This window comes from Providencia sp. PROV261, from assembly GCF_028477945.1.
In the GTDB taxonomy this organism is placed as follows: domain Bacteria; phylum Pseudomonadota; class Gammaproteobacteria; order Enterobacterales; family Enterobacteriaceae; genus Providencia; species Providencia stuartii.
In genome coordinates, this window is the sequence record NZ_JAMPMC010000033.1 from 1 (window position 1) to 49,670 (window position 49,670).

At 41.6% G+C, this 49,670-nt stretch carries 47 protein-coding genes; 34 read left to right on the top strand and 13 right to left on the bottom strand.

What is annotated here, in order from left to right:
• The 3 genes from PR675_RS16510 to PR675_RS16520 all read left to right on the top strand — a co-directional run.
• A partial coding sequence (locus tag PR675_RS16510) for a host specificity factor TipJ family phage tail protein (RefSeq protein ID WP_272582806.1) occupies positions 1 to 700 on the top strand: 700 nt, incomplete at its 5' end.
• Between the two features lie 65 nt (positions 701 to 765).
• Entirely contained in the window at positions 766 to 2,016 is a 1,251-nt protein-coding gene (locus PR675_RS16515; RefSeq protein ID WP_272582807.1) for a glycerophosphodiester phosphodiesterase family protein, read from the top strand.
• 4 nt (positions 2,017 to 2,020) lie between these two features.
• Complete coding sequence (locus tag PR675_RS16520; RefSeq protein WP_272582808.1) at positions 2,021 to 2,824, top strand: carbohydrate binding domain-containing protein; 804 nt, start codon at positions 2,021 to 2,023, stop codon at positions 2,822 to 2,824.
• Positions 2,825 to 3,643: 819 nt separating this feature from the next.
• Here the strand turns inward: PR675_RS16520 and queF are convergent.
• Positions 3,644 to 4,489, bottom strand: a complete 846-nt coding sequence (queF, locus tag PR675_RS16525; RefSeq protein ID WP_040132405.1) for an NADPH-dependent 7-cyano-7-deazaguanine reductase QueF — start codon at positions 4,487 to 4,489, stop codon at positions 3,644 to 3,646.
• Positions 4,490 to 4,644: 155 nt separating this feature from the next.
• On the opposite strand from queF, the gene syd reads away from it, so the two are divergent.
• Positions 4,645 to 5,205 carry a SecY-interacting protein gene (gene syd / locus PR675_RS16530; protein ID WP_004915359.1) on the top strand — a complete coding sequence of 187 codons (561 nt, stop codon included), beginning with the start codon at positions 4,645 to 4,647 and terminating at the stop codon, positions 5,203 to 5,205.
• A 405-nt stretch (positions 5,206 to 5,610) separates the two neighbouring features.
• Here the strand turns inward: syd and PR675_RS16535 are convergent, their stop codons facing one another.
• Positions 5,611 to 6,525: a VirK/YbjX family protein gene (locus tag PR675_RS16535; protein ID WP_040132404.1), complete on the bottom strand. Its 915-nt coding sequence runs from the start codon at positions 6,523 to 6,525 to the stop codon at positions 5,611 to 5,613.
• Positions 6,526 to 6,784: 259 nt separating this feature from the next.
• On the opposite strand from PR675_RS16535, the gene PR675_RS16540 reads away from it, so the two are divergent.
• Genes PR675_RS16540 through PR675_RS16550 form a run of 3 tightly spaced genes read left to right on the top strand, consistent with a single transcriptional unit; the run spans position 6,785 to position 8,360 of the window.
• A complete protein-coding gene (locus PR675_RS16540) occupies positions 6,785 to 7,120 on the top strand; it encodes a YqcC family protein (RefSeq protein WP_004916805.1) in 336 nt (111 codons plus the stop codon).
• A gap of 7 nt (positions 7,121 to 7,127) precedes the next feature.
• Positions 7,128 to 7,886 carry a tRNA pseudouridine(65) synthase TruC gene (truC, locus tag PR675_RS16545; protein ID WP_004916802.1) on the top strand — a complete coding sequence of 253 codons (759 nt, stop codon included), beginning with the start codon at positions 7,128 to 7,130 and terminating at the stop codon, positions 7,884 to 7,886.
• Between the two features lie 21 nt (positions 7,887 to 7,907).
• Positions 7,908 to 8,360, top strand: a complete 453-nt coding sequence (locus PR675_RS16550; protein WP_060560939.1) for a flavodoxin — start codon at positions 7,908 to 7,910, stop codon at positions 8,358 to 8,360.
• A 61-nt stretch (positions 8,361 to 8,421) separates the two neighbouring features.
• On the opposite strand, the gene PR675_RS16555 is transcribed toward PR675_RS16550, so the two are convergent.
• The 4 genes from PR675_RS16555 to map all read right to left on the bottom strand — a co-directional run bounded on the left by PR675_RS16555 (position 8,422) and on the right by map (position 13,635).
• Positions 8,422 to 8,808, bottom strand: coding sequence for a DUF3461 family protein (locus PR675_RS16555; protein ID WP_014657679.1), 387 nt, complete (start codon positions 8,806 to 8,808; stop codon positions 8,422 to 8,424).
• A 331-nt stretch (positions 8,809 to 9,139) separates the two neighbouring features.
• Positions 9,140 to 9,964, bottom strand: coding sequence for a 2,3,4,5-tetrahydropyridine-2,6-dicarboxylate N-succinyltransferase (dapD, locus tag PR675_RS16560; protein WP_040132403.1), 825 nt, complete (start codon positions 9,962 to 9,964; stop codon positions 9,140 to 9,142).
• A 48-nt stretch (positions 9,965 to 10,012) separates the two neighbouring features.
• A complete protein-coding gene (gene glnD, locus PR675_RS16565; protein WP_060560938.1) occupies positions 10,013 to 12,652 on the bottom strand; it encodes a bifunctional uridylyltransferase/uridylyl-removing protein GlnD in 2,640 nt (879 codons plus the stop codon).
• 185 nt (positions 12,653 to 12,837) lie between these two features.
• On the bottom strand, positions 12,838 to 13,635 hold the full coding sequence (gene map / locus PR675_RS16570) for a type I methionyl aminopeptidase (protein ID WP_004916796.1): 798 nt from the start codon (positions 13,633 to 13,635) through the stop codon (positions 12,838 to 12,840).
• Between the two features lie 678 nt (positions 13,636 to 14,313).
• Between map and rpsB the strand changes: the two genes are divergently transcribed.
• The 19 genes from rpsB (at position 14,314) to tilS (ending at position 36,312) form a co-directional block, all read left to right on the top strand.
• Entirely contained in the window at positions 14,314 to 15,039 is a 726-nt protein-coding gene (rpsB, locus tag PR675_RS16575) for a 30S ribosomal protein S2 (RefSeq protein ID WP_004916790.1), read from the top strand.
• Positions 15,040 to 15,182: 143 nt separating this feature from the next.
• On the top strand, positions 15,183 to 16,034 hold the full coding sequence (tsf, locus tag PR675_RS16580) for a translation elongation factor Ts (protein ID WP_004916787.1): 852 nt from the start codon (positions 15,183 to 15,185) through the stop codon (positions 16,032 to 16,034).
• 153 nt (positions 16,035 to 16,187) lie between these two features.
• On the top strand, positions 16,188 to 16,916 hold the full coding sequence (gene pyrH, locus PR675_RS16585; protein WP_004916784.1) for a UMP kinase: 729 nt from the start codon (positions 16,188 to 16,190) through the stop codon (positions 16,914 to 16,916).
• A 108-nt stretch (positions 16,917 to 17,024) separates the two neighbouring features.
• Entirely contained in the window at positions 17,025 to 17,582 is a 558-nt protein-coding gene (gene frr, locus PR675_RS16590) for a ribosome recycling factor (RefSeq protein WP_004916781.1), read from the top strand.
• A 134-nt stretch (positions 17,583 to 17,716) separates the two neighbouring features.
• Positions 17,717 to 18,916, top strand: coding sequence for a 1-deoxy-D-xylulose-5-phosphate reductoisomerase (gene ispC, locus PR675_RS16595; protein WP_036943421.1), 1,200 nt, complete (start codon positions 17,717 to 17,719; stop codon positions 18,914 to 18,916).
• Positions 18,917 to 19,096: 180 nt separating this feature from the next.
• Positions 19,097 to 19,849 carry a polyprenyl diphosphate synthase gene (uppS, locus tag PR675_RS16600; RefSeq protein WP_004916773.1) on the top strand — a complete coding sequence of 251 codons (753 nt, stop codon included), beginning with the start codon at positions 19,097 to 19,099 and terminating at the stop codon, positions 19,847 to 19,849.
• Between the two features lie 12 nt (positions 19,850 to 19,861).
• Positions 19,862 to 20,725 carry a phosphatidate cytidylyltransferase gene (gene cdsA / locus PR675_RS16605; protein WP_036943423.1) on the top strand — a complete coding sequence of 288 codons (864 nt, stop codon included), beginning with the start codon at positions 19,862 to 19,864 and terminating at the stop codon, positions 20,723 to 20,725.
• Positions 20,726 to 20,733: 8 nt separating this feature from the next.
• Positions 20,734 to 22,086 (top strand): sigma E protease regulator RseP, encoded by a 1,353-nt coding sequence (gene rseP / locus PR675_RS16610; RefSeq protein WP_004916769.1) that lies wholly within the window; start codon positions 20,734 to 20,736, stop codon positions 22,084 to 22,086.
• 40 nt (positions 22,087 to 22,126) lie between these two features.
• The gene (gene bamA / locus PR675_RS16615) at positions 22,127 to 24,541 is read left to right on the top strand and encodes an outer membrane protein assembly factor BamA (RefSeq protein WP_004916767.1); all 2,415 of its coding nucleotides are present in this window, start codon (positions 22,127 to 22,129) and stop codon (positions 24,539 to 24,541) included.
• Positions 24,542 to 24,631: 90 nt separating this feature from the next.
• Complete coding sequence (gene skp / locus PR675_RS16620; RefSeq protein WP_004916764.1) at positions 24,632 to 25,126, top strand: molecular chaperone Skp; 495 nt, start codon at positions 24,632 to 24,634, stop codon at positions 25,124 to 25,126.
• Positions 25,127 to 25,129: 3 nt separating this feature from the next.
• Positions 25,130 to 26,167 (top strand): UDP-3-O-(3-hydroxymyristoyl)glucosamine N-acyltransferase, encoded by a 1,038-nt coding sequence (gene lpxD, locus PR675_RS16625; protein WP_004916761.1) that lies wholly within the window; start codon positions 25,130 to 25,132, stop codon positions 26,165 to 26,167.
• Positions 26,168 to 26,297: 130 nt separating this feature from the next.
• Complete coding sequence (gene fabZ / locus PR675_RS16630; protein WP_004916757.1) at positions 26,298 to 26,750, top strand: 3-hydroxyacyl-ACP dehydratase FabZ; 453 nt, start codon at positions 26,298 to 26,300, stop codon at positions 26,748 to 26,750.
• Position 26,751: 1 nt separating this feature from the next.
• Positions 26,752 to 27,549, top strand: coding sequence for an acyl-ACP--UDP-N-acetylglucosamine O-acyltransferase (gene lpxA / locus PR675_RS16635; protein WP_004916754.1), 798 nt, complete (start codon positions 26,752 to 26,754; stop codon positions 27,547 to 27,549).
• A gap of 47 nt (positions 27,550 to 27,596) precedes the next feature.
• A complete protein-coding gene (lpxB, locus tag PR675_RS16640) occupies positions 27,597 to 28,751 on the top strand; it encodes a lipid-A-disaccharide synthase (protein ID WP_036943426.1) in 1,155 nt (384 codons plus the stop codon).
• Positions 28,751 to 29,344, top strand: a complete 594-nt coding sequence (gene rnhB, locus PR675_RS16645) for a ribonuclease HII (RefSeq protein WP_004916745.1) — start codon at positions 28,751 to 28,753, stop codon at positions 29,342 to 29,344. Before lpxB ends, rnhB begins: the two co-directional genes overlap by 1 nt.
• Before the next feature lie 11 nt (positions 29,345 to 29,355).
• Positions 29,356 to 32,838 (top strand): DNA polymerase III subunit alpha, encoded by a 3,483-nt coding sequence (gene dnaE / locus PR675_RS16650; RefSeq protein ID WP_040132401.1) that lies wholly within the window; start codon positions 29,356 to 29,358, stop codon positions 32,836 to 32,838.
• 12 nt (positions 32,839 to 32,850) lie between these two features.
• On the top strand, positions 32,851 to 33,810 hold the full coding sequence (gene accA, locus PR675_RS16655) for an acetyl-CoA carboxylase carboxyl transferase subunit alpha (RefSeq protein WP_004916741.1): 960 nt from the start codon (positions 32,851 to 32,853) through the stop codon (positions 33,808 to 33,810).
• Positions 33,811 to 34,055: 245 nt separating this feature from the next.
• On the top strand, positions 34,056 to 34,940 hold the full coding sequence (locus PR675_RS16660) for a DMT family transporter (RefSeq protein WP_014657689.1): 885 nt from the start codon (positions 34,056 to 34,058) through the stop codon (positions 34,938 to 34,940).
• A 19-nt stretch (positions 34,941 to 34,959) separates the two neighbouring features.
• On the top strand, positions 34,960 to 36,312 hold the full coding sequence (gene tilS / locus PR675_RS16665) for a tRNA lysidine(34) synthetase TilS (RefSeq protein WP_004916735.1): 1,353 nt from the start codon (positions 34,960 to 34,962) through the stop codon (positions 36,310 to 36,312).
• 71 nt (positions 36,313 to 36,383) lie between these two features.
• Here the strand turns inward: tilS and rof are convergent, their stop codons facing one another.
• Positions 36,384 to 36,647, bottom strand: coding sequence for a Rho-binding antiterminator (gene rof, locus PR675_RS16670; RefSeq protein ID WP_004916733.1), 264 nt, complete (start codon positions 36,645 to 36,647; stop codon positions 36,384 to 36,386).
• Positions 36,648 to 36,919: 272 nt separating this feature from the next.
• Between rof and nlpE the strand changes: the two genes are divergently transcribed.
• The 7 genes from nlpE (at position 36,920) to chbG (ending at position 43,157) form a co-directional block, all read left to right on the top strand.
• Positions 36,920 to 37,576, top strand: a complete 657-nt coding sequence (gene nlpE / locus PR675_RS16675) for an envelope stress response activation lipoprotein NlpE (protein WP_004916731.1) — start codon at positions 36,920 to 36,922, stop codon at positions 37,574 to 37,576.
• 366 nt (positions 37,577 to 37,942) lie between these two features.
• On the top strand, positions 37,943 to 38,260 hold the full coding sequence (locus PR675_RS16680) for a PTS sugar transporter subunit IIB (RefSeq protein ID WP_036944146.1): 318 nt from the start codon (positions 37,943 to 37,945) through the stop codon (positions 38,258 to 38,260).
• 99 nt (positions 38,261 to 38,359) lie between these two features.
• Positions 38,360 to 39,718 carry a PTS N,N'-diacetylchitobiose transporter subunit IIC gene (chbC, locus tag PR675_RS16685; RefSeq protein WP_004916725.1) on the top strand — a complete coding sequence of 453 codons (1,359 nt, stop codon included), beginning with the start codon at positions 38,360 to 38,362 and terminating at the stop codon, positions 39,716 to 39,718.
• Between the two features lie 33 nt (positions 39,719 to 39,751).
• Positions 39,752 to 40,093 (top strand): PTS N,N'-diacetylchitobiose transporter subunit IIA, encoded by a 342-nt coding sequence (gene chbA, locus PR675_RS16690; RefSeq protein WP_004916722.1) that lies wholly within the window; start codon positions 39,752 to 39,754, stop codon positions 40,091 to 40,093.
• Between the two features lie 15 nt (positions 40,094 to 40,108).
• Complete coding sequence (gene chbR, locus PR675_RS16695; protein ID WP_014657692.1) at positions 40,109 to 40,960, top strand: transcriptional regulator ChbR; 852 nt, start codon at positions 40,109 to 40,111, stop codon at positions 40,958 to 40,960.
• 56 nt (positions 40,961 to 41,016) lie between these two features.
• The gene (locus PR675_RS16700) at positions 41,017 to 42,405 is read left to right on the top strand and encodes a 6-phospho-beta-glucosidase (protein ID WP_060560936.1); all 1,389 of its coding nucleotides are present in this window, start codon (positions 41,017 to 41,019) and stop codon (positions 42,403 to 42,405) included.
• Positions 42,402 to 43,157: a chitin disaccharide deacetylase gene (gene chbG, locus PR675_RS16705; protein ID WP_060560935.1), complete on the top strand. Its 756-nt coding sequence runs from the start codon at positions 42,402 to 42,404 to the stop codon at positions 43,155 to 43,157. Before PR675_RS16700 ends, chbG begins: the two co-directional genes overlap by 4 nt.
• A gap of 40 nt (positions 43,158 to 43,197) precedes the next feature.
• Here the strand turns inward: chbG and proS are convergent, their stop codons facing one another.
• From proS to metN, 6 genes are all read right to left on the bottom strand, one after another.
• Positions 43,198 to 44,925, bottom strand: coding sequence for a proline--tRNA ligase (gene proS, locus PR675_RS16710; protein ID WP_004916715.1), 1,728 nt, complete (start codon positions 44,923 to 44,925; stop codon positions 43,198 to 43,200).
• Positions 44,926 to 45,046: 121 nt separating this feature from the next.
• Positions 45,047 to 45,769, bottom strand: a complete 723-nt coding sequence (gene tsaA, locus PR675_RS16715; protein WP_060560934.1) for a tRNA (N6-threonylcarbamoyladenosine(37)-N6)-methyltransferase TrmO — start codon at positions 45,767 to 45,769, stop codon at positions 45,047 to 45,049.
• 7 nt (positions 45,770 to 45,776) lie between these two features.
• Positions 45,777 to 46,181, bottom strand: coding sequence for an Rcs stress response system protein RcsF (rcsF, locus tag PR675_RS16720; RefSeq protein WP_004916709.1), 405 nt, complete (start codon positions 46,179 to 46,181; stop codon positions 45,777 to 45,779).
• A 141-nt stretch (positions 46,182 to 46,322) separates the two neighbouring features.
• Positions 46,323 to 47,144: a MetQ/NlpA family lipoprotein gene (locus tag PR675_RS16725; RefSeq protein WP_036943442.1), complete on the bottom strand. Its 822-nt coding sequence runs from the start codon at positions 47,142 to 47,144 to the stop codon at positions 46,323 to 46,325.
• Positions 47,145 to 47,206: 62 nt separating this feature from the next.
• Entirely contained in the window at positions 47,207 to 47,860 is a 654-nt protein-coding gene (metI, locus tag PR675_RS16730) for a methionine ABC transporter permease MetI (RefSeq protein WP_004916702.1), read from the bottom strand.
• Positions 47,853 to 48,884, bottom strand: coding sequence for a methionine ABC transporter ATP-binding protein MetN (gene metN, locus PR675_RS16735; protein ID WP_004916698.1), 1,032 nt, complete (start codon positions 48,882 to 48,884; stop codon positions 47,853 to 47,855). The genes metI and metN overlap by 8 nt, the downstream gene beginning before the upstream one ends.
• A 170-nt stretch (positions 48,885 to 49,054) precedes the next feature.
• Between metN and gmhB the strand changes: the two genes are divergently transcribed.
• A complete protein-coding gene (gene gmhB, locus PR675_RS16740; protein WP_004916695.1) occupies positions 49,055 to 49,621 on the top strand; it encodes a D-glycero-beta-D-manno-heptose 1,7-bisphosphate 7-phosphatase in 567 nt (188 codons plus the stop codon).
• The last annotated feature ends 49 nt before the right edge of the window (positions 49,622 to 49,670 follow it).

Here is a 49,670-nt window from a genome sequence, read left to right on the forward strand (position 1 = left end):
GGAAGACTTGCAAACGGGCTTCACTGCGCCATCAGAAGATGATTATGACGGCGTGGATGTCACTTACATTAATGGGGTGACATGGGCAGAGGAAACTATCCAGTGCCGCACCAAAGAGAATCCAACACCCAAAAAGATAGAATATTATCAAGCGGATGGGGTATTAAATCCCACTATTGCGTATCGAATTGGTATGCGTCGACTCATGAAGCACTTACATCAACGACTCAGTTATTCAACCTCAACGGAACTGGATGCGCTTTGTTATAACGTGGGGGATCGCATTGTGTTTACCGATGATATCCCGAGCAATAAAACCATCAGCTGTTTAGTGATGAACATGAGTCATGACCAGGAGCAAATTACCCTCACGGTCAATGAGCCTCTTGATTGGTCATTTGAGCAACCGCGCTGTTTAATTCGGCTGCAAGATGGCAGTGCCTCACGGCTTTTGATCCCCACGCAGATAGATGACTATACGCTATCTATTCCTTACAGTAGCGAATTAGATGTTGACTCATGGATAATGGACGACCCGTATATTGAACCACCACGGCTAATATTTTGTTCGTCTAAATACGTCGGTTATGACGGCATTATGCGAGAAATCACGCCTAACTCGGACGGCACCTGCCAAGTCGTTGCTAAAGAGTATAAAGAAATTTTCTATCAATACGATGACGCTGAATATCCAGCGTAATTAACCCATAACATTAATCATGAACCTCGCCACAGTGCGGGCTTTTGCATTTATAGGTGTCTAGAATGACAAGATACAATACCAATAACCCGATTGGCTCACCATCGGTTAAGGATATTCACGACAATAGCATTAACTTTGATAATGCGGTTAATGATCGAAGTTCAGAGGTGTGGATTGATCGCTTTGGTCAGAACAGGAAAAGTTGGTACGGGATAGAAAAAGAAAGCGAAAAAGCGTTGACCGAGTTCAGGCAAGAATCGAAAGCGGCAATCTTAGCAGCAGGCTATGTGCCGATTGATAGTTTTCAGGATGGGGCGACACTAACGATACAAAACCAAGTGCTGAGATGGAAGCAACCTGACGGTGATGGGGGGTACTATCGTTGGGACGGACCATTCCCTAAAAATGTCCCCGCAAACTCATCGCCAGCTTCAAGTGGTGGAGTAGGTGATGGAAAGTGGAAGTTAGTTGGTGATGCAACATTTGGCAGCCAAGTTATTACATTGCAAAATGAACTAGCCAATGCACAAAAAACTATAGCAACTCAGCAAAGAACCATCACAACAAATAACAATGTACTTAACAATTCTCAACTTGAGTTGATTGCTCACCGCGGCTTTGCTCGCCAATTTCCTCAAAATTCATTGTTCGGGTTCAGTTGTGCAATTGAAGCAGGCGCGACATCATTAGAGTGTGATGTTCAGGCGTCAACCGACGGCGTTTTGTATGTTTTTCATGACTTAGATGTGAGTGCACTCACCAATGGAACGGGACTGTTTAGAGAAAAGAACTCAGCGGAAATAGACCAGCTAAGATATAAAAACGTTCAGGGTACACCTTACGCAGATATTAGAATCCCCCGTTTTCAAGATGTACTTTTTCTATGCAAGGAGCGTGGCGTAAAAATTTATGCTGAATTCAGCGATCACATGACCGACGCTAACATTCTTGAGTATCTTCGTTTAATCACGTATTACGATGCTGAAAGTAACGTGAGTACGCAATGCTTTAACAACGATAAATTACTTTTCGTTCGTCAACATAATAAGAACTTAGAACTGGGTTTCTTACGACCTACTGCGGCAGATTACGAAGCGATGCTCCCCATTTTACAAGCGAATGCGCCCGCGATGTTCCTCATGGAAATGAATTCATTCCTGAGCGATTCAACCATTGCGAAAAAATGCAGAAGCGCGAACGTCGGGTTGGCTGTATGGACGGTTCAAAACGGTACAGATTTAGCGCGAGTAATGCGCGCGGGGTGTAATCGTGTTGTGTCAGACGTGTCATTAATTACAAAGAGAAGAGGGTAGTATTATGGGGTCAATTGTATTACGTAGCGTCAATGATTTTCATATCAATAAAGATGCAGGAAGCTCAGTGACATTCACAACCGATGGCTCTGCTGCAATATGCAAAAAGGTTGGCTCCGCATCAGATGCCCGCGCCTATCTAACAAAATCATTTCCTATTCGACCAGGGGCGACTTATACATTTAGCATAGAAGCTAAGGTTAATTCGGAAAGGATAACGGGGGGTATCTATATTGACTATCCGCATAACTCCAATTATCAAGATTTTAAATTTAACCAAACGGATTGGAAATTGTATAAAATCTCATTTACAGTCCCACCGTATACAGATATCAACGAGAACTGGCAGAAATCAGTCATGAAAATATCAGCGGGTGTTGTGACAGGGGGAACTGAAGGGGAGGTAATATTAAAAAACCCTGTGCTCATTGAAGAAAATGGCATACCCGTACCGAGAATACACGCGATGGGTCTGGTTATTGTCAATGCATCTGGCGGCTCATTGAGTAGTGATTATTCAAAAGTCGGTATCAGGGGATTTTCATTATCAGAAGACAAAAAAACGCTTTATATTAAAACCGATAAACTACTCTCGTCTGAATACCAATCGGCAGTCGGTTTTCGCCCTATCATCACAGCACAACTAACGACAGACACAAGAAGTATGGAGCATGATGTTTATGTTGGTTTTGGTGTTGATGATGAAATGATATCGGTTAAATTGGTTAAAAAATCAGACAATACCGTCGTCGATATTTCCCAATTAACCGGGTCTGTCGCGTTCTTTATTAGCAGTATCATTAATTAGTCTTGATTGTACTCATACCCCCGCGGAAATCTCTTACTCACTGAGTTAGATTTGCGAGATTGTGCATGATTATTCTACTTTCTTGCGTGTGATTTATCAGCAGAACTGCTTAGATAACTTTCTATGAACTCAATTACTGGAGCTCTTTTTGGTTGCTCTATCTGGCAGTACAAAGATGAATTAGAAAGTAAGAGTATAAACTCATTGATCGAAATAGCCTTGCCATCTATCTCAGTTTTATAGAAAACATAGATACGTGATTGTTCAGTGTGAGACGGCTCTCTATTTTCATTGATGCAAGTAAGTGCGAGTAAGATAAGTTGCGTACTGGTCATAAACCCTCCAATAAAGTCTGGAGTTAATTATAAGCAGTCAGGCAATGGCGCGATATCAATATTGGTCGTAATGTTATCAGATATCACTGTGACGAACTGTGCCGCAAAAATGAGAGGTGAGGGGTTAATTACCCCTCTTTTTCGTTCGAAATGAAGGGGTAACTTATTGATTCATTTAGAATGAAATGTAGTGTTTTGTAGTATGAAAAATGAACTGATAATAAATTAAGCTATTGATATTTAATGCTTTTTGTTGCTTTGGTAACCTAATGGACTGATATGAGTAATCAAGTAACTCTCCTTTATCCCAAAGGGATCTTGATATACTCGCCATACTTCAAGTTACGGCGTCATTGACTCAGTTTACTTTCGCACCATTGGCATCGTTATTTCTGCCTTGCTACGACTGGTCTACCGGTCGCCTTGCTGTACCTCGAACTATTTAGAGTATATAAAATTATATCAATTAACTTAATTAAGGTGCTTATTGCCGTGCTAAACGTCCTATTTCAGGCGTAAATTGGGTATTACTACGCCATGGATTGATATCAAGACCACCACGGCGCGTATAGCGTGCGTAAACACTGAGTTGTTCAGGCTTACACAGTTGTGTTATATCATTAAAAATACGTTCGACGCATTGTTCATGGAATTCGTTATGATGACGGAAAGAGACCAAATAGCGCAGCAGTGCTTCACGGTTGATCTTCGGGCCACGATAACGAATTTGTACTGACCCCCAATCGGGTTGGTTAGTAATCAAACAATTCGACTTTAATAAATGGCTAACTAGTGTTTCTTCTACGTTTTCATTTTCCGTGCTATTTGCGAGATAATCACGACTAAATTCATATTGATTGATCTCGATATCCTGTTCATCAATACAAATCCCTTCAAATTGGCAAATCGCTTGCTGTGAAAACTCATCAAGTTTATGGAGTGTAACGCTAACTTTTCCATTAGCACAATTGCTTAAGTCGTTTTGCAAAACACTTCGCACATTTTCCCATGAATCATAGCGAGTTTGGTTAAAACTATTTAGGTAGAGTTTAAAACTTTTTGATTCGATCAAGTTTTCACTTTGTGCATCGACATGGACTGAACCAATAGCGACTTGCGGAACACCTTTCTTGTTGAGCCAAGATAGCTCGTATAAGGTCCAAATATCAGCCCCATGAAACGGTAGGCTATCAGCGTGAATATCTAACGGATCTCTATTTAAGCTGCGCGGAACGGCTTGGAGTAGGCTTGGGTCATATTGATCATAATATGCCGTTTTTTTTCCTAGTGTGAGATTATCCAAAGCAGGGTTATTTTGATAGTGTGACATAGTGATCCTTAAACTTCATGTACTAAAAGCACGCGATACCATAAAACGGCTGAAAATGAGAGCAATTCATTCATCGGTTAACTTCTGTCATAATATCATTTATTAATGATATTGCCGCCATTTCAGTTCACTCAATCTAAAGTTATTAAATCATTATGAATACAACCGTTTCTGAAGCGCTTACTCAATTTACTCAACAATATGTGACCAAATGGAAGGAGCAAACAGGTCTATCGCCTGCTTCCTGTGACCTATATGGCATTCCGTCTCCTTGTGTCATTCGGACGGGGGAAAATTGGGTTTATTGGGAGCCACAAGCCTTCCCAATAGCAGATAAAAACTTAAATAAAGTAGCGACAGCATTGGATATTGAATTACAGCCGATGATCCATCCTTTTTATACCACTCAGCTTGCGGGGGATATGAAGGCTCAATTTGAAGGTCATCTATTGAATTTGGTTCAAGTGTGGAGCGAAGAGGATTTTATCCGTTTGCAAGAAAATTTAATTGGTCATCTAGTTACCCAAAAGCGTTTAAAACTATCACCAACATTATTTATAGCAACGTTAGAATCTGATTTAGAAATGATTTCGTTATGTAATTTAACGGGAGAAATTATTTTAGAAAAATTTGGTAGTAAGGAAAAACGCGTGTTAGCGCCTAATCTTATCCATTTTATTCAAGAGTTAACCCCAGTAGTAGAACCGCTTGAGTAAGATATTGCTGATAGAAGCTGTAGGAAATAGCTTACAAATCAATTAAGAAATAAACCTTAATTTTCTTAATTTATCTAAGTGAGCATTATTTAACATTTAATTTCATGTAGTTACTATCAATCTCTTAAATTGAAGGTCTAAGGCTGTTTTTAAGTTTATTGCACTAGGTTGTTTCATTAGTGTTTTTAATACATTCTTAAACGACTGAATGAGGGAGCAGTGAGTTTGCTGCTTTATCAGTAAACAGAGGTCATGGATGGCAAAGTGGCGCATGTCGCTGACTTTAATCTGTTTATTAGCGACAGGATGTCGAACGGCAGGAGGTCGTTTTTGCAGGATGCTTTAACACCCTTTAAAACATGAGATAAGCCAGTCAACCCTCTTGTTGGCTGGCTTCTTTTTCACTTAGTGTTGCGTTCGTGTCTTTTGATGTGGGTCGGTAGAATATTGCGTTAATGCGTTTAACACACTTTGATACATGGCTTCTCTTAAGGCCTCACGCTTACGGAACGCAGAGCGGTGTTGGCTTTTGACCGATTCGATATCACGAATAGGCTCTGTTAAAGGCAAGTGATACCAGCCATCCGCGGAAACCGTACCATTACACTCTTGCCAAAAATTATCGTAGCTTGATTTCAAATGTTGGCGCTTAATATGGCAATGGTTTGAAATACCCATAATAGATGTACAGTGGAAAAAAGCGGCAACTGCATAAATAGACGACATCAATAAATTTTTAGGTCGCATCCCATGCATTTGCTTCGTAATGGACTTCACTTGTTCGGTACTTTGTTCAGTAGCAGGCCCCTGTAAAGAACAGATATAAAGTTGGCCCTCAGTACCAAACGAAAAGCTCATTAAATAGATATCATCCCCTGTTTCGTTTAGCAGGTGTAAGGTGAGGTCACCTTCGCGTGGATATTGGGAGTAAACAAGCCTTAATTGCGCATAATCTCCCGATTTTAATTCGATATCTGCAACTTTTAACCCTTGGCGATCAATAGAAAACATTGCTTTGATAGCATCCGTCGAAAATGTTTTTTCGATGAGTTCTAGGGTGTGACTCGCGGTGAGTAATTTTTGTTTTCCGTTCCACTCGCGATGCAAATACTTATTTAAGGGGCGTTCAGCAAAATCAGGAATATTATTTAATTCCTTAGACATGCGGGCACTGGTGTAGCTTTCACACATGGATTGAAATTGCTGATAAGGTTTAGACGGGAGTTTGGCAATACGGACTTGTCGTTTTAAATGGTCATAGCTGTTGTTAATAGACTGCCAAAATTTATTTTGTTTACGCCACTGCTTTAATAATCCCATATATAAACCATACTTGATTGTTGAGTGTTTTTTATTCAGTAAAGTGAAAAGCGTCTGATATTACTCTTATTAACTACAACAAAAGGTAAATAAACTTTAAATAAACTTATAAAAGTGCTTGCGGCAAGATGGATTACGTGAAAGTAACTAGGATTTTGTGTGGGAAATTATTTTGGTTGTTCTACACCCCATATTTACGACAGAATTAATGAAGGATATGCCGTATATTTCGAATTAAGTTTATTAAGTAGGTTTTTATATGAATATTGAACAGCGCATCATGGAAAAGCTTCGTCATATTGAAGAGGAAATGAGAGCGAAGGCACTTTGGCGTGAATTACCACCTAGCCCTGAAGCTTTTGAAAGTACAGAGCCTTTTTCAATTGATACGATGGAAGCAACAGAGTGGTTACAATGGGTACTTATCCCTCGTTTACAAGCACTCATTGAGCAAGGCGCTGTTTTACCCGGAGCTTTTGCTATAGCCCCTTATTTTGAAGAAGTTTATAAGAATGATGAGGAAGGGCAATATCATTTATTGTTGATTCACCTTCGTGAATTAGATGATTTTTTCAGTACTCAGTTGGGTAGGTAGCTCATTGATGTTAGAGATTATTTATCAAGATGAGTATATGGTTGCTGTTAATAAGCCTGCCGGTATGTTGGTGCACCGCAGCTGGTTAGACAGCAAGGAAACTGTGTTTGTTATGCAAACATTACGAGACCAAATTGGTCAATTTGTTTATCCAATCCATCGTCTTGATAGGCCAACATCGGGTGTGTTGTTGTTTGCACTATCCAGTGATGTGGCGAGGCAATTAGCGGCGCAGTTTGAATCTCATCAAATAGAAAAAATCTACCATGCGGTGGTTCGTGGCTATGTTGAAGCGCCTCAAACCATTGATTATCCATTACTTGAGCAGTTGGACAAAATTGCGGATAAACATGCGACCAGAGAGCCAGCATTGCAAGAGTGTGTTACACATTGCCAGCCAATCGCTCAAGTTGAGTGCTCAGTCGCAATTGGGCGTTATCCAACATCTCGGTTTAGTTTACTAGAATTGAAACCAGAAACAGGGCGCAAACATCAGTTACGACGTCATATGTCGCACATTCGTCACCCCATTATTGGCGATAGTAAACACGGTGATTTACGTCAAAACCGCGGTGTAAGCCAACATTTTGCCGTTTCACGGCTAATGTTGCATGCCAGCCAGCTAGTATTAGATCATCCCATTTCAGGGGAGCGTATCTCTCTGATTGCACAATGGGATGAGTCATGGTTGTCATTGGTAAATCAGTTTGGGTGGCAGCATATCGCCAGCAAATTGGGGATGGGAGAATTCAATTCATCACTGTAGTTGGGTCAATAGGAGGTGTTCGTGTCAAAAATTGGTATTTTTGTGGGAACAGTTTATGGTAATTCCTTAGCGGTGGCTGAATCTGCTCAGGAAATATTGGAGCAACTCGGCCATGAGGTCACGATTTTTGATGAGCCAATGCTCAGTGACTGGCAGCAATATAATGCGGGTGAAGGGGTCGCCTTAGTCATCACTTCCTCCACAGGGCAAGGGGATTTACCCGATACGATTGCTCCACTATTTTATGAAATTCAAGATGTTGTTGGTTATCAACCTGAATTACGTTACGGGTTAATCGCTTTAGGTGATAGCAGCTACGAAAATTTTTGTGGGGCAGGAAAGCGTTTTGATGAGTTATTAACTGAACAATCGGGAACACGGATTGGTGAGGCTTTGTTCATTGACGCGATTGAAGAAGATGTACCCGAAGAATATGCGAAGCCTTGGATACAATCTTGGGGTGAGCAACTGTAAATTACTGCACCGTGAATAGGATTCTCGGTGCAGTAAAGAAAATAAGAGCGGTATTTTAAAACTATTTACGGGTTAATTTTTCAAGGTCAGCTTCAATTTCAGCGATTTTGTTTGAGACCACATGCTCAAGATGACGTAGGTCATCCAAAATTTTGTGTTTCAAATCAATATCACTTGTATCGTTTTGGCAAATTTGGTCTAGTTCTTCAATAGCGTAACGTAGGTTGGAGTTGATCTCATTAATTTCTTTGAAATTATTGCTACCATCTGCCGCGGCTACAGTTTTGCGTTGGCGTGGATATTTAAATTTTACACTTTTCGCAAAGAATTCCCCTTTATCTTTGCGAAAATAGATTTTTAAAATATCGTTATTTGCTTCTTGGCGTAGCGTATAACGGTCAATATCTTGAGGGTTGCTAATACCTAAACTTTTTAGATTATCGTACATGTTGTTCACCGAGTTATAGGAAACCGAAATTTGTAGAGGCACAGAGCCGTTAGCATATGCCAGCAGAAACAGTATTATTCTATTTTTGGCAGGAATTAAAAACACGCGCATTAAAGCGAATAACACTTAGCGATGCTATTAATCTGTGTTTTAAAAAGGCAAAAAATAAAATCATACAGTTTATATTCTCGAAAGCCCGACAATAGCTAAACTTATATATTATGCGCGAAATGAGGAAATTGACAAACCCCTCATCATAAGAAAAAGAGGTCTATCATTTTTAGATTGGGTAGAGAACGTGTTTTATCTCTAGCCGAGCGAGGATGTGGGATTAGTCAATGCTTCTTAATAGCTCATTAATACCGACTTTTCCACGGGTTTTGTCATCGACCTTTTTAACAATCACGGCACAATAAAGGCTGTAGCTACCGTCTTTCGATGGCAGATTACCCGATACAACCACAGAGCCCGCTGGCACACGTCCATAGTGGATCTCACCAGTTTCGCGGTCATAAATTTTTGTGCTTTGACCAATATAAACCCCCATTGAAATGACAGACCCTTCTTCAATAATAACGCCTTCAACAATTTCTGAACGGGCGCCAATAAAGCAGTTGTCTTCAATGATGGTTGGGTTAGCTTGTAGTGGTTCAAGTACGCCACCAATACCAACTCCGCCGGATAAATGCACATTTTTACCGATTTGGGCACAAGAGCCTACCGTCGCCCATGTGTCTACCATGGTGCCTTCATCAATATAAGCACCAATGTTGACATAAGAAGGCATCAAAACACTGTTTTTAGCGATATATGCCCCTTGGCGAACAGCCGCGGGTGGCACAACACGGAAGCCTTCGCGTTCAAAGCGAGCCTGATCGTAATCCGCAAATTTCATGGGGACTTTATCAAAATAACGGCTTTCAGCCCCTTCGATTACCTGATTATCGTGAATGCGAAAGGAGAGTAATACTGCTTTTTTCAACCATTGATGTGTTACCCAAACCCCTGAAATTTTTTCAGCAACACGCAGTTTACCACTATCAAGTAGGGCAATGGTTTCTGTCACCGCTTGGCGAACGGCGGGGGTCACTGTGGATGGTGTGATAGCCGCTCTATCTTCAAATGCTTGTTCAATGATGGCTTGTAATTGCTGCATTGATTAATTTTCCCCTTTAAGGACCAGTAATAATATTGCTTATAAAACCTAACATTTATCCTTCGAGTTGAGGGTTTCTGTCAACCTTTCTGATAACTCTTGTTGCATTTTTTTATCGAGCGCTTTGTGATTTTTATCTGCAAGGACGAAAAAATCTTCCACTTTCTCGCCAATTGTGGTGATCCGTGCACCATGTAACGAGATTTCCATCTGAGCGAGCACATGCCCAACCCGTGCTAATAACCCCGGTTGATCGAGAGCAAAGAGCTCCATATAGCTACGGCGCTCATTGGTTGAGCGTAAAAAATTCACTTTGGTAGGAACGGTAAAATGGCGTAGTTTTGATGGTAGGGTGCGAGCCTGGGGAAGTGAGATCGCTGGTTGTTGTACCGCGTGTAGCAGACTATGGCGGATCTGCTCATATCTATCTTTTGATAATGGCGTGCCATTCGGTTCTAACACCACAAAGGTATCCATTGCCATGTTGTCTTTGTTGGTGAAAATCTGTGCACTGTGGATACTCAGGTTGCGCCTATCAAGCTCCCCAGCCACGGCCGCAAATAAGTGTGGCTTATCGGGGCACCAAATAAAAATTTCGGTTCCACCGTGTTTTGGCTGTGTGCTGATCAACACGAGAGGCTGCTCAAGATCATGTTTTAATAGGTTACAGGCATGCCAAGCTAATTGAGAAGGCGTGTGACGCAAAAAATAGTCTGCATGACAGCGAGACCATAATTGGTTTAATTTTTCTTCATTGATTGAAGATTGGCGTAATAACGCTAACGCTTGGTGGCGATGATGGCGGATACGTTCTCGTAAATCAGGAGTACTTTGCATTCCTTGGTTGAGTTGATGTTCAGTAGATAAAAACAGTTCTCGAATTAGGCTCTGCTTCCAACTATTCCAAAGCGTACTGTTAGTTGCACAAATATCGGCAACAGTTAAACACATCAAATAGTTTAGCCGCGTCACTGTTTTGACCTCAAGGGCAAATTGTTTGATGACATCGGGGTCTTGAATGTCACGACGTTGTGCCGTAACTGACATTAATAAATGGCTTTTTACTAACCAAGAGGCTAACTCAGCTTCCTTGAGCGGCAAATCATGTTGCAGAGCAAACTCATACACAAATTCAGCCCCTAAATCAGAATGATCTCCCGAACGCCCTTTCGCAATATCGTGGAATAATGCGGCAAGCCTTAATGTTTCTGGATGCAACAGCTTAGGGTAAACGCTAACACAGAGTGGATGGTCGCGGCGATTTTCTTCATGAGTAAAGCTATCTATTTTTTGTAGCACTCGGATGGTGTGCTCATCGACCGTATACGCATGAAAAAGGTCAAACTGCATCTGACCAACGATATTGCTCCAATAAGGGGTATAAGCACTTAATACACTGTGCAGATGCATGGGAACGAAAGCCCCTTTAATGGCTCTAGGGTGACGTAATATTTTGATAAAAAGCCGCCTAGCTTCAGGGAGTTCGCATAAAGGAGCGGTTAAATTACGTCGCGCAAAGCGCAGTTGGCGCAAGGTCGTTGAGTAGATCCCCGTGATATTGGGGTATCGAGCCATTAAATAGAACATTTTTAAAATGGCGGCGGGTTGCTTAACGAACAGCATATCATCAATAACATCGATTAATGGCCCCCGCAACTGAAATTGTTCATCTAGTGGACGAGGTTTTTCATCAGGATTGAGAGTAAGAATAGCGTCATCAAACAGTTGTAATAACATCTGATTGAGTTCACGAACGCGGCGTGTCACACGATAAAAATCCTTCATCATCAGTTCAACGGGCTGGTTTTTTTCCCCTTGGTAGCCGAGTAAGCGAGCGACACTAAATTGGCGATCAAATAAAAGGCGATTGTCATAGCGTTTGACGACTAAGTGCAAAGCGAAGCGGATTTTCCATAAAAAAGAGAGACACTCTTTTAGCTCTTGGCGCTCTTCTTCAGTAAGAAAACCAAACCCGACCATTTCATCGACGGTGGTGGCTCCAAAGTGCCGCCGAACGACCCAAAGTAGCGTATGGATATCGCGTAACCCTCCAGGGCTACTTTTTATATCTGGCTCTAAGTTATAGCTAGTACTGTGATAGCGATGATGGCGATCTTGCTGCTCTTCGAGTTTTGCGGCAAAAAAGGTTGCTGAAGGCCAAAAACTATCACTAAAGATGGTTTTTTGTAAGCGTAAGAATAGGGCGATATCACCACAAATTAGGCGCGATTCAATAAGGTTTGTCGCAACGGTTAAATCGGCGATACCCGCATCAATACACTCTTGCAATGAGCGAACACTATGGCCGATATCAAATTTAAGATCCCACAATAGAGTAATAAACTGGCCTATTTTTGAGGCTATCTGTTCAGAAAGAGGCTCTGCACTTAACACTAAAATATCAATGTCTGATAAGGGATGCAGCTCATGTCGCCCGTATCCACCTACAGCAATTAAAGACATATTGGGTTGTCGGTCAAATTGATACTCTTTCCATAAACGCGTGAGTAGGGCATCTAAGTAATCACTGCGCGCATGGACTAAATCAATCACGGACTCGTTTTGCTTGAATGCGGCTTCTAAGTGGTTATGGAAAGATTCGACATGCTGCTTGAGGCGAAGCAGTTCGAGGTCAGAAGATTGAAATAAAGTGGGTGATAAAAACGCTACAGAGGATGGTGTCATCATTATCTTTCCGCATCGATAGGCTGAACACAATAGTGAACAGCTTACTGGGGATTTTCATGGATGAACAGCCGCAAATTAAATTATTTCGAGTAAAAAAAGAGAAGGGAAACCTTAAGTATGCGGCATGTTACGAAAGTTGTTTCCTCTAACAGGTAACATGCCACATAAGAGCCGCGTGCTAAAAATTAATCGTTAACCAGCACCGCTGAGATATATGGCTCTTCTTCTTTACGTAATGTCATGATTTCACACCCGTTGTCGGTGACAACTAGCGTATGCTCATATTGAGCCGACCAGCTTCTATCTTTGGTTTTTACGGTCCAACCATCATTCATAGTACGGATGCGGTAATCACCGACGTTGACCATCGGTTCGATAGTAAAAGCCATGCCTTTTTGTAATACAACACCGCTGTCATCGGCATCATAATGAAGGACTTGTGGCTCTTCATGGAAACCTTCACCGATACCATGACCACAATATTCACGTACAACAGAGAAGTCATGTTTCTCGACAAATTGTTGAATCGCTTTGCCCAAGGTGCGTAGGCGGATACCCGGTTTTACCATACGTAACGCTAAATAGAGGCTCTCTTGGGTAATATGGCACAGGCGTTCGCCTTGGATGGTTGGCTTACCAACAATGAACATTTTTGATGTATCGCCATGAAAACCCTCTTTAATCACGGTAACATCGATATTCACAACGTCGCCGTCTTTTAGAATCTTATCATCACTAGGGATACCATGGCAGATAACATCATTGACTGAAATACAGACTGATTTAGGGAAGCCATGATAATTTAAGCAAGCAGGTATCGCTTGTTGTACATCGACAATGTGCTGATGACAAATGCGATCCAACTCCCCCGTGCTAACGCCCGGTTTTACATGGGGAGCAATAATTTCTAACACTTCGGCTGCTAAACGACCAGCAACGCGCATTTTCTGAATATCTTCTTCAGTTTTGATAATAATAGCCATGAATTCAGTCCATTTATGTCAGTAACGACTCTGTGACATAGTTTGTATGAAAAGGGTTTAATAGATGAGCGATAGCACCATCTATATCAACATGATGATGTTTATGGTATCAGCCACTGCATTTTCTGCCAACTAGGCATTGATGCTTCTTAGCCTTTAGAGTGAAATATCAGGCTGGAATGTACGCCATTAAATAAAAGGTATTGAGAGCAAATACACTTTGGGTCTGATATTATGGATAGTGAAACACGAGTATTTGTCGTTGAAGATTTTTTTATCAAATAATAAAAAGAAAAAACGCTATCCATACGCCGTGTATAAAACGCTCAATGATGCTTACCAAGGCGATTTCGCCTCGTTTTAATGAAGAGATTCAAGCCATTTGATGGTGTTTTTTCACCCCGTAAAAAAACAACAAAAGTTGGCTTATTGATCCATTTTATGGTATAAAGCGCGCCGGCGATCCACATTATCTCTTCGAAAAAATCGTTTTGCTACCCTGTTAAAGCGTATTCGATTGGCATTATGGATTAGCGAAAACTAAACTCAATTGTGTATAACACACACGGGTCGACACATGCACCGGGGTGCTCTTATGCGTTTTAGCGCAGCTTTGGAGTCGGTGTTATGGGATCCGTGGAGGCATAACCCCAATTACTTAAAATACAGAGGTATTAAATGGCAACTGTTTCCATGCGCGATATGCTACAAGCGGGCGTACACTTTGGTCACCAGACTCGTTACTGGAACCCTAAAATGAAACCTTTCATTTTCGGCGCTCGTAACAAAGTACATATCATTAACTTGGAAAAAACCGTTCCAATGTTCAACGAAGCTCTGGCTGAGTTGACTAAAATTGCTTCTCGTAAAGGCAAGATTCTGTTTGTTGGTACTAAACGTGCAGCAAGCGAAGCCGTTCAAGAAGCTGCTAATAGCTGTGACCAGTATTTCGTTAACCACCGTTGGTTAGGTGGTATGCTGACTAACTGGAAAACTGTTCGTCAGTCAATCAAACGTCTGAAAGATCTGGAAGTTCAGTCACAAGACGGTACTTTCGACAAACTGACCAAAAAAGAAGCGCTGATGCGTTCTCGTGAACTTGGTAAGTTAGAAAACAGCTTAGGCGGTATCAAAGATATGGGCGGTTTACCTGACGCTCTGTTCGTTATCGATGCAGAACACGAACACATTGCTATCAAAGAAGCAAACAACCTGGGTATCCCAGTATTTGCTATCGTTGATACTAACTCTGATCCAGACGGTATCGACTTCGTTATCCCTGGTAACGACGACGCAATCCGTGCAATCAAATTGTATCTGAGCGCTGTAGCAACTTCCGTTCGTGAAGGTCGTTCTCAGGATCTGGCTGTTCAAGCAGAAGAAGGCTTAGTAGAAGCTGAATAATAAGGCCTGCTCTAATAAAGAGCCCTTATAAACCAGGTATTGCTATATGGTTAGAAGGGGGCCTATATGGCCCCTTTTATCTATCTGAATCAGAATGACCCTTGTAGGGAGCCCCCTACGAGGTATATCGAGGAATAAATCACATGTCTGGAATTACCGCTGCATTGGTAAAAGAACTGCGCGAACGTACTGGCGCAGGTATGATGGAATGTAAAAAAGCACTAGTTGAAGCTAATGGTGATATCGAATTAGCAATCGACAACATGCGTAAATCAGGTCAAGCTAAAGCTGCTAAGAAAGCAGGCCGTGTTGCTGCTGAAGGTGTTATCCTTGCAGAAGTTTTTGCTGATGGCAAAAGCGGTGCTCTGATCGAACTGAACTGTGAAACTGACTTCGTTGCTAAAGATGCTGGTTTCTTGGCATTTGGTAAAGAAGTTATGGCTTCTGTTATCGCTGATAGAAATACTGATATCGAAGCAGTTAAAGCGAAATTCGAAGATGCACGTACTGCTCTGGTCGCTAAAATCGGTGAAAACATCAACATTCGTCGCGTCGCAATCCTAGACGGTGCACAAGTAGGTAGCTACCTGCACGGTGCGCGTATCGGTGTTTTGGTTGCGGCTGAAGGCGCTGATGAAGAGCTGCTAAAACACATTGCTATGCACATTGCTGCAAGCAAGCCTGAATATGTTACTCCAGACGATGTACCAGCGGACGTTGTTGCTCACGAGCACCAAATCCAATTAGACATCGCTATGCAGTCAGGTAAACCACGTGAAATCGCAGAGAAAATGGTTACTGGCCGTATGAACAAATTTACTGGCGAAATCTCTCTGACTGGCCAGCCTTTCGTGATGGATCCAAGCAAATCTGTTGGTGATCTGCTGAAAGAGAAAAATGCGAAAGTCACTAACTTTATCCGTTTCGAAGTGGGTGAAGGTATTGAGAAAGTTGAAACTGACTTTGCAGCTGAAGTTGCTGCAATGAGCAAATAAGTCGTCAGTTTTACAAGGAGCCGCCGATTGGCGGCTCTGTTTTAATATACATTGTAGTAATACAACGAATTCAATAATTAAGGTACGTAGAATCCACCTTTAAGTATTCTGCGTGTGTTACCCCAATAAATTATCTGTGTAGGACAGAACACCATGGCAACCAATGCAAAACCCGTTTATCAGCGTATCCTGCTTAAGCTCAGTGGCGAAGCCTTACAAGGCGCAGAAGGTTTTGGAATCGATGCTAGCGTTTTAGATCGTATGGCTCAGGAAATCAAAGAACTTATAGAGCTGGGTGTACAGGTCGGTGTCGTTATTGGCGGTGGTAACCTGTTTCGTGGTGCTGGTTTGGCACAGGCGGGGATGAACCGTGTGGTCGGTGACCATATGGGAATGCTAGCCACTGTGATGAACGGGCTAGCGATGCGTGATGCATTGCATCGTGCTTACGTGAATGCAAGACTGATGTCTGCTATTCCTCTTAACGGCGTGTGTGATAACTATAGCTGGGCTGAAGCTATCAGTCTGTTACGCCATGGTCGTGTTGTGATTTTTTCTGCTGGAACAGGTAACCCATTCTTTACAACTGACTCTGCCGCGTGTTTACGTGGTATTGAGATTGAAGCGGATGTTGTATTGAAAGCAACAAAAGTTGATGGTGTTTATTCAGCGGATCCTGCAAAGAACCCAGATGCCGTACTTTATGAAACGCTGACTTATCAAGAGGTGCTTGAGCGTGAATTGAAAGTGATGGATTTGGCAGCGTTTACGTTAGCACGTGATCATAACTTGCCTATTCGTGTTTTCAATATGAATAAACCTGGCGCTCTACGTCGTGTTGTAATGGGTGAAAATGAAGGAACTCTGATTTCTCACAATTAATACTCAGAGACATCAACCGCGTTTAACTGTATTATCTAATATAAGTTCAGACAATTTAAGCGAGGCTGCATTGCGGCCTTTAATAACCAGTTCTTAAGGGTTGAAAACGTGATTAATGAAATCAAAAAAGATGCTCAAGACCGTATGGAAAAGAGTGTTGAAGCACTAAAAAACCAAATCAGTAAAGTTCGTACAGGCCGTGCGTCACCAAGCCTACTTGATGGCATCATGGTTGACTATTATGGCGCCGCAACGCCTTTGCGCCAACTTGCTAACGTAACTGTTGAAGATGCGCGTACTTTAGCGATTTCAGTCTTTGATCGCTCAATGTCTCCCGCGATTGAAAAAGCGATTATGGCGTCTGATTTAGGTTTAAACCCATCTTCTGCCGGTACTGTTATCCGTGTTCCACTTCCTCCACTGACAGAAGAGCGCCGTAAAGACCTGATCAAAGTTGTTAGAGCGGAAGCTGAGCAAGGTCGTGTTGCTGTTCGTAACATTCGTCGTGATGCGAACGATAAAATTAAAGCCCTGCTGAAAGATAAAGAGATCAGTGAAGACGAAGAACGTCGTTCACAAGATGACATCCAAAAACTGACTGATGGCTACATTAAGAAAGTTGATGAAGCATTAGCGCAGAAAGAAGCTGAATTGATGGAATTCTAATCTATCAAGTAGCGAATAAAGCCATCTAGAGGGAAATCTCTGATGGCTTTATTCATTCATATCTAATAAAAATCCTTTCTTCCCTTTCAAGCTGATATAATCTCAGTATTGAGTAAATACAGAGCATCCGCATAATGAAACGTCTTACTATTCTAGGATCAACAGGTTCAATTGGTAAAAGCACACTTTCTGTTGTCAGAAATAACCGTGATAAATTTCAAATTGTCGCTTTAGTTGCTGGTCGCAATGTGGCGGAATTAGCAAACCAATGCCTTGAATTTCAACCTCAATACGCCTCTATGGCTGATGAATCTTCTGCTCAAGCATTACGGGCAATTTTGTCTGAAAATAATTGCAAAACAGAAGTTTTATCAGGAACAGATGCTGCCATTCAACTTGCAGGCTTGGATGACGCGGACCAAGTGATGTCCGCTATTACTGGTGTTGCTGGACTACTTCCTACCTTAGCCGCAATCCGCAAGGGCAAACGAATTTTATTAGCGAATAAAGAATCGCTGATCACGAGCGGTCGTCTATTCTTTAATGCGATTCGTGAGCACGGTGCGACAGTCTTTCCTATCGATAGCGAACATAATGCGATTTTCCAAAGTTTACCTGAAAACATTCAACTCAACTTGGGTTTTGCCGATTTATCGGCCTCGGGAATTTCAAGCATTATTTTGACAGGTTCTGGTGGTCCTTTTAGGGATACTCCGTTGTCGCACCTAGATAATGTGACGCCGGACGAAGCATGCAACCATCCAAATTGGTCTATGGGGCGTAAAATTTCTGTTGATTCAGCGACGATGATGAATAAGGGGCTTGAATATATTGAGGCTTGTTATTTCTTTAATGCCAATCAACAACAAATGGAAGTGATTATTCACCCTCAATCCGTTATCCATTCTATGGTGCGTTATCGTGATGGTAGCGTGATAGCTCAGCTAGGTACGCCTGATATGTGCACCCCAATTTCATACAGCATGGCTTATCCGCAGCGTATTTCTTCTGGTGTCGAACCGTTAGATTTTACAAAATTGTCATCATTAACCTTTGTACAGCCAGATTATCAACGTTACCCTTGTTTAAAATTGGCTATCGATGCCTGCCATGCTGGGCAAGCAGCCACAACTATTCTAAATGGCGCTAATGAAATCGCTGTCGCTGCATTCTTGGACGGTAAAATACGCTTTACAGATATTGCAAAAATTAACCTAAGTACATTAGAAAAATTGCATTTATCTGAACCAGTTTCGATTGATGAGGTCTTAGACATCGACAATCAAGCTCGTCGAGAAGCTGCACAACTAATCAAACATACATTTTCAGTCTAGTATGTGATTTATTTAGTTGCTGATAAGTATAATAAGTCTTTAATATGTGACGCTTATAAGAACGAAAGATAATATCAGTATTTAGCGGAGAATTAAGGATGTGTCTTATCAGCAAACTCAACAATAGCGGTTATGATAATGCTGAATTCTCGACGCTATGCATACAAGGATTACTATTTAATGAACTCTAGTGGTGAAAATCTCTCTCATTCAGCCTTGCCAAAACATGTTGCGATTATCATGGATGGCAATGGGCGTTGGGCAAAGCAGAGAGGAAAACTAAGAATAACAGGGCACAAGGCTGGCGTTGAGTCTGTGCGTAATGCAGTACGTTTTGCAGTAAAAAATAAGATTAGCTCACTGACGCTGTATGCATTTAGTAGTGAAAACTGGAGAAGACCAGAAAAAGAAGTCAGTTCACTGATGGAGCTATTTGTTTTTGCGTTAGATAATGAAGTCAAGAATCTACATAAAAATAATGTGAAATTATTGGTTATTGGTGATATTAGTCGATTTAGTGAGCGTCTTCAAAAACGTATTCAAAAAGCAGAAAAATTAACTGCAAATAACACGGGCTTAAAACTCAATATTGCGGCGAATTATGGTGGTCGTTGGGATATTGCTAATAGTATGAAGCAAATCTTTGCGCGCGTACAAAGTGGGCAACTTTCTCTTGACGATATCAATGAAAATACCATTGACCATTATGTTTGTATGCATGATCAAGAAAATGTTGATTTGGTTATCAGAACTGGTGGAGAACACCGTATCAGTAACTTTTTATTATGGCAGGTTGCTTATGCGGAATTCTATTTCACCAATGTACTGTGGCCAGATTTTGATGAAATGGTGTTTCAGAATGCAATTGATGCTTTTAGTCAACGCGAGCGGCGTTATGGTGGAGCTGAGTCTGATGATGAGCTCGTTAAATAAAAGGGGTAAATTGTGCTGAAATATCGTTTAATGACAGCGATTGTATTAATACCGCTGGTTATTGCTGCGCTTTTTTTGCTTTCACCTGCCGCTTTTGGTTATGTGGTGATTGCCGTATGTGCTTTAGGGGCTTGGGAATGGGCGCAATTTGCAGGTTGGCACACACAAGCTAAGCGAATTGGTCTTGCGGTGGTTTTTGCCGTCATACTGCTAGCCATGCAGTTCTCTTTTGCTGATATCACAACGTTAAAGAATGAGCCGCTTATTTTATATGGTTTATGGGCCGGTCTTATTTGGTGGATAGTGGCAATTTTACTTGTGATTACTTTCCCAGCATCGGCAAAAGCATGGGGGCAATCGGCGTTAGTACGTGTACTGTTTGGGCTGTTAACTATCATTCCTTTTTATTGCGGTATGATGGTGCTTCGAACCATTGGTTACCATAGTGACACCTTTTTTGGTGCTTGGTGGTTGCTATATGTTATGTTGCTGGTGTGGGGTGCTGATTCAGGTGCTTATGCCTTTGGTCGTACAATGGGGCGCCATAAGATGGCACCTAAGGTTTCCCCCGGTAAAACCTGGGAAGGCCTTGTTGGTGGGTTGATCACCGCAGGTATTATTTCTTGGCTATTTAGTTCATTTGCGCCAATCCCAGTAATGCCTGATTATTTGCTGGTTACATCAATTATTGTTGTTGTAGTATCTGTGTTCGGTGATTTGACGGAAAGTATGTTTAAACGCCAGTCAGGAATTAAAGACAGTAGCCATTTAATTCCTGGTCACGGTGGAATTCTTGATCGAATTGACAGTCTAACAGCGGCAATACCTGTATTTGCAGGGTTAAATTTGTTAGTTTTTAACGGGTTCGGTCTCTAGGATAAGACATGGGATTTTTTTGGAGTCTAGCGGCATTTATCATCGCCATTGGGGTGTTAATTACCGTACATGAATTTGGTCACTTTTGGGTTGCACGTCGCTGCGGTGTTTATGTAGAACGTTTTTCTATCGGCTTTGGGAAAACGTTATGGCGCAAGGTGGATCGACAAGGAACCGAATTTGTTATTGCCCTGATCCCGCTAGGCGGTTATGTCAAAATGCTTGATGAGCGCGTCGGTGATGTGTCACCTGAACGCCGTCATTTAGCGTTTAACAATAAAACGGTTGGTCAGAGAGCCGCCATCATTAGTGCTGGCCCAATTGCGAACTTTTTACTTGCAATTGTTGTCTACTGGGTGGTGTTCATGATGGGGATTCCATCAGTACGCCCTGTGATTGAAGATGTGAAACCTGGCTCCGTTGCCGCTAGTGCAAATATTTTGCCGGGAATGGAACTAAAATCGATTGATGGTATCGAAACGCCTGACTGGAATTCAATTCGATTAGCCTTAGTTGGCAAAATTGGCGACAGTGAACTCACTGTGTCCGTATTGCCTCAAGGGTTTAGTGAACCAGTGACTAAAACGGTAGATTTAACCGCATGGCAATTTGATCCTGAAAAGCAAGATCCCGTTCTTTCCATGGGAATTATGCCGGTTTCCGCTAGAATTGATCCTGTGATATCGAAAGTTTCACCGGGTTTAGCTGGTGAGCGAGCAGGTTTGCAACCCGGAGATAGAATTGTTAGCGTAAATGGCGAAACATTAGATTTGTGGAATCCGGTAACTCGGTTGATTCGTAATAGTCCGAATCAACCGTTGAAGTTAGCTGTTGAAAGAAATAATCAGATCATCTCACTCACATTGACGCCTGATAGTCAAAATGGAAAGGGTGGCGAGCAAATTGGATTTGCGGGAGTTGAACTTTCAGTGTTACCGTTAGCAGATGAATATAGAATGGTACAGCAATATGGGCCATTTTCTGCCATCTATCAAGCTAGCGATAAAACGTGGCAGTTGATGAAACTGACCGTGAATATGATGGGCAAACTCGTTGTTGGGGATGTCAAACTTAACAACTTGAGTGGACCGATATCTATTGCGAAAGGTGCAGGGGTATCGGCAGAGTCAGGCTTGGTATATTATTTGATGTTCATTGCGCTGATAAGCGTAAACTTGGGCATTATCAATTTGTTTCCATTGCCTGTATTAGATGGGGGGCACTTGCTCTTCCTGTTAATTGAGAAAATTAAAGGAAGTCCAGTGTCTGAGCGAGTACAAGACTTTAGTTATCGGATAGGTGCAATGGCATTGATTCTGTTAATGGGACTTGCACTTTTTAATGATTTCTCTCGCTTCTAACAAGTAAGCTGGGGACCAGTAAGGAATACGCATAACAACGATGGCGATGAAAAAGTTGCTCATAGCGTCGCTGCTATTTGGCAGCGCGACTGCATACGGTTCAGACGGATTCGTAGTTAAGGACATTCGTTTCGAAGGTCTACAACGCGTCGCCGTTGGTGCAGCATTATTGAACATGCCTGTCAGGGTAGGTGACTCGATTGATAACGAAGATATTAGCCGTTCAATTCGATCTCTATTCTCTACTGGCAACTTCGAAGATGTTAGGGTCCTGCGTGATGGAAACACGCTGATCGTTCAAGTTAAAGAGCGACCAACCATCGCGAGTATCACTTTTACAGGCAATAAATCTGTTAAAGATGATATGCTCAAACAAAACTTGGAAGCATCAAACATTCGTGTTGGTGAGGCTTTGGACCGCACGAAAATAGCGAATATCGAGAAAGGTCTGGAAGACTTTTACTATAGTGTTGGTAAATACAATGCGACAGTAAAAGCAGTGGCTACGCCACTGCCTCGTAACCGTGTAGATTTAAAATTTGTGTTCTCTGAGGGCGTGTCTGCAAAAATTCAGCAGATTAACGTCGTAGGAAACAAAAATTACACGACGGCTGAATTGGTTAATAAATTCCAATTGCGTGATGATGTGCCATGGTGGAACCTAGCGGCAGACCAAAAATATCAAAAACAAAAACTGGCTGGTGATTTAGAAACTCTTCGTAGCTTCTATCTTGACCGTGGCTATGCGCGTTTCAATATTGATTCCACTCAAGTCAGTTTGACGCCAGACAAAAAAGATATCTACATTACAATTAATGTCACTGAAGGCGATCAATATAAGATCTCTGGTGTGGAAATTAATGGTAATACCGCAGATCATCTGACTGAAATTCAAGAACTCATTACGATCACCCCAGGCGAGCTGTATAACGGCACGCAGGTGACGAGTATGGAAAACAAAATCAAGGATCTTCTTGGTCGTTATGGTTATGCCTATCCTCGTGTAATGACACAACCTGAAATTAATGATGAAGATAAAACGGTCAAACTGCATGTCAATATCGATGCAGGTAACCGCTTCTATGTTCGTCAAATCCGTTTCCAAGGTAATGACACAAGTAAAGACTCGGTCCTCCGTCGTGAAATGCGCCAGATGGAAGGGGCTTGGCTTGGTAATGATTTAGTCGAATTAGGCAAAGAGCGTCTTAACCGTACGGGTTTCTTTGAAACTGTTGATGTCGAAACGCAACGTGTACCGGGTAGCCCTGACCAAGTCGATGTGGTCTACAAAGTTAAAGAGCGTAATACAGGCTCCATGAACTTTGGTGTCGGTTTCGGTACTGAAAGTGGCGTGAGTTTCCAAGTCGGTGTAAGTCAAGACAACTGGTTAGGAACCGGTAATGCGGTTGGGATCAACGCAAGTAAAAACGATTACTCAACCAACGTTGAAATGTCGTTTACGGATCCTTACTTCACCGTTAATGGTGTGAGCTTAGGCGGGCGTGTTTTCTATAATGATTTCCGTGCGAAAGATGCTGACTTGTCTGGCTATACCAATAAAACCTATGGTTTAGATACGTTCTTAAGCTTCCCATTCAACGAGAATAACTCATTCCGTGTTGGTGCAGGTTACGTTCATAACTCATTGTCTGATATGCGTCCGCAAGCAGCAATGTGGGATTACCTCTATTCTATGGGCGATAAGCCTCCAATTAATGATGATGGTCGCAATAAAGAGAAATTTAATGCGGATGACTTCACCGTTAATTTAGGTTGGACTTATAATTCCTTGAACCGTGGTTTCTTCCCGACATCGGGTAATAAAACCAGTGTTTCAGGTAAAATCACCGTTCCAGGCTCTGATAACGAGTACTACAAACTGCGTTTTGATACAGCACAGTACTACCCAATCAATGAAGATGAGACTTGGGTTATCTTAGGTCGTGCACAAGCAGGTTACGGGGATGGTCTTGGCAGCAAGCAAATGCCATTCTATGAAAACTTCTATGCTGGTGGTTCAAGTACGCTGCGTGGTTTCCGTTCTAACAATATCGGGCCAAAAGCGGTTTATCTGAAAAATGTTAATGGTAAAGGTGAGCCTGAACCGGGTAGCCCATCAAGCGATGCGGTAGGTGGTAATGCGATGTATGCGGCGTCCTTTGAGCTGATTACACCAACTCCATTTATCGATGAGAAATACTCAAATACAGTTCGTACATCGTTATTTGTTGATGCGGGTACAGTATGGGATACCAACTGGAACAGTATCAATGCAGATTGGCGTAAAGGCATGCCAGATTATGGTAAAGCAACAAACGTCCGTGTTTCTACGGGGGTTGCTCTACAGTGGATGTCACCGCTTGGGCCTCTGGTCTTCTCCTATGCGCAACCTATTAAGGATTACGAAGGGGATAAATCAGAACAGTTCCAATTTAATATTGGTAGAACATGGTAATCTAGAACGTCTCTATCTAAGGAAAGCCCTTGCATATATTGTGAGGGTGACCAAAATTTCCAGCCATAAATATGGGTTAAGGAGTTTCGTGTGAAAAAATTGTTGTGTGCGGCGGGTGTCACTCTGGCTTTGGCTATGTCAGCAGGTGCTTATGCAGATAAAATTGCAGTCGTGAACGTTGGCGAAATTTTCCAAAAAATGCCAGCGCGCGAAGCTGTAGCTAAACAGCTTGAAAGTGAATTCAAAAGCCGTGCGACAGAGTTGCAAAATTTAGAAAAAGACCTTCAATCACGCGTAGAAAAATTACGTCGTGATGGTGCAACAATGAAGCAAAGCGAACGTGAAAAACAAGAAAAAGAGCTGATGGCTAAACGTGATCAGTTCGCAGAAAAAGCGCAAAAATTTGAAGAAGACAACCGTCGTCGTCAAATGGAAGAGCGTAACAAAATCCTAAGTCGTATTCAGGATTCTATTAAATCTGTTGCAGCCAAAGAAGGTTATGATGTGGTTATCGATGCAAATGCTGTTGCATATGCCAAAGATAGCGTAGACATCACGAGTAAGGTTCAAAAACAGGTTAAATAATAGATGTCCTCAATTCGATTGGCTGACCTCGCTCAGCAGTTGAATGCACAGTTACACGGTGATGGCGATATCGTCATCACCGGTATTGCACCGATGTATTCAGCAAATAATCAGCAAATTACATTCCTATCAGATAGTCGCTACAGCGACAAACTCGCTGAGTGTCAGGCTGCCGCTGTGGTATTAACAGCGAAAGATCTTGATGCTTGTAAAGTGGCGGCGCTGGTAGTCGATAACCCTTATCTTGCCTATGCTCGCATGGCACAAATCATGGATACAACGCCAAGCCCAGCAGAGAATATCCATTCGTCAGCCGTTATCGATGAAGGGGCGAAGTTAGGAAACAACGTGGCGATTGGGGCGAATGCCGTGATTGAAAGCGGCGTTGTGTTAGGCGATAACGTTGTTATTGGCGCAGGTTGTTTTGTTGGTAAAAATACTCGTATCGGGGCTGGTACGCGTTTATGGGCGAATGTTAGCGTTTACCATAATGTTGAAATTGGTGAACACTGCTTGATCCAATCAGGAGCTGTTATCGGTTCTGATGGTTTTGGCTACGCGAATGATCGTGGCAATTGGGTCAAAATTCCTCAGCTAGGCACAGTTATTATTGGCGATCGCGTAGAAATTGGCGCTTGTACAACAATTGATCGTGGTGCGCTAGATAATACAGTTATTGGTAATGGTGTTATTATTGATAACCAATGTCAGATAGCACACAACGTAACCATCGGTGATAATACCGCCGTAGCAGGTGGCGTTATCATGGCGGGTAGCTTGAAAATTGGTCGCTACTGCATGATTGGTGGTGCGAGTGTTATTAACGGTCACATGGAAATTTGCGATAAGGTGACTGTCACAGGGATGGGAATGGTTATGAGACCAATCACTGAACCTGGTGTATACTCTTCTGGTATTCCTTTACAGCCTAATAAAGTTTGGCGTAAAACAGCAGCTTTGGTTTTGAATATCAATGAGATGAATAAGCGCTTAAAAGCTGTTGAGCGTGAATTAGATAGTCAAACTCAAAAAAATCAGTAATCATTTCGTAATTCAGGTTAAAATAATCGACTGAGTTACGTTTTTCCGGCCTGCCAGTTAACCTAACTTTATGGTTAAAGCAGGCCGATTCGTTAATTAAATTGTATTAATAGACAGGAAGAGTATTTCGATGAGTGATAATCATACTCTGAATATTGAAGAGATTTTAGAATTACTTCCACACCGTTACCCATTCCTTTTGGTTGACCGTGTACTGGATTTTGAAAAAGGAAAATCTCTGCGCGCAGTAAAAAATGTGTCATTCAATGAACCCTTTTTCCAAGGCCACTTTCCGGGCAAACCTATTTTTCCAGGTGTGTTGATCCTAGAAGCAATGGCTCAAGCAACAGGTATCCTAGCATTTAAGAGCGTTGGTAAACTAGAACCGGGTGAATTGTACTATTTTGCAGCGATTGATAATGCTCGTTTCAAGCGCCCAGTGTTGCCGGGAGATCAGATGATCCTCGAAGTCGAGTTTATTAAAGAACGTCGCGGTGTTGCACGTTTTAAAGGTGTTGCAAAAGTTGATGGAGAAGTGGCCTGCGAAGCTGAAATGATGTGCGCCCGTCGCCGTGAGGTCTGATATGATTGATAAAACAGCCTGTATTCATCCCTCATCGATTGTCGAAGATGGAGCTATTATTGGTGCCAATGTTCGTATTGGCCCTTTTTGTTATATTGGTGCTAACGTTGAAATCGGCGAAGGCACTGAGCTCAAATCGCACATTGTTGTTAATGGCCACACCAAAATTGGCCGTGACAATGTGATCTTCCAGTTCGCATCGATTGGTGAAATCAACCAAGACCTGAAATACCAAGGTGAACCAACACGAGTCGAGATCGGTGACAGAAACCGTATAAGAGAAAGTGTCACTATCCATCGCGGAACGATCCAAGGCGGTAGTTTAACCAAAGTGGGTGACGATAACCTATTTATGGTGAATGTGCATATTGCCCACGATTGTATTATTGGTAACCGCTGCATCATTGCAAACAACGGTACACTGGGTGGTCATGTTATTTTAGGTGACTTCGCAATTATTGGCGGAATGACTGCCGTTCATCAATTTTGCCAAATTGGTGCACATGTTATGGTTGGCGGTTGTTCAGGTGTGGCGCAAGATGTTCCACCTTACGTCATTGCGCAAGGTAACCATGCAACGCCTTATGGCCTGAATATTGAAGGCTTGAAGCGTCGCGGTTTTGATAAAGAGTCTCTACATGCGATTCGTAATGCTTACAAAGTCCTTTATCGTTCAGGTAAATCACTAGAGGAAGCACGTAGCGAAATCGCTCAACTTGCACAAGCTAACCCGCATGTGAAAGTGTTCAGTGAGTTCCTTGAGAACTCCGCAGAGTCTAATCGTGGTATTATTCGTTAGTCGGTAGTTAAGATAACGAAGTCAGGGCCTTTATTAAGGAGATCATTTTGGCGAATCATCACCGCCCACTTACTATTGGCCTTGTTGCTGGGGAAACATCCGGCGATATACTCGGCGCAGGGCTTATCCGAGCACTCAAAGCACAAGTACCTGATGCACGTTTTGTAGGTGTCGCAGGGCCTTTAATGCAAGCAGAAGGCTGTGAAGCTTGGTATGAGATGGAAGAGTTAGCGGTAATGGGGATTGTTGAAGTGCTTGGCAGGCTTCCTCGATTACTCGCTATTCGCAAAGATCTTACCGAACGCTTTACACAATTACAGCCAGATATCTTTGTTGGTATTGATGCGCCTGATTTTAATATCACCCTTGAAGGGAAGTTAAAATCAAAAGGTATTAAAACCATTCATTACGTCAGCCCTTCTGTGTGGGCATGGCGGCAGAAACGCGTCTTCAAAATTGGTCGAGCAACAAATTTAGTGCTTGCCTTTTTGCCGTTTGAAAAAGCCTTCTATGATCGTTTTAATGTTCCGTGTCGCTTTATTGGGCACACAATGGCAGATGCTATCCCGCTTCATGTCGATAAAACAGCGGCAAGGCAACGCATTGGTATACCTGAAGAAGGGAAGTGTTTAGCCCTCTTACCGGGCAGCCGTCACTCAGAAGTTGAAATGCTAAGTGCTGATTTTTTGAAAACAGCGAAAATTTTACAACAGCATTTTACGGATCTTCACATTGTCGTGCCTTTGGTCAACCAAAAACGGCGTGAACAGTTTGAAGCGATCCGTCAACAAGTCGCTCCTGAGCTAGCTGTCCATATGTTAGATGGCCAAGGCAGAGATGCGATGATCGCGGCGGATGCGACGTTGCTCGCATCGGGAACGGCGGCTCTTGAATGTATGCTAGCGAAATGTCCAATGGTAGTGGGTTATCGTATGAAACCATTTACTTTTTGGTTGGCAAAACGTTTAGTAAAGACACCCTATGTTTCATTGCCTAATTTGTTAGCTGAAAAAGAGATAGTCAAAGAGTTACTACAGGAAGAGTGCCAACCTGAAAAGTTAGCTCAGCAGCTAATTCCCTTACTGGAAGGCGGCGAACAGGTAGAACAATTAAAAGCAACATTTTTACAGCTCCATCAATTGATCCGCTGTGATGCAGATAAACAAGCGGCTGAAGCTGTATTGGATTTGGTTCGAAATTAATGGATTTTATATACCCAAAAGCCAACTTAATTGCTGGCGTAGATGAAGTTGGGCGCGGCCCCCTTGTTGGTGCGGTGGTGACCGCCGCTGTAATATTGGATCCTAAAAATCCAATCATTGGCTTGACTGACTCAAAAAAACTCACCGAGAAAAAACGCGAAAAACTCTTTGTTGAGATCCAAGAAAAAGCCTTGTGCTGGTGTATTGGGCGAGCCGAACCTGAAGAAATTGATGAAATCAATATCCTGCATGCCACCATGCTTGCGATGCAACGTGCTGTTGCTGGTTTAAGCATAACACCTGATTTTGTTTTAGTGGATGGTAACCGTTGCCCAACCTTATCAATGCCTTCACAAGCGGTGATTAAAGGTGATAGTTTAGTGCAGGAAATAAGCGCGGCATCAATTTTAGCCAAAGTGGTTAGAGACCGAGAAATGGTTGAGCTAGATAAAGCTTATCCAGAATATGGTTTTGCAAAACATAAGGGCTATCCGACGGCTTATCATTTAGAAAAACTGGCACAGTTTGGCGCAACAAAATTTCATCGCAAGAGTTTTGCTCCTGTGCGCCGTGCATTAGAAGCGAAAGATTGAGTATAAATTAGATGGCTGAACCTCGTTTTATTCACTTACGCGTTCACAGCGACTATTCAATGATTGATGGTCTGGCAAAAACCGGCCCATTAGTTAAAAAAGTGGCAGCAATGGGCATGCCAGCATTTGCGATCACTGATTTCACTAACTTATGTGGTTTGGTGAAGTTCTATGGGGCAGCGCACGGTGCTGGTATTAAACCTATTATTGGCGCTGACTTTTTTGTTGAAAGCGAGCAATTGGGTGATGAGATTGCTCACTTAACCGTACTAGCTCGTAATAACGAAGGCTACCAAAACCTGACACTGTTGATCTCAGAAGCCTACCAAAAAGGCTATGGGGCAATAGGGCCAACGATCCATCGCGATTGGCTTGTTAAGCATAAAGAAGGTTTGATACTGCTTTCAGGTGGCCGCCAAGGGGATGTAGGGCAATTTTTATTGCGCGGTAATCAAGCTCTCGTTGATGAATGCTTGGCATTTTACGAAACCCACTTTCCCGGTTGCTACTATTTAGAACTCATTCGTACAGGAAGGCCTGACGAAGAGAGTTATTTACATGCGGCGGTAGAGCTTGCAACGCAGCGTGGTTTACCTGTTGTTGCGACTAATGATGTACGTTTTATTGAAAGTAGCGACTTTGATGCGCATGAAATACGTGTCGCTATCCATGATGGTTTTACCTTATCTGATCCTAAAAGGCCTAAAAAATATAGCCCTCAGCAATATTTACGATCTGAAGAAGAGATGTGTGAGCTGTTTGCCGACATCCCTGAAGCACTTGAAAATAGTGTAGAGATTGCTAAGCGTTGTAACGTAACCATTCGTCTTGGTGAGTACTTCCTTCCCCAATTCCCAACAGGGGATATGAAAACGGAAGACTTTTTGGTTATGCGGTCAAAAGAGGGATTAGAGGAGCGCCTGAAGTTCCTTTTTCCTGATGAGAAAGTGAGAGCCGAAAGACGTCCTGAATATGATGAACGGCTAGAAGTCGAGCTAAACGTTATTAACCAAATGGGGTTCCCTGGTTATTTCTTGATCGTGATGGAGTTTATTCAATGGTCAAAAGATAACGGTGTACCAGTAGGGCCTGGTCGTGGCTCCGGTGCAGGCTCTTTGGTTGCCTACGCTCTAAAAATTACGGACTTAGATCCGTTAGAGTTCGATCTCCTTTTTGAACGTTTCTTAAACCCGGAACGGGTTTCTATGCCTGACTTTGACGTTGACTTCTGTATGGAAAAACGCGATCAAGTGATTGATCACGTTGCTCAAATGTATGGACGAGATGCGGTTTCACAGATCATCACGTTCGGTACGATGGCGGCGAAGGCGGTTATCCGCGACGTAGGCCGTGTATTAGGCCACCCATACGGTTTTGTCGATCGGATCTCGAAACTGGTTCCCCCTGATCCGGGAATGACATTAGAGAAAGCATTTGAGGCCGAGCCGCAACTGCCTGAAATTTACGAAGCCGATGAAGAGGTGAAAGCGCTCATCGATATGGCGCGTAAACTTGAAGGGGTCACACGTAACGCAGGGAAACATGCTGGGGGCGTGGTTATTGCGCCTACCAAAATTACCGATTTTGCCCCTCTGTATTGCGATGCGGAAGGGAATAACCCAGTCACCCAATTTGATAAAAACGACGTTGAATATGCGGGATTGGTGAAGTTCGACTTTTTGGGATTACGTACGCTCACGATCATTAACTGGGCGTTAGAGATGATCAACGCAAGGCGGGCTAAGAAAAACCTTGAGCCAGTGGATATTGCGGCAATACCATTGGATGATCAAAAAAGTTTCGACATGTTGCAGCGTTCAGAAACAACGGCGGTATTCCAGCTTGAATCCCGAGGGATGAAGGATTTGATCAAGCGCCTGCGTCCTGACTGCTTTGAAGATATGATTGCATTGGTGGCACTGTTTCGCCCTGGTCCATTGCAATCAGGGATGGTGGATAACTTTATCGACCGTAAGCATGGGCGTGAAGAGATTTCATACCCTGATGTGCAGTGGCAACATGAATCATTAAAACCTGTTCTAGAGCCGACGTATGGCATTATCTTATACCAAGAACAGGTGATGCAGATTGCACAGGTACTCGCTGGTTATACTCTCGGCGGCGCGGATATGTTACGTCGTGCGATGGGGAAAAAGAAACCGGAGGAGATGGCAAAACAGCGTTCCGTCTTTGAGGAAGGAGCCATCAAAAACGGTATCGATGGTGAGCTATCGATGAAAATCTTTGACTTGGTAGAAAAATTTGCCGGTTACGGATTTAACAAATCTCACTCCGCCGCTTATGCGCTCGTTTCATACCAGACATTATGGCTTAAAGCGCATTATCCGGCTGAATTTATGGCGGCTGTTATGACCGCGGATATGGATAACACCGAGAAAGTCGTCGGCCTCGTCGATGAATGTTGGCGAATGGGGTTAAAAGTATTACCTCCTGATATTAATAGTGGGCTATATCATTTTCACGTTAACGATGAAGGTGAAATTGTTTACGGTATCGGTGCGATTAAAGGTGTCGGTGAAGGCCCAATTGAGGCGATTATAGAAGCTCGCCAAAAAGGTGGCATCTTTAAGGAAATTTTTGATCTTTGTGCGCGTGTTGATCTTAAAAAAATTAATCGTCGCGTCATGGAAAAACTGATCATGGCGGGGGCGTTCGATCATTTAGGGCCTCACCGCGCAGCCTTAATGTCTTCACTGGAAGATGCGCTGAAAGCGGCGGATCAGCACGCCAAAGCAGAGGCTATAGGGCAAACTGATATGTTTGGTGTGCTTGCAGAAGCCCCTGAACAAGTGGAAAGCTCATACGCGAGCGTACCAAAATGGCCAGATCAAGTTGTTTTGGACGGTGAAAGGGAAACGCTGGGTCTTTATTTGACAGGGCACCCGATAACGCGTTATTTAAATGAAATAGAGCGTTATACTAATGGTCTGAGATTGAAAGATGTGAACCCTACCCCTCGTGGTCAGGTGACAACTGTGGTAGGTTTAGTACTTTCAGCCAAAGTTATTACTACCAAGCGTGGCAATCGAATTGGTATTTGTACGCTTGATGATCGTTCCGGTCGTCTGGATATTATGTTATTTTCAGATGCACTAGATAAATACCAGCACTTGCTGGAAAAAGACAGTATCCTGATTGCCACCGGTCAGGTCAGCTTTGATGATTTCAACGGTGGTAATAAAATGACAGTGCGGGAGTTAATGGATATTAGTGAAGCAAGGGAAAAATATGCGCGAGGACTTGCAATTTCACTGTCAGACAAACAAATTAATGATCAGTTACTGAACCGACTTCGCAGCACTCTTGAACCCCATCGTTCAGGAACGATTCCGGTTCATTTGTATTATCAGAAGGATGATGCCAGAGCAAAGCTTAAGTTTGGTGTTGTTTGGCGCGTAACACCCGTTGATGACCTTCTGAATTCTCTGCGAACTCTGCTGGGTAATGAGCAGGTAGAATTAGAATTTGACTAAAATAGGAATATTATGAGTCTGGATTTTCTTGATTTTGAACAGCCAATTGCTGAATTGGAAGCGAAAATTGATTCGCTGACTGCAGTTAGCCGTCAAGACAACAATTTAGAAGTCAACCTAGATGACGAGGTTGCTCGTTTACGTGAAAAAAGTGTTGAACTGACGCGTAAGATTTTCTCTGATCTGGGTGCATGGCAAATTGCTAAACTTGCTCGTCATCCACGCCGTCCTTATACATTAGATTATATTTCTCGTATATTTACTGACTTCCAAGAACTCGCTGGTGATCGTGCTTATGCCGATGATAAAGCTATTGTTGGCGGTATTGCACGTTTGGACGGTCGTCCTGTTATGGTTATTGGCCATCAAAAAGGGCGTGAGACAAAAGAAAAAATTCGCCGTAACTTTGGTATGCCAGCACCAGAAGGCTATCGTAAGGCATTACGCTTGATGGAAATGGCCGATCGTTTCAACTTACCTATTATTACCTTTATTGATACTCCGGGGGCTTACCCAGGTGTTGGCGCGGAAGAGCGTGGTCAGTCGGAAGCCATTGCACGTAACTTGCGTGAAATGTCTCGCTTATCAGTGCCAGTTATCTGTACCGTTATTGGTGAAGGTGGGTCTGGTGGCGCGCTGGCTATCGGCGTAGGTGATAAAGTGAATATGCTGCAATACAGCACCTATTCCGTTATCTCTCCAGAAGGTTGTGCATCTATTCTGTGGAAAAGCGCTGATAAAGCGCCATTAGCGGCAGAAGCAATGGGGATCACCGCATCTCGTCTTAAAGAGTTGAAACTTATTGATAATGTGGTCACTGAGCCGTTAGGTGGCGCACACCGCAGTTACGATGAAGTTGCGGCGTCTTTAAAAGCACGTATCGTCGAAGATTTAGACGAATTGCTTGAGCTAGATGAAGAAGCATTAAAAAATCGTCGCTACCAGCGTTTAATGGAATATGGCTATTGCTAATTAAGACCTATTAGCAAAGTAAAAACGGGAGTTTGGGATAGCCAGCTCCCGTTTTTTATTCGTGCATCTCGCTCTTTGAGTCGTGAAATCTAGTTAAGCTGGTGATTAATTGGTAACTTTGATAGGGTAGTTAACCACATAAGCACTTTATTGTTTTTGCTAAAATAATGAATATAGGCAGCGACGGTCGTTCCAAAGTTGATGTCACTTTTCCGATTAAAAACTGACATAAATAAGAGATAAGAATGAGGCAATATAACTACTTAATTTACGCCTTGATGTGTGTATTAATATGGAGTTTTATCCCAATTGTTTCTCGTTTTGGGCAAAATGGTTTAGATAGCTTTCAATTTTTATTTTGGTCTAATCTTATTTCAGCGATGTCAGTAATACTGGTTGCACTGATCGCGGGTTATAAGCCAACCAAATTGTTTATTCTTCCTCGTGATATCCTCCTTAAAGTCTTTGTGCTTGGTTTTTTAGATTGCTTATTTTATTTGCTTCTTTATTACGGTTACGCCATTGAAAATGGTATTGCAGTATTAGTGATCCAGTATAGTTGGCCTTTAATCATTATCTTGCTGTCGGTCTTTTTATTAAAAGATAAGCTAGCTGGCAGGCAGATTGTGGGCGTGATTATCGGGTTTATTGCAGTGATTATCACTTTTACCAAAGGGCATATTACTCAACTACAGGTTGAGGATCCGGTGGCTCTGTTATTCGTATTTAGCGGTGCATTTTGTTTCGCACTGATGTCGGTGTTCTCACGGCAATATTCGATTGACCCTTATATTAGTACAGTTTGGTTATTTATCTTTTCAACGTTAACTTCATTGGTGTTATTACTGTCATTTAGTGAACTACAATTGCCTTCCAAAGCTGCATTTTGGCCGACGGTAATCAACGGGGTACTCATTAACGGTGTATCTTACATTTTATGGTTTAAGGCGATGAATACGGGACATTCTGCAAAAATTGCCTCCATCGTATTTTTATCCCCAGTATTATCCGTACTTTGGTTGGTGGTCATTTTAAGTGATCCGTTTGAAATCGCTTATATCATCGGTGTATTGCTAGTTATCGTTTCTGGTGTGTTATGTGTTGGTCAGAAGAGAAAGCAATCATATTAGCGTAAAGAAGGGCAGATTCATGGCGCTACAGCCGCAAGCAATTATAGAGCAGGTGCTCAACAAAATAGGTCATTTTCGAAAAATACTGGTGGGATTTAGCGGGGGCGTAGATTCAACCGTATTGCTGCATGCACTTTACCAAATCAAAAAATATCAGCTTCCTTCGTTAGAGATCCGGGCTATTCACATTCATCATGGGCTTAACGTTAGGGCCGACGATTGGGAAGCTCACTGCCAACACTTGTGTGAACAGTGGCATATTCCCTTTGTCTGCACGCATGTTACAGTTGACCCTTCAAATCGTGGTATTGAAGCGGCTGCTCGTGAGGCGCGTTATCAGGCTTACCGAAACGAGTTGGCAGAGGGGGAAATCATAGCCACCGCTCAGCACCTTGATGACCAAGCAGAAACCTTTATGTTGGCATTAAAGCGTGGCAGTGGACCTGCTGGGCTTTCGTCAATGCCCGAATTGTCACCATTTTATGCAGAAAAAGGGGAAACGTGGTTACTACGTCCGTTATTAGCAATATCTCGCGGCGATCTGGAAAATTATGCACGTGAATATCCGTTAACGTGGGTCGAAGATGACAGTAATCAAGACGATCGTTATGATCGCAATTTCCTTCGGATACATATTATGCCGACTTTAACTGAGCGTTGGCCTCATTTTGCCGCCGCAGTTTCGCGTAGTGCATCCTTATGTGCTGAACAGGAATCGCTGCTTGATGAGCTATTACAAGATGCGCTGGACGAAATGATGGATTATCGCGGTGGTCTATTTATTGATAACTTGCATGATTGCAGCCCAGCGAAACGTAACGCGCTACTTAGGCGTTGGGTTGGTCTACACCGCTTGCCAATGCCACCTTACCATCAACTACAACGCATTTGGCAAGAAGTGGCGCTAGCCCGTCAGGATGCTGAGCCGATTTGTCAGTTAGGCCATGTCGATATTCGTCGATACCAAGGCGCATTATGGATTGTACGTCGTATCAACCCGTTATTAGGGCAACAATTTTGCTGGGATTATCCCCAACCTTTTATTTTGCCTGAAGGATTAGGGCGACTTGAGGTTATTGCCGATGAAGGGCAAATTCGCCCGCCTCTGCCAACAGAAAAAGTGACTGTTCGTTTTGGCTTACAAGGCACACTGAACATTGTGGGTAGGACGCATTCAAGAAGTAGCAAAAAAATCTGGCAAGAGCTTGGTATCTCTCCTTGGATGCGAGAAAGAACCCCACTAGTTTATTATGATGAACAATTAATTACCGCCATTGGGTGCTTTATCACTCCTGAAGGCCTCGTTGCAGATGAGGAAATTGGGGTTGCCTTCCATTGGGATAAGTTCGATGAATATCAAATAGAGGTGTAAATAAAATAGAGAGCCCCTTATGACAGTGACCATTCATAAGGGGCGTAGAGGGGCTCAATGGAGTATGAGCTTTAGTGAGAGCAATCGACAACGATAGTGCCGATCTCAGGATGACTGAAGGTGTTGATATGATCCAAACGAAGCTCTTTTGTTCCATCTTGAGTCTCTAAGATTAGGTACTCAACTTTTTTACGCAAGAGCAAGTCGCTGGCCTTCCCCTCAATGATTTCGCCGCCATGAAGTTTAATTTCCAGTTTCAATTGGCGTTGGCACGCGATTTCAAGATATTCGTAATCATCACAATTGATAGGTTGATATTCAGTATCTGTAGACATATTCCCTCACCACTATGTTAGTGGCGGTTATTGCCGCCTTGACTATTTTTTACCAAGCATCATGTGCTTCATAGGATAATAGCACAGTAATTTTAATAACAATAATCAGCAATAGATGAAAACGTAAATTCATGATTAACGTATGTGGTAAAAAATGAACTAATATCAGTAAAGTCCGAAATATAATAATCTCGCCATTTTTCTCTGCATAAAATGTTATGATTAGATATAGACTAAAAATATAAGAATTGAACTGTTAGGAGATAAAGGTAATGAAAAAGTCACTATTCTTAGCATTAATGGCGACCGGTGTGATGACATTAGTGGGTTGCCAAACAGCCGTTAAACAACCTAGCGTAACTTATATTGATAGAGCATATACAGGCATTTTACCGTGTGCGGATTGTTCTGGAATTGAGGCCACTCTACTGGTTAACCAAGATGGTACATACGTAGAGCAATTAGTATATTTAGGGTCTCGCGATGGTGACCAAACATTTTATGAAACGGGCACATGGGCAAAAGATGGCGATAAATTACGCATGACGAATGCAAATGGTGAGCGCGCGTACTTTGCACCATCGGCAGATGATAAATCAATGGTCTTGCTTGATCAGGAAGGCAACAAAATTCAATCACAACTGAATTATACGCTAACCCAAGTCGCACCAAGCAAAAAAACAGGTGAATACCGCTACTTTGCTGATGCAGCAACATTTACCGAATGTAAAACAGGCCGTACTTATACTGCAACAGGGATAGAGCTTGAGAAAGGTTATAGTGCAACAGGTGTGACAGGTGGAACGCCTGTTTATGCTGAAATTGAAGGTTACTATACGGTAAGGCCATCAATGGAAGACGGTAAATTTGATCCTGCGTTAGTGCAAACAGGTGATATTATGTTTGATAAATCGAGCGCATGTAAATAAATAGATTTAATCTATTATTAAAATAATAAATATCGGCTCAATTTGAGCCGATATTTTTTTTGATAAGTGGATAAAAATAGAAAATTTAAATTATTACTTAATTTATAATAATAAAAATATGATAAATTGATATTTTTTATCAATAATATATTTATATGAAATGTGAAGAACGTCATAACGATTAGTCAATCAGAAACAATTCACTATAACCCTGAAATATTCATTACAAGGGATATTACGTATAATGTCTTCAACTAAAAGCAACTCGCGAATGACGCAAGCTGAATTTAGATAACAAAAAAACGTAAAAATATCTGATGCGAGAGGTAGGTATTTTAAGTGAACGATATGATTGAGAGGATTACTGTGGAAAAGAAGCTTATTTACTTGTTTTGTTCCGCTGGGATGTCAACCTCACTACTTGTCTCTAAAATGAGGCAACAAGCTGAAAAGTATGAGGTTCCCGTTATTATAGAAGCTTTTTCTGAAACGCTTGTCCTCCAAAAAGGGAATGATGCAGATCTCGTTTTACTTGGTCCTCAAATTGCTTGGAAGCATTCCGAAATCCAGCGTTTACTGCCAACTAAAAATGTTGAAGTTATTGATTCGGTTTTATATGGAAAAGTTGATGGCTTAGGTGTTTTAAAAGCAGCGGTCGCATCAATAAAAAATAAATCACGTTAATCAATTATAGTTTGTTACAACTTCAGTTATTTATCTATTTGCTATGGTCGTCTTATGCATACAAACAAGATATGTGATTAAAGTATCTAAGGATATTCTATGGATCATATGCTCTCTTCTCTTGAAAAAGTATTGCTTCCGATCGCATTAAAATTGGGTAATCAACCTCATATCAATGCAATAAAAAATGGTTTTATTAGATTAATGCCATTAGTGTTAATTGGGGCAATGTTTGTTTTGATTAATAACGTTTTTCTGAGTTTTAATGAAGGGTCGTTTTTCTATTCATTAGGTGTTCGTCTATCACCAGAAACAATAGAGTTCATTAATAAGTTTAAAGGCATCGGCGGTAATGTATATAACGGTACATTAGGGATTATGTCTTTAATGACGCCTTTTTTTATTGCTATGGCTCTCGCTGAAGAACGCAAAGTGGACTCTATAGCGGCAGGAATTATTGCGATAGCAGCCTTTGTGGCTGTTACACCATTTGATGTGAATGGTGCCTATGCTATTGGTGCGAATTGGCTAGGTGGCGCAAATATTATTTCAGGTATTATCATTGGCTTAGTTATTGCTGAAGCTTTTACCTTTATTGTCCGCCGTAACTGGGTAATTACATTACCAGATACAGTACCGCCAGCAGTTAGCCGCTCCTTTTCTGCATTAGTGCCAGGTTTCCTGATACTATTAGTGGTAGGGATTATTGCATGGGTGCTAGCAGGGCAAGCGACTCACTTCCATCAATTTATTATGGATACGATCTCAACCCCATTAGCTTCTCTGGGAGGGGTTGTCGGTTGGGCGTATACGATTTTCACCTCACTATTATGGTTCTTTGGTATTCATGGTGCTTTGGCTCTTACAGCACTAGACTCAGGGATTATGACGCCTTGGGCGCTAGAAAATGTCGCGTTATATAATCAATATGGTTCGGTTAATGATGCGATTGAGGCGGGGCAGACATTTCATCTGTGGGCAAAACCTTTATTAGACTCCTATGTTTTCCTTGGTGGAACAGGCGCTACGCTTGGATTAATTATTGCCATATTTATAGCCTCACGGCGAGCAGATTATCGGCAGGTCGCTAAATTAGGGTTACCAGCGGGGATATTTCAAATTAATGAACCAATTATATTTGGGATCCCTGTGATCATGAACCCAATCCTTTTTATTCCATTTATCATTATTCAACCTCTGTTAGCCGCAATCACGGTGATTGCCTATTATGTAGGTATTATTCCGCCGATTACGAATATAGGTCCATGGACTATGCCAACAGGATTAGGCGCATTCTTTAACACAAATGGTAATATTTCTGCTTTATTTTTAGCACTGTTTAATCTTGGTATTTCTGTTCTTGTTTATTTACCTTTCGTTATTATTTCTAATAAGGCGCAAACTATTGCAAATAATACGGAAAGTGAAGAAGAGATCAAAAATGCATTGAAGTTTTAAATATATTAAAAATGAATAATAAATGGGGAAGTTATGATTGACATAGATAGTAATGGAACACTCTCTGCTGACAGTCTGGAAGAAGTAGTGATGGGGTTAATCATTAATTCTGGTAGGGCAAGAAGCCTCGCTTATAAAGCGTTAACTTATGCCAAGGAAGGCAAGTTTGTTGAGGCGATGGAGCTAATGGAAGATTCAAAAGAAGCCTTAACTGAAGCCCATAAAGTGCAGACAAAAATGATAGAGACGGATATGGGGGAAGGCAAAATTAAAGTGAGTTTAATACTTGTTCATGCTCAAGATCACTTAATGAATACGATACTTGCTCGTGAATTGATCACGGAGTTAATCGAAGTCCATAAAAAAATAAATTAAATAAAGGGGATGATGATGCAGCCGACACTAAATGTTAATAACTCAAATATAGAGATTAAAATGGTCTATGAGAATGATATATTTAATGACAAGGATTTCCATGTTGTTATTTATAATAAAACAGAAAGTGCAACAGGGCTGCATCAGCATGATTATTATGAATATACGATTGTCCTAACAGGGCGTTATTATCAAAAAATTAATGGCAGAAAAGTATTGCTTGAACGAGGGAATTTTGTTTTTCTGCCAATTGGCTCTCATCATGAAAGTTTCTATGACTTTGGAGCAACAAGAATTTTAAATGTTGGTATAAGAAAGTCATTCTTCGAAAAATATTTTTCACCCTTATTACCATCATTTTTTGTTGCCTCTCAAGCCTACCCATTAAAAAATGAATTTATGGCTTATATAGAATCAGTGATTGCGTCATTAAACTTTCGTGATAGTGAATTTAATGAGTTTATTGAGGTAGTAACCTTTAATGTAGTCAATAGACTACGTCATTATAGAGAAAGCAAAGTCTATGATGATACGCCACAATGGCTAAAAAACACGATTGAAGAAATGCATGAAATTGCAATGTTTAATGAAAATGCGTTAGAAAATATGGTGACAATAACAGGGAAGTCACAAGAGTATTTAACTCGTGCCACAAAGCGCTATTGCGGAAAAACGCCAATGCAAATCATTAATGAAATTAGAATTAATTTTGCTAAAAAACAGCTAGAAATTACAAATTATTCAATCACTGATATTGCATTTGAATCAGGTTACAGTAGCCCTAGTTTATTTGTGAAAAAATTTAAAGAGGCGACATCATTAACACCAAGTGAATATAGAAAAAGCCTACAGTCAAATTTTTATTAAAGATATCCAGTGAAAATGATAGCCAATGTTTATTAATAAAATAGGTAGGTGTTAATATGGTGCATAAATTAAAAGTCGTCACTATTGGTGGTGGAAGCAGTTACACTCCTGAATTAATAGATGGTTTTATTAAACGTTATCATGAACTACCGATTAGTGAACTTTGGCTGGTTGATATTGAAGAAGGAAAAGAAAAACTCGATATCATTTATGAGCTAGGGTTGCGCATGATAAAAAATGCCAATATACCGTTAAAACTCTATAAAACATTAGACCGCAAAGCTGCACTAAAGGATGCTGATTTTGTGACGACACAGCTACGTGTCGGGTTATTAAAAGCAAGAGAGAAAGATGAAGTAATACCATTACAATATGGATACTTAGGGCAAGAAACGAATGGAGTAGGAGGCTTATTTAAAGGGTTACGTACCATTCCGGTAATTTTTGAGATCCTTAAAGATGTTGAAGCTCTCTGCCCCCAAGCCTGGGTGATTAATTTTACCAATCCAGCAGGAATGATAACCGAAGCAGTATACCGGCATACGCAATTTAGACGTTTTATAGGCGTTTGTAATATTCCAATTGGCCTGAAAATGTTTATTACGGATGTGCTCGGTTTAACAAAAAAAAATAATTTGTCGATAACGCTTTTTGGCTTAAATCATATGGTATTTATCAAAGACATTTTTGTCGACAGCGTGTCTCGCTTTGATGAAGTACTTAATGGCATTATTTCGAAAGCTTATAAAGCAAGCTCGGTAAAAAATATTACAGGTTTACCCTTTGATAGTGGGTTATTGAAGGCCTTGAAATTAATTCCATGCTCATACTTACAGTACTATTTTAAGTATAAAGAAATGCTCGCGATTGAAATGGCGGAATTCTATAAAGAAGGCACCAGAGCGCAAGTTGTACAAAAAATTGAAAAAGAGCTTTTTGAATTATACCAAGATCCCGAATTAAAAATTAAACCAAAACAGCTTGAATTGCGGGGGGGAGCTTATTATTCAGATGCCGCCTGTGAAGTGATAAATGCACTGTATAATGACAAGCAGACCGAGCATTATGTGAATATTCCCCATAATGGTCATATTAGTAATATCCCTGCAAATTGGGTTGTCGAAATGACCTGTAAATTAGGGCGTAATGGCGTTACACCGCACGAAAGAGTGACTCAGTTCGATGAAAAAGTTCTCGGCTTAATTTATAGCATCAAAGAATTTGAAATAGCCGCGAGCCAAGCGGCAGTGAGTGGTGATTTTAATGAGCTTTTATTAGCAATGAACTTAAATCCTTTAGTTCATTCAGACAATGATGCTCGGGATATGGCTAAAGCACTTCTTTTAGCCCATAAACATTATTTACCGAATTTTTCTAAGGTAATTAAATATCTTGAAGAAGAGGGGAGTGCGAATAAACCCCATCTTAATGGCATTGCAGTATGACGAGTTTACTTATTGTGAACGCAGATGATTTTGGCTTATGTAAGTCAGTCAATTATGGGATCTTAGAGGCTCATCGAAATGGTATTGTGACATCAACTACGGCCATGGTAAATATGCCTAGTATCCAACATGCGGCACAATTAGCCACAGAGCAGCCATTATTGGCTGTAGGAATGCATTTTGTCCTTACAATGGGGAAACCGTGTTCGCCAATGCCTTCGCTTGTGCGTAACGGTATATTAGGGAAGTGGATATGGGAGATGGAAAAATCAGATCAACTTCCTATAGCCGAAATAGTGCAAGAGCTACACTGCCAATATAATCAGTTTATTGATATTTTTGGTAAACCCCCCAGCCACATTGATAGCCATCATCATGTACATATGATGGCGCCCCTTTATCCTTTAATGGTCGATTTCGCCAATCAAAAAGAGATAGCATTACGGGTTGGTTACCACAATAAAATAAAAAATACTCAAGTACGTACAACAGATGCGTTTTCCGCTGACTTTTATGGGGAGCCAAATAGCATATCAGAGTCGCTTTTTTTAGAAATACTCCATAAGGCAAAGCAACGAGGGGAGCGTTCTCTCGAAATAATGTGCCATCCCGCATTTATTGATAATGAATTATTAAATAGCGGCTATGTGTATTCCCGAGTAAAAGAGTTAGACGTTTTAACGTCAAAAAACTTAAAAGCGGCTATTGCTGAGAAGGGGTTTTTACTTGGTTCGTATTTAGATTTATCATAAATATGCCCAACCTATCAGGTAATAGGTTGGGCAGGAAGGATTAGCGCACAGTATTTGCGAGCTTCTCTTTTAAGAAACTGACAACATTATCAAGACCGATAAGGGCTTTTTCATCATTACGGCGAGCTTTATACTCAACTTGATTATTGTCTAAGTTACGGTCGCCAATAACAATGGTGTATGGAACACCGATAAGCTCCATATCAGCAAACATAACGCCTGGGCGCTCTTTACGGTCATCAAAAATAACGTCAATACCTTGTGCTTTTAAGTCAGCATACAGTTTTTCCGCGACTTCTTTGACTCGATAAGATTTGTGCATATTCATCGGCAGGATCGCAACATGGAATGGCGCAATCGCATCTGGCCAAATGATACCACGCTCATCGTGGCTCTGTTCAATTGCCGCTGCAACAATACGCGTAACACCAATACCATAGCAACCCATGGTTACGATTTGATTATGACCTTCTTCATTTTGTACTGAAGCTTTCATCGCTTCTGAATACTTAGTCCCCAGTTGGAAGATATGCCCTACTTCAATACCACGCTTAATCAGCAATGTGCCTTTGCCGTCTGGGCTTGGATCCCCTTCAACAACATTGCGTAAATCGAACGTTTCAGGTTGTGCTAAATCACGTTCCCAGTTGATACCAAAGTAGTGTTTGCCATCGATATTGGCACCTGCACTAAAGTCACTCATTACGGCAACACTACGGTCAATCACCATTGGCAGAGGCATATTGACAGGGCCTAATGAGCCCGGCGCTGCTTTAACTGCCGCTTTGATTTCTTCTTCAGATGCAAACTCTAATGGGCTAGAGATCCATGGGTGTTTTTCCGCTTTAACTTCGTTTAATTCATGATCGCCACGAATTAATAAGGCAACTAATGTGTGCCCAGACTCTTTTTTAGCTCTAACAATGAGTGTTTTAACGGTTTTTTCGATAGGCAAACCGAATTGCTCCACCAACTCCGCAATAGTTTTTGCGTTTGGTGTATCGACAAGGCGCATTTCTTCTGTTGGCGCTGAACGTGGTGTTAGCGGAGTGATGGCTTCAGCCAGCTCAATATTTGCTGCGAAATCAGAGCCTGTAGAGAATACGATATCGTCTTCACCGCTTTGCGCAAGCACTTGGAATTCGTGAGAAGCACTGCCCCCAATTGAGCCTGTGTCAGCTTGTACAGCACGGAAATCAAAACCGATACGAGTAAAAATTTTGCTGTAGGCTTCATACATTGCATCATAGGTTTCTTGCAATGATTCTTGCGATGTATGGAAAGAGTAAGCATCTTTCATAATAAATTCACGTGAGCGCATGATACCGAAACGTGGGCGCACTTCATCACGGAATTTTGTCTGAATTTGGAATAAATTCAGTGGTAGCTGTTTGTATGAAGTAATTTCATTACGCACTAAATCAGTAATGACTTCTTCATGGGTTGGACCTAAAACGAAAGGGCGCTCGCCACGATCAGCAAAACGCAGTAATTCAGGACCATACTGCTCCCAGCGACCACTCTCTTGCCACAAATCAGCGGGTTGAACAACGGGCAAAGACACTTCAATTGAGCCCGCATTTTCCATTTCTTCACGGACAATGTTTTCGACTTTACGCAGAACACGGACACCAGTCGGTAACCAGTCATAAAGGCCAGATGCAAGTTTACGGATCATTCCTGCACGAAGCATCAATTGGTGACTGATCACTTCGGCATCTGCAGGAGTCTCTTTTAGTGTTGAGAGCAGATATTTGCTAGTACGCATTGTATAGGTTCCATTAGAACAACGGGTGATGGCAAAAATGTTCTTGCCAACTTAATCTAGGCTGCAAAAGCAGCATGATAAAACAGCTAGTCTACCAGCGACCGTGCTTTGCCAAAAGGGGTTAGTCGATTTTTTCATAAGGTTCGATGGCGAACACTTCTGTTATATTATTGAGCACTCTCCAACGCACATTAAAATCGAGTAAATGCACAGCATAGTTACGCTCTTCAGTCATAGCCTGTTTCTTGTAGGCTGGACGTGGATCTTGCATGAGAACTTGCTGTATAAATTGCGCGATCCCAGGGTAGCTTGTTTGGTATTTTAATAAATCTTGCTGAACTTGGGGATGAAAAATCACTTGCATATCATCCGCCGGGGCATCTTGAGCAAAACCAGCCTGTGCTGTAGGGATAGCTTCAGCAAAAGGTAAGTATGGTTTGATATCAATGACTGGAGTGCCATCAACTAAATCTAAACTCCCTAACTCCAAAATAATTTGATTATTATTTTGGCTTATTCCTTTTAATTCAATTAATGACATGCCAATTGGGTTTGGTCTAAAGGTTGAGCGTGTAGCGAAAACGCCCATTTTCTCATTACCACCAAGCCGAGGAGGGCGCACTAGTGGTTTCCACCCCCCTTGCATGGTTTGGTGGAAAACAAATAGTACCCAAATATGGCTGAACTGGTCTAAACCTCTAATCGAATTAGGATCATTATAGGGAGGATGCAAATGCAATCGCCCCGAGCCACCTGGAACAAGTCCAGGTTGGCGTGGGATGGCAAATTTTTCCTTATAGGGGGATTCAATATGCCCAATTACATTACATTCGAACGATTTCATTAGGTATTTATTCGACAATTTTTATCGCACTACCTTCACAAATCGTTGCTTGGTAGCAACCAGGAGAAGCCATTGTTTGGCATTGATGCAATACAACAGCATCGGCGGCGATATACGCTGCTTTGGTTAACATACTTTTCTTCGCAGTATTCAGATTTGCTGGTGGGCTTTGAAGGCTTTCACGACATGATTGACCTGAAACAACACCTAAATCTTTAAATGGCATTCCCAATAGCTCTTCAGGGCTGTTCATGAGTTTTACATTTGTCGTGCTAGGTTTGGTGTCTGTTTTTGGTACTGGTTTTGAAAGCTTCATACTTGTGAAGCCTTTATTTGGACCCTGATGAATGTATTGATTCATTCCACACCCAGCGAGAACAAAAGTTGCTAGGGTGAGCAATAACAATCTCATAAGTTTTTCCTTTTTTAATCTTATAGTCTTATAGGTATTGGGAAAATGATATTTGCTATGTGTTGTCTTTATATAATACAAAAAATACTAGGTGGCACTGACCACCTAGTATATTAATCGCTTTTTTACTAATAAAAAAGATTACCAGCCTTTAACTGCACCACCATCAAAGACTTCATCTGCCTTCTTAGCAACTTCATCTGATTGATATGCTTGAACAAACTTCTTCACATTCTCATTATCTTTATTATCGTCACGAGTCACAATAATGTTGACATAAGGAGAATCTTTATCTTCTACAAATAAACCATCTTTTGCTGGCGTCAGTTTAGGCGTTGCGCTGCTCGCCCAAGTTGTGTTGATGATGGCCAGAGCAATTTTTTTATCATCCAATGCACGTGGCAATTGTGGTGCTTCTAATTCAACAAATTTCAAGTTCTTAGGGTTTTCGACCACATCCAAAGCGGTCGGCATTAAACCAGTACCTTCTTTCAGTTTAATTAAGCCTTGTTTTTCTAGCAGAAGTAGTGAACGACCTAAGTTAGTTGGATCGTTAGGCAACGCAATTTGTGAGCCATCGGCAAGTTCATCAACTGATTTAATTTGTTTAGAGTATGCCGCGATTGGGTAGATAAATGTATTACCTACAGGCACTAATTTATAGTTACGATCTTTAATTTGCTGATCAAGATACGGTTTGTGTTGGAATGCGTTGGCATCAAGATCACCTTTGCTTAAGGTTTCGTTTGGTAGAACAAAGTCATTAAACGCAACCAGTTCGACATTCAAACCATATTTTTCTTTTGCTACTTTTTGTGCAACTTCAGCAACTTCTAGCTCTTTCCCCATAATAACACCGACTTTGATGCTATTGGGATCTTTTTCTTTTTCGCCACAACCCGCTAGAACTAATGATCCTAATAGCGCGCCGACAACTGCGATAGATTTCAACTTAATAGACATAGATATACCCCTTAAATGCTTTTCTTTATAGCACCTTAATAACGGCGCTGCTATTTTACGGACTATTTATGTGACACTTTTTTCATTAAGTATTCACCAGTAAATTGAATGGCGAAAACTAAGATGACTAACAGGACAAGTACGGTATTCATCACTAATGGATTATAACTGTAATAACCATACTGCATTGCTATTTGGCCTAGGCCACCTGAACCGACAGCACCGCCCATTGCAGAATACCCAACCAGCATAATTAAGGTGATCGTTGCAGCGTTGATGATCCCAGGTAAAGACTCAGGTAATAGAACCTTTTGAATAATTTGCAGTGGTGTAGCGCCCATGGCTCTGGATGCTTCAATCAAACCACTTGGTACTTCTAATAAGGTATTTTCAACCATACGAGCAATAAAAGGGATTGCACCAACAGTAAGGGGAACAATAGCACCTTCAATGCCGATTGCTGAGCCGACTAAAAACTTGGTAAATGGGCTTATCCAGACTAATAGAATAATAAATGGTATTGAACGGAAAATGTTCACTATAGCCGAGATCACCGCATAAAGAGCCGTATTTTCCATGACTTGCCCTCGGCGAGTCACATAGAGTAGAACCCCTGTAGGTACGCCCATGATAAAACCGAGGATCGCCGAAACGAAAGTCATAATAATAGTATCAATCGTTCCCGATATAAGCAGTGAAATCATTCCATCAGACATAACCCAAAACCTCTACTTTGACATGATGCTCTTTCAAAAATTCAATGGTTGCTTCAACACCGCCATTAACCCCATGTAATTCAGCGAGCATGACGCCAAATTTTACGCCACCGGCATAGTCAATTTGTGAACTTAATATATTGATATCGATGTCAAATTTACGAACAGCCATAGAAATTAGTGGTGCATCAACAGATTGCCCTGTGAATTCTAGCTTCAATAAAGGCGATAAATCTGCTGCTGGTTCATTTTTGAGTCGTTCTTTATAGTCATCAGGAATATCAATGACCAACGTTGATTTAATAAACTCTTGTGCTACAGGCGTTTTAGGATGAGAGAAAACTTCACTCACTTTATCTTGTTCAATCAACTGACCGCCACTAATGACAGCGACTTGGTCACAAATATTCTTCACCACATCCATTTCATGGGTGATTAAGAGAATAGTTAGCCCTAAACGGCGGTTTATATCTTTGAGTAACTCTAAGATGGAGCGTGTTGTCGCAGGATCCAGTGCACTCGTAGCTTCATCACATAATAAAACTTTTGGCGAGTTGGCTAATGCACGCGCGATTGCTACACGCTGCTTTTGCCCTCCCGAAAGATTCGCGGGATAAGCATCTTTTTTCTCTGTTAGGCCAACAAGATCCAGTAATTCGCTAACACGCGCTTTAATTTTATCTTTAGGCGTATTATCTAGCTCAAGTGGCAGTGCCACGTTATCAAATACGTTCCTAGAAGATAGCAAATTAAAATGTTGAAAGATCATGCCAATACCACGACGTGCTCTCGTCAAAGATTTTTCAGGTAAAGCCGTTAAATCTTGACCGTCAACGATAACTTGCCCAGAGGTAGGGCGTTCAAGCATATTTACACAACGGATTAGCGTACTTTTACCCGCGCCAGAAGCACCGATAACACCATAGATCTGTCCAGCAGGAACATGCAGGCTAATATCTGTAAGTGCCTGAATGTTACGGCTTCCTTGCTGGAAAACTTTATTAATATTTGAGAGCTTTATCATTTATTTCTTCTAAGTATATAGGAATCAATTTTTAGATGTCTAAATCTAATATGGTTGGATGTTAAGGCGTCTAGACGTCTAAGTCAACAAGGTTTGGTTTATTTATTCTATTCTCATTTATTTTCTTTTCATGAGATACTTAAAACTCATTTAGTTTGAGGAGTAAATCGGTGAGTAAAGGCATACCAGCAATCTTTTTAGATAGAGACGGTACAATCAATATTGATCACGGCTATGTACACAAAATAGATGACTTTCAATTTATTGAAGGTGCCATTGAAGCCATGGCTGAGTTAAAGAAAATGGGTTACGCGCTTGTCGTAGTGACGAACCAATCAGGCATCGGTAGAGGGATCTATTCTGAAGATAGTTTTATGCAACTGACAGAATGGATGGATTGGTCATTAGCCGACCGCGGTGTTGATCTGGATGGCATCTATTTTTGCCCTCATCACCCAGAAGCTAAAGATAAAGAGTATCGTCAAGATTGCGATTGTCGTAAACCTAAACCCGGCATGCTGCTAGATGCTCAATCATTTCTTAATATAGATATGGCATCTTCTATAATGGTGGGAGATAAATTAGCAGACATGCAAGCAGGGAAAGCAGCAAAAGTGGGTACAACTATTCTAGTGAAAAGTGGTGAAGCGGTATCAGAAGAAGCGATTGCGAATGCCGATATGGTGATTGAAAGTATCGCAGAGCTACCAAAAGTAGTAAAAAGTATCAAAAAATAGGCTTTGTGAGTGATATTTGACCAAGTGATAATTTTTTTTCAAAAAACAC

Bases quoted from the DNA above. Each gene is read 5' to 3' on its own strand.
- PR675_RS16515 (WP_272582807.1), top strand. From the start codon at position 766: ATGACAAGATACAATACCAATAACCCGATTGGCTCACCATCGGTTAAG.
- PR675_RS16520 (WP_272582808.1), top strand. From the start codon at position 2,021: ATGGGGTCAATTGTATTACGTAGCGTCAATGATTTTCATATCAATAAA.
- queF (WP_040132405.1), bottom strand. From the start codon at position 4,489: ATGTCACACTATCAAAATAACCCTGCTTTGGATAATCTCACACTAGGA.
- syd (WP_004915359.1), top strand. From the start codon at position 4,645: ATGAATACAACCGTTTCTGAAGCGCTTACTCAATTTACTCAACAATAT.
- PR675_RS16535 (WP_040132404.1), bottom strand. From the start codon at position 6,525: ATGGGATTATTAAAGCAGTGGCGTAAACAAAATAAATTTTGGCAGTCT.
- PR675_RS16540 (WP_004916805.1), top strand. From the start codon at position 6,785: ATGAATATTGAACAGCGCATCATGGAAAAGCTTCGTCATATTGAAGAG.
- truC (WP_004916802.1), top strand. From the start codon at position 7,128: ATGTTAGAGATTATTTATCAAGATGAGTATATGGTTGCTGTTAATAAG.
- PR675_RS16555 (WP_014657679.1), bottom strand. From the start codon at position 8,808: ATGTACGATAATCTAAAAAGTTTAGGTATTAGCAACCCTCAAGATATT.
- dapD (WP_040132403.1), bottom strand. From the start codon at position 9,964: ATGCAGCAATTACAAGCCATCATTGAACAAGCATTTGAAGATAGAGCG.
- glnD (WP_060560938.1), bottom strand. From the start codon at position 12,652: ATGATGACACCATCCTCTGTAGCGTTTTTATCACCCACTTTATTTCAA.
- map (WP_004916796.1), bottom strand. From the start codon at position 13,635: ATGGCTATTATTATCAAAACTGAAGAAGATATTCAGAAAATGCGCGTT.
- rpsB (WP_004916790.1), top strand. From the start codon at position 14,314: ATGGCAACTGTTTCCATGCGCGATATGCTACAAGCGGGCGTACACTTT.
- tsf (WP_004916787.1), top strand. From the start codon at position 15,183: ATGTCTGGAATTACCGCTGCATTGGTAAAAGAACTGCGCGAACGTACT.
- pyrH (WP_004916784.1), top strand. From the start codon at position 16,188: ATGGCAACCAATGCAAAACCCGTTTATCAGCGTATCCTGCTTAAGCTC.
- ispC (WP_036943421.1), top strand. From the start codon at position 17,717: ATGAAACGTCTTACTATTCTAGGATCAACAGGTTCAATTGGTAAAAGC.
- uppS (WP_004916773.1), top strand. From the start codon at position 19,097: ATGAACTCTAGTGGTGAAAATCTCTCTCATTCAGCCTTGCCAAAACAT.
- rseP (WP_004916769.1), top strand. From the start codon at position 20,734: ATGGGATTTTTTTGGAGTCTAGCGGCATTTATCATCGCCATTGGGGTG.
- bamA (WP_004916767.1), top strand. From the start codon at position 22,127: ATGGCGATGAAAAAGTTGCTCATAGCGTCGCTGCTATTTGGCAGCGCG.
- lpxD (WP_004916761.1), top strand. From the start codon at position 25,130: ATGTCCTCAATTCGATTGGCTGACCTCGCTCAGCAGTTGAATGCACAG.
- fabZ (WP_004916757.1), top strand. From the start codon at position 26,298: ATGAGTGATAATCATACTCTGAATATTGAAGAGATTTTAGAATTACTT.
- lpxA (WP_004916754.1), top strand. From the start codon at position 26,752: ATGATTGATAAAACAGCCTGTATTCATCCCTCATCGATTGTCGAAGAT.
- rnhB (WP_004916745.1), top strand. From the start codon at position 28,751: ATGGATTTTATATACCCAAAAGCCAACTTAATTGCTGGCGTAGATGAA.
- dnaE (WP_040132401.1), top strand. From the start codon at position 29,356: ATGGCTGAACCTCGTTTTATTCACTTACGCGTTCACAGCGACTATTCA.
- accA (WP_004916741.1), top strand. From the start codon at position 32,851: ATGAGTCTGGATTTTCTTGATTTTGAACAGCCAATTGCTGAATTGGAA.
- PR675_RS16660 (WP_014657689.1), top strand. From the start codon at position 34,056: ATGAGGCAATATAACTACTTAATTTACGCCTTGATGTGTGTATTAATA.
- tilS (WP_004916735.1), top strand. From the start codon at position 34,960: ATGGCGCTACAGCCGCAAGCAATTATAGAGCAGGTGCTCAACAAAATA.
- rof (WP_004916733.1), bottom strand. From the start codon at position 36,647: ATGTCTACAGATACTGAATATCAACCTATCAATTGTGATGATTACGAA.
- nlpE (WP_004916731.1), top strand. From the start codon at position 36,920: ATGAAAAAGTCACTATTCTTAGCATTAATGGCGACCGGTGTGATGACA.
- chbC (WP_004916725.1), top strand. From the start codon at position 38,360: ATGGATCATATGCTCTCTTCTCTTGAAAAAGTATTGCTTCCGATCGCA.
- chbA (WP_004916722.1), top strand. From the start codon at position 39,752: ATGATTGACATAGATAGTAATGGAACACTCTCTGCTGACAGTCTGGAA.
- chbR (WP_014657692.1), top strand. From the start codon at position 40,109: ATGCAGCCGACACTAAATGTTAATAACTCAAATATAGAGATTAAAATG.
- PR675_RS16700 (WP_060560936.1), top strand. From the start codon at position 41,017: ATGGTGCATAAATTAAAAGTCGTCACTATTGGTGGTGGAAGCAGTTAC.
- chbG (WP_060560935.1), top strand. From the start codon at position 42,402: ATGACGAGTTTACTTATTGTGAACGCAGATGATTTTGGCTTATGTAAG.
- proS (WP_004916715.1), bottom strand. From the start codon at position 44,925: ATGCGTACTAGCAAATATCTGCTCTCAACACTAAAAGAGACTCCTGCA.
- tsaA (WP_060560934.1), bottom strand. From the start codon at position 45,769: ATGAAATCGTTCGAATGTAATGTAATTGGGCATATTGAATCCCCCTAT.
- rcsF (WP_004916709.1), bottom strand. From the start codon at position 46,181: ATGAGATTGTTATTGCTCACCCTAGCAACTTTTGTTCTCGCTGGGTGT.
- PR675_RS16725 (WP_036943442.1), bottom strand. From the start codon at position 47,144: ATGTCTATTAAGTTGAAATCTATCGCAGTTGTCGGCGCGCTATTAGGA.
- metI (WP_004916702.1), bottom strand. From the start codon at position 47,860: ATGTCTGATGGAATGATTTCACTGCTTATATCGGGAACGATTGATACT.
- metN (WP_004916698.1), bottom strand. From the start codon at position 48,884: ATGATAAAGCTCTCAAATATTAATAAAGTTTTCCAGCAAGGAAGCCGT.